The sequence below is a fragment of the Pedobacter sp. GR22-10 genome, from assembly GCF_026239715.1.
In the GTDB taxonomy this organism is placed as follows: Bacteria; Bacteroidota; Bacteroidia; order Sphingobacteriales; family Sphingobacteriaceae; genus Pedobacter.
In genome coordinates this window covers 115,343-173,013 of the sequence record NZ_JAPIVR010000003.1, presented here as the reverse complement: position 1 = coordinate 173,013, position 57,671 = coordinate 115,343, and the positions used below count along the sequence as shown (strand labels likewise).

Annotated in this window: 53 protein-coding genes and 1 riboswitch (2 of these 54 running past the window's edge); of the genes, 26 read left to right on the top strand and 27 right to left on the bottom strand. The window is 39.8% G+C overall.

The genetic code is table 11. From position 1 onward, the window contains the following. From OQX64_RS13400 to OQX64_RS13390, 3 genes are all read right to left on the bottom strand, one after another. Positions 1 to 605, bottom strand: partial view of a DUF6263 family protein gene (locus tag OQX64_RS13400; RefSeq protein ID WP_265819164.1) — the 5' portion only. It extends 310 nt beyond the left edge of the window; only the first 605 of its 915 coding nucleotides appear in the window; its start codon is at positions 603 to 605; its stop codon lies off the left edge, out of view. A gap of 8 nt (positions 606 to 613) precedes the next feature. Then, entirely contained in the window at positions 614 to 1,384 is a 771-nt protein-coding gene (locus tag OQX64_RS13395; protein ID WP_088299649.1) for a zinc-dependent peptidase, read from the bottom strand. Between the two features lie 62 nt (positions 1,385 to 1,446). Then, on the bottom strand, positions 1,447 to 2,460 hold the full coding sequence (locus OQX64_RS13390; protein WP_253248944.1) for a Gfo/Idh/MocA family oxidoreductase: 1,014 nt from the start codon (positions 2,458 to 2,460) through the stop codon (positions 1,447 to 1,449). Positions 2,461 to 2,576: 116 nt separating this feature from the next. Here OQX64_RS13390 and OQX64_RS13385 point away from each other — a divergent pair, with 116 nt between their 5' ends. Next, positions 2,577 to 2,921, top strand: coding sequence for a hypothetical protein (locus OQX64_RS13385; protein WP_088299647.1), 345 nt, complete (start codon positions 2,577 to 2,579; stop codon positions 2,919 to 2,921). 416 nt (positions 2,922 to 3,337) lie between these two features. Here the strand turns inward: OQX64_RS13385 and OQX64_RS13380 are convergent, their stop codons facing one another. Both OQX64_RS13380 and OQX64_RS13375 read right to left on the bottom strand, forming a co-directional pair. Further along, a complete protein-coding gene (locus OQX64_RS13380; protein WP_265819163.1) occupies positions 3,338 to 4,522 on the bottom strand; it encodes a class I SAM-dependent rRNA methyltransferase in 1,185 nt (394 codons plus the stop codon). Between the two features lie 144 nt (positions 4,523 to 4,666). Next, complete coding sequence (locus tag OQX64_RS13375; protein WP_265819161.1) at positions 4,667 to 5,701, bottom strand: LacI family DNA-binding transcriptional regulator; 1,035 nt, start codon at positions 5,699 to 5,701, stop codon at positions 4,667 to 4,669. Between the two features lie 259 nt (positions 5,702 to 5,960). Between OQX64_RS13375 and OQX64_RS13370 the strand changes: the two genes are divergently transcribed. From OQX64_RS13370 to OQX64_RS13350, 5 genes are all read left to right on the top strand, one after another. After that, on the top strand, positions 5,961 to 9,191 hold the full coding sequence (locus tag OQX64_RS13370) for a SusC/RagA family TonB-linked outer membrane protein (protein ID WP_265819160.1): 3,231 nt from the start codon (positions 5,961 to 5,963) through the stop codon (positions 9,189 to 9,191). A gap of 18 nt (positions 9,192 to 9,209) precedes the next feature. Then, positions 9,210 to 11,045 (top strand): RagB/SusD family nutrient uptake outer membrane protein, encoded by a 1,836-nt coding sequence (locus OQX64_RS13365; RefSeq protein ID WP_265819159.1) that lies wholly within the window; start codon positions 9,210 to 9,212, stop codon positions 11,043 to 11,045. 18 nt (positions 11,046 to 11,063) lie between these two features. Further along, entirely contained in the window at positions 11,064 to 12,710 is a 1,647-nt protein-coding gene (locus tag OQX64_RS13360) for a DUF4957 domain-containing protein (protein ID WP_265819158.1), read from the top strand. An 81-nt stretch (positions 12,711 to 12,791) separates the two neighbouring features. Next, positions 12,792 to 13,814, top strand: coding sequence for a pectinesterase family protein (locus tag OQX64_RS13355; RefSeq protein WP_265819157.1), 1,023 nt, complete (start codon positions 12,792 to 12,794; stop codon positions 13,812 to 13,814). A gap of 3 nt (positions 13,815 to 13,817) precedes the next feature. Next, complete coding sequence (locus OQX64_RS13350) at positions 13,818 to 14,558, top strand: rhamnogalacturonan acetylesterase (protein WP_088299641.1); 741 nt, start codon at positions 13,818 to 13,820, stop codon at positions 14,556 to 14,558. A 203-nt stretch (positions 14,559 to 14,761) separates the two neighbouring features. On the opposite strand, the gene OQX64_RS13345 is transcribed toward OQX64_RS13350, so the two are convergent. Together OQX64_RS13345 and OQX64_RS13340 are read right to left on the bottom strand one after the other, a co-directional pair. Next, positions 14,762 to 17,080 carry a TonB-dependent receptor gene (locus OQX64_RS13345; RefSeq protein WP_265819156.1) on the bottom strand — a complete coding sequence of 773 codons (2,319 nt, stop codon included), beginning with the start codon at positions 17,078 to 17,080 and terminating at the stop codon, positions 14,762 to 14,764. 161 nt (positions 17,081 to 17,241) lie between these two features. Then, positions 17,242 to 17,574 carry a hypothetical protein gene (locus OQX64_RS13340; RefSeq protein WP_088299640.1) on the bottom strand — a complete coding sequence of 111 codons (333 nt, stop codon included), beginning with the start codon at positions 17,572 to 17,574 and terminating at the stop codon, positions 17,242 to 17,244. A 103-nt stretch (positions 17,575 to 17,677) separates the two neighbouring features. Between OQX64_RS13340 and OQX64_RS13335 the strand changes: the two genes are divergently transcribed. The 4 genes from OQX64_RS13335 (at position 17,678) to OQX64_RS13320 (ending at position 20,468) form a co-directional block, all read left to right on the top strand. Then, positions 17,678 to 18,250 carry a TlpA family protein disulfide reductase gene (locus OQX64_RS13335; RefSeq protein WP_265819155.1) on the top strand — a complete coding sequence of 191 codons (573 nt, stop codon included), beginning with the start codon at positions 17,678 to 17,680 and terminating at the stop codon, positions 18,248 to 18,250. A 103-nt stretch (positions 18,251 to 18,353) separates the two neighbouring features. Further along, the gene (locus OQX64_RS13330) at positions 18,354 to 18,857 is read left to right on the top strand and encodes a GNAT family N-acetyltransferase (protein ID WP_265819154.1); all 504 of its coding nucleotides are present in this window, start codon (positions 18,354 to 18,356) and stop codon (positions 18,855 to 18,857) included. Next, a complete protein-coding gene (locus OQX64_RS13325; protein ID WP_088299637.1) occupies positions 18,857 to 19,339 on the top strand; it encodes a MarR family winged helix-turn-helix transcriptional regulator in 483 nt (160 codons plus the stop codon). The genes OQX64_RS13330 and OQX64_RS13325 overlap by 1 nt, the downstream gene beginning before the upstream one ends. A 70-nt stretch (positions 19,340 to 19,409) precedes the next feature. Then, the gene (locus OQX64_RS13320) at positions 19,410 to 20,468 is read left to right on the top strand and encodes a nucleoid-associated protein (protein ID WP_265819153.1); all 1,059 of its coding nucleotides are present in this window, start codon (positions 19,410 to 19,412) and stop codon (positions 20,466 to 20,468) included. Positions 20,469 to 20,764: 296 nt separating this feature from the next. On the opposite strand, the gene OQX64_RS13315 is transcribed toward OQX64_RS13320, so the two are convergent. From OQX64_RS13315 to OQX64_RS13290, 6 genes are read right to left on the bottom strand one after another with little or no spacing between them, the layout of a single operon-like run. Further along, positions 20,765 to 22,111 carry a DUF58 domain-containing protein gene (locus OQX64_RS13315; RefSeq protein WP_265819152.1) on the bottom strand — a complete coding sequence of 449 codons (1,347 nt, stop codon included), beginning with the start codon at positions 22,109 to 22,111 and terminating at the stop codon, positions 20,765 to 20,767. Between the two features lie 41 nt (positions 22,112 to 22,152). Continuing rightward, positions 22,153 to 23,130, bottom strand: coding sequence for an AAA family ATPase (locus OQX64_RS13310; protein ID WP_088299634.1), 978 nt, complete (start codon positions 23,128 to 23,130; stop codon positions 22,153 to 22,155). Continuing rightward, complete coding sequence (locus tag OQX64_RS13305; RefSeq protein WP_265819151.1) at positions 23,111 to 24,301, bottom strand: DUF4350 domain-containing protein; 1,191 nt, start codon at positions 24,299 to 24,301, stop codon at positions 23,111 to 23,113. The genes OQX64_RS13310 and OQX64_RS13305 overlap by 20 nt, the downstream gene beginning before the upstream one ends. Beyond that, positions 24,298 to 25,032 (bottom strand): DUF4129 domain-containing protein, encoded by a 735-nt coding sequence (locus OQX64_RS13300; RefSeq protein ID WP_088299632.1) that lies wholly within the window; start codon positions 25,030 to 25,032, stop codon positions 24,298 to 24,300. Before OQX64_RS13300 ends, OQX64_RS13305 begins: the two co-directional genes overlap by 4 nt. Before the next feature lies 1 nt (position 25,033). Then, the gene (locus OQX64_RS13295) at positions 25,034 to 25,909 is read right to left on the bottom strand and encodes a hypothetical protein (RefSeq protein WP_088299631.1); all 876 of its coding nucleotides are present in this window, start codon (positions 25,907 to 25,909) and stop codon (positions 25,034 to 25,036) included. Next, positions 25,902 to 26,864, bottom strand: a complete 963-nt coding sequence (locus tag OQX64_RS13290) for a stage II sporulation protein M (protein WP_265819150.1) — start codon at positions 26,862 to 26,864, stop codon at positions 25,902 to 25,904. The genes OQX64_RS13295 and OQX64_RS13290 overlap by 8 nt, the downstream gene beginning before the upstream one ends. Before the next feature lie 142 nt (positions 26,865 to 27,006). Here OQX64_RS13290 and OQX64_RS13285 point away from each other — a divergent pair, with 142 nt between their 5' ends. Then, complete coding sequence (locus tag OQX64_RS13285) at positions 27,007 to 27,750, top strand: RDD family protein (RefSeq protein ID WP_265819149.1); 744 nt, start codon at positions 27,007 to 27,009, stop codon at positions 27,748 to 27,750. A gap of 5 nt (positions 27,751 to 27,755) precedes the next feature. On the opposite strand, the gene OQX64_RS22455 is transcribed toward OQX64_RS13285, so the two are convergent. From OQX64_RS22455 to OQX64_RS13260, 5 genes are all read right to left on the bottom strand, one after another. Beyond that, complete coding sequence (locus OQX64_RS22455) at positions 27,756 to 28,076, bottom strand: DUF2752 domain-containing protein (RefSeq protein ID WP_265819148.1); 321 nt, start codon at positions 28,074 to 28,076, stop codon at positions 27,756 to 27,758. Between the two features lie 15 nt (positions 28,077 to 28,091). Continuing rightward, complete coding sequence (locus tag OQX64_RS13275) at positions 28,092 to 28,607, bottom strand: DUF5684 domain-containing protein (protein WP_265819147.1); 516 nt, start codon at positions 28,605 to 28,607, stop codon at positions 28,092 to 28,094. An 85-nt stretch (positions 28,608 to 28,692) separates the two neighbouring features. Continuing rightward, a complete protein-coding gene (locus OQX64_RS13270) occupies positions 28,693 to 29,352 on the bottom strand; it encodes an SGNH/GDSL hydrolase family protein (RefSeq protein WP_265819146.1) in 660 nt (219 codons plus the stop codon). 131 nt (positions 29,353 to 29,483) lie between these two features. Next, on the bottom strand, positions 29,484 to 30,212 hold the full coding sequence (gene lipB / locus OQX64_RS13265; protein ID WP_088299625.1) for a lipoyl(octanoyl) transferase LipB: 729 nt from the start codon (positions 30,210 to 30,212) through the stop codon (positions 29,484 to 29,486). 12 nt (positions 30,213 to 30,224) lie between these two features. Continuing rightward, complete coding sequence (locus OQX64_RS13260) at positions 30,225 to 30,872, bottom strand: 4'-phosphopantetheinyl transferase family protein (RefSeq protein WP_265819145.1); 648 nt, start codon at positions 30,870 to 30,872, stop codon at positions 30,225 to 30,227. A gap of 72 nt (positions 30,873 to 30,944) precedes the next feature. Between OQX64_RS13260 and dcd the strand changes: the two genes are divergently transcribed. From dcd to purD, 5 genes are all read left to right on the top strand, one after another. Further along, a complete protein-coding gene (dcd, locus tag OQX64_RS13255) occupies positions 30,945 to 31,481 on the top strand; it encodes a dCTP deaminase (protein WP_088299623.1) in 537 nt (178 codons plus the stop codon). Between the two features lie 80 nt (positions 31,482 to 31,561). Then, positions 31,562 to 34,255, top strand: a complete 2,694-nt coding sequence (locus OQX64_RS13250; RefSeq protein ID WP_265819144.1) for a TonB-dependent receptor plug domain-containing protein — start codon at positions 31,562 to 31,564, stop codon at positions 34,253 to 34,255. An 81-nt stretch (positions 34,256 to 34,336) separates the two neighbouring features. Beyond that, a complete protein-coding gene (locus OQX64_RS13245) occupies positions 34,337 to 35,098 on the top strand; it encodes an enoyl-CoA hydratase/isomerase family protein (RefSeq protein WP_265819143.1) in 762 nt (253 codons plus the stop codon). 136 nt (positions 35,099 to 35,234) lie between these two features. After that, complete coding sequence (locus tag OQX64_RS13240) at positions 35,235 to 36,095, top strand: SDR family oxidoreductase (RefSeq protein WP_265819142.1); 861 nt, start codon at positions 35,235 to 35,237, stop codon at positions 36,093 to 36,095. Positions 36,096 to 36,264: 169 nt separating this feature from the next. Then, positions 36,265 to 37,536 (top strand): phosphoribosylamine--glycine ligase, encoded by a 1,272-nt coding sequence (purD, locus tag OQX64_RS13235; protein ID WP_088299620.1) that lies wholly within the window; start codon positions 36,265 to 36,267, stop codon positions 37,534 to 37,536. Between the two features lie 83 nt (positions 37,537 to 37,619). Here the strand turns inward: purD and OQX64_RS13230 are convergent, their stop codons facing one another. Together OQX64_RS13230 and OQX64_RS13225 are read right to left on the bottom strand one after the other, a co-directional pair. Continuing rightward, positions 37,620 to 38,765 carry a TlpA disulfide reductase family protein gene (locus OQX64_RS13230; RefSeq protein WP_265819141.1) on the bottom strand — a complete coding sequence of 382 codons (1,146 nt, stop codon included), beginning with the start codon at positions 38,763 to 38,765 and terminating at the stop codon, positions 37,620 to 37,622. Positions 38,766 to 38,836: 71 nt separating this feature from the next. Next, positions 38,837 to 40,018 carry a formimidoylglutamase gene (locus tag OQX64_RS13225; protein ID WP_265819140.1) on the bottom strand — a complete coding sequence of 394 codons (1,182 nt, stop codon included), beginning with the start codon at positions 40,016 to 40,018 and terminating at the stop codon, positions 38,837 to 38,839. A gap of 71 nt (positions 40,019 to 40,089) precedes the next feature. Between OQX64_RS13225 and OQX64_RS13220 the strand changes: the two genes are divergently transcribed. Together OQX64_RS13220 and OQX64_RS13215 are read left to right on the top strand one after the other, a co-directional pair. After that, positions 40,090 to 41,052, top strand: a complete 963-nt coding sequence (locus tag OQX64_RS13220; protein ID WP_265819139.1) for an NAD-dependent epimerase/dehydratase family protein — start codon at positions 40,090 to 40,092, stop codon at positions 41,050 to 41,052. Continuing rightward, complete coding sequence (locus OQX64_RS13215) at positions 41,052 to 42,353, top strand: HAD-IB family phosphatase (protein ID WP_265819138.1); 1,302 nt, start codon at positions 41,052 to 41,054, stop codon at positions 42,351 to 42,353. Before OQX64_RS13220 ends, OQX64_RS13215 begins: the two co-directional genes overlap by 1 nt. Before the next feature lie 173 nt (positions 42,354 to 42,526). Here the strand turns inward: OQX64_RS13215 and OQX64_RS13210 are convergent, their stop codons facing one another. Continuing rightward, a complete protein-coding gene (locus OQX64_RS13210; protein ID WP_265819137.1) occupies positions 42,527 to 43,816 on the bottom strand; it encodes a voltage-gated chloride channel family protein in 1,290 nt (429 codons plus the stop codon). A 16-nt stretch (positions 43,817 to 43,832) separates the two neighbouring features. Continuing rightward, a riboswitch (Fluoride riboswitch) is annotated at positions 43,833 to 43,895 on the bottom strand. 64 nt (positions 43,896 to 43,959) lie between these two features. Between OQX64_RS13210 and OQX64_RS13205 the strand changes: the two genes are divergently transcribed. Then, on the top strand, positions 43,960 to 44,925 hold the full coding sequence (locus OQX64_RS13205; RefSeq protein ID WP_088299614.1) for a tryptophan 2,3-dioxygenase family protein: 966 nt from the start codon (positions 43,960 to 43,962) through the stop codon (positions 44,923 to 44,925). Between the two features lie 231 nt (positions 44,926 to 45,156). After that, a complete protein-coding gene (locus tag OQX64_RS13200; protein WP_265819136.1) occupies positions 45,157 to 46,221 on the top strand; it encodes a branched-chain amino acid aminotransferase in 1,065 nt (354 codons plus the stop codon). Positions 46,222 to 46,296: 75 nt separating this feature from the next. Here OQX64_RS13200 and OQX64_RS13195 read toward each other — a convergent pair whose 3' ends face one another. Further along, positions 46,297 to 46,761 (bottom strand): DUF4920 domain-containing protein, encoded by a 465-nt coding sequence (locus OQX64_RS13195; protein ID WP_265819135.1) that lies wholly within the window; start codon positions 46,759 to 46,761, stop codon positions 46,297 to 46,299. Positions 46,762 to 47,102: 341 nt separating this feature from the next. Then, on the bottom strand, positions 47,103 to 48,479 hold the full coding sequence (gene radA / locus OQX64_RS13190) for a DNA repair protein RadA (protein WP_265819134.1): 1,377 nt from the start codon (positions 48,477 to 48,479) through the stop codon (positions 47,103 to 47,105). 219 nt (positions 48,480 to 48,698) lie between these two features. On the opposite strand from radA, the gene hflX reads away from it, so the two are divergent. The 4 genes from hflX to OQX64_RS13170 all read left to right on the top strand — a co-directional run bounded on the left by hflX (position 48,699) and on the right by OQX64_RS13170 (position 51,846). Then, on the top strand, positions 48,699 to 49,886 hold the full coding sequence (gene hflX, locus OQX64_RS13185; RefSeq protein WP_265819133.1) for a GTPase HflX: 1,188 nt from the start codon (positions 48,699 to 48,701) through the stop codon (positions 49,884 to 49,886). An 11-nt stretch (positions 49,887 to 49,897) separates the two neighbouring features. Continuing rightward, the gene (rbfA, locus tag OQX64_RS13180) at positions 49,898 to 50,275 is read left to right on the top strand and encodes a 30S ribosome-binding factor RbfA (protein WP_088299610.1); all 378 of its coding nucleotides are present in this window, start codon (positions 49,898 to 49,900) and stop codon (positions 50,273 to 50,275) included. A 164-nt stretch (positions 50,276 to 50,439) separates the two neighbouring features. Beyond that, a complete protein-coding gene (locus tag OQX64_RS13175; protein WP_265819132.1) occupies positions 50,440 to 51,147 on the top strand; it encodes a peptidoglycan DD-metalloendopeptidase family protein in 708 nt (235 codons plus the stop codon). 45 nt (positions 51,148 to 51,192) lie between these two features. Next, a complete protein-coding gene (locus OQX64_RS13170; protein WP_265819131.1) occupies positions 51,193 to 51,846 on the top strand; it encodes an energy transducer TonB in 654 nt (217 codons plus the stop codon). A gap of 537 nt (positions 51,847 to 52,383) precedes the next feature. Here OQX64_RS13170 and OQX64_RS13165 read toward each other — a convergent pair. Continuing rightward, positions 52,384 to 53,238 carry a diacylglycerol/lipid kinase family protein gene (locus OQX64_RS13165; RefSeq protein ID WP_265819129.1) on the bottom strand — a complete coding sequence of 285 codons (855 nt, stop codon included), beginning with the start codon at positions 53,236 to 53,238 and terminating at the stop codon, positions 52,384 to 52,386. A gap of 60 nt (positions 53,239 to 53,298) precedes the next feature. On the opposite strand from OQX64_RS13165, the gene OQX64_RS13160 reads away from it, so the two are divergent. Next, a complete protein-coding gene (locus OQX64_RS13160; RefSeq protein WP_265819128.1) occupies positions 53,299 to 54,273 on the top strand; it encodes an App1 family protein in 975 nt (324 codons plus the stop codon). A gap of 17 nt (positions 54,274 to 54,290) precedes the next feature. On the opposite strand, the gene OQX64_RS13155 is transcribed toward OQX64_RS13160, so the two are convergent. Then, positions 54,291 to 54,659 carry a YccF domain-containing protein gene (locus OQX64_RS13155; RefSeq protein ID WP_265819127.1) on the bottom strand — a complete coding sequence of 123 codons (369 nt, stop codon included), beginning with the start codon at positions 54,657 to 54,659 and terminating at the stop codon, positions 54,291 to 54,293. A 116-nt stretch (positions 54,660 to 54,775) separates the two neighbouring features. Between OQX64_RS13155 and OQX64_RS13150 the strand changes: the two genes are divergently transcribed. Beyond that, positions 54,776 to 55,120 (top strand): hypothetical protein, encoded by a 345-nt coding sequence (locus OQX64_RS13150; RefSeq protein ID WP_088299605.1) that lies wholly within the window; start codon positions 54,776 to 54,778, stop codon positions 55,118 to 55,120. 145 nt (positions 55,121 to 55,265) lie between these two features. On the opposite strand, the gene OQX64_RS13145 is transcribed toward OQX64_RS13150, so the two are convergent. Both OQX64_RS13145 and OQX64_RS13140 read right to left on the bottom strand, forming a co-directional pair. Next, the gene (locus tag OQX64_RS13145; protein WP_265819126.1) at positions 55,266 to 56,465 is read right to left on the bottom strand and encodes a DUF1501 domain-containing protein; all 1,200 of its coding nucleotides are present in this window, start codon (positions 56,463 to 56,465) and stop codon (positions 55,266 to 55,268) included. Positions 56,466 to 56,483: 18 nt separating this feature from the next. Further along, on the bottom strand, positions 56,484 to 57,671 hold the 3' portion of the coding sequence (locus OQX64_RS13140; protein WP_265819125.1) for a DUF1800 domain-containing protein. The gene runs 246 nt beyond the window's last position; only the last 1,188 of its 1,434 coding nucleotides appear in the window; the start codon falls outside the window, past its right edge — the gene reads right to left on this strand; it ends in the stop codon at positions 56,484 to 56,486.

The following is a 57,671-nucleotide window of genomic DNA, read 5'->3' as shown; positions in this document are numbered from 1 at the left end:
TTCAGCTGCATCCTGGTGTCAACCGTCCAGCTGTCGCCAATTTTAACCGGCTGATCCGGATAGATTTTAAGAGAAGATTCCAGCGTTTGCTTCATTCCCTCTGCATTGAACTGCTGACTTAAACTGGCTTTTATTTTGGTCTTCATCAGCGTATCTGCCTTCATCTTTTCGACCATAGTATTCACCATTTGTTCTGTTCCGGTTACCGATTTAAGGGTGCCGTTCGGCAACATCACCATCTGGAATGTTGCATCCTTTAAGCCACGAAATGAATTTTCTTTAGTCGTGTCAGCATCTTCAGAATCCATTTCCATCTGGTTGCCCATTCCTTTAGATTTCATGAAAATACGCTTATAAGTCACCTCAATATTTTTCTCCTGCCCTTCACCATTTCGGATATCGAACAGGTAATCTGTGCCGATATTCTGGCTCAGGCTGATGCTGTGTCCGGCCATTTTCTGGTTAATCACCTGATCGGAAATCAAGGTGAAATCATATTTTTTTCCGATGGGAAAGTTTTGCCTGAGCACATATTTTTTCTGGGCACCTGCAGTTATACTTATAAGAATAAGTCCTAGAACCGGGAATATTTTGAATACATTCATTTTATAAGTTAAACAGGTTGCTGCGCAAAAATTCTGCTCAGTGCATGGTATAGATCAGGGTGTTTCTCTTTCAACAGCTCTGGTTTTTCGAAAAAATATTCTGAAACTACTGCAAAAAATTCTGCTTCGTTGGTGATGGCATATGGGTTGATATCTGATTGATTATCTTCAATTCTTTCCATTTCTTCGTGCATCATTTTGATCCAGGGCAAAGTATATTCATGTGCCATCAGATTTTCCGGAACACCATCGGTAGCACCATCAGATTTATCCAAAAGATGCACAAACTCATGAATGGCTGTATTTTCTTTTCCGGCACTTTTTGAAAAACCATGCCGAAGCGCAGAACGCGATAAAATCATTTGTCCGTTCATGTAGCCTGTTCCTACCATCCCGGCAATATTCCGTTCGCCACCTTCAAACTGAAAATCTTTGTTAAAGGTATCCGGATATAACAACACGCTGCTTAAGTTTTTATACTGCCAGTCGGTAAAACCGAAGATGGGAATTACGGCGCTGGAAGCAATCAGCAATTCATCTAATGTAGTCATGTCTAACCCAATGCCTTCTATTCTAACCGTGCTGAAAAATTCTGCCACCTTTTGCTCAAACTTAAGTTTATCAGTGGAGTCAAGGTTATGGTAATACCCCACATAATCATCCAGAATCTTTCGGTCTGTATCAGTTAAAGGCTCAATAGCAGGCTTCTTTTTACGCAAAATAAAATAAAGTGCGATTAAAAATATGGGAATTAAATAGGCAAAAGGTAATGAATTCATGCGGGTATTTTTTGGCTATTCAGCCATTGGTTAGATTTTTAAATAATTTTGCCTGTTCCTGTTCAGCTTTCCAATATTTCCAGTTGGATCAGTACCTGCTCCCGGCTAACTGGATAAGTTTTGCCAGCTACTATTGACTGATAAACGGCATCAAATAAGGGTAGATAACTTCCAATTTCAGATGGAATAATTTCTTCGGTTTTATCACCATTTTCATCAATAGTAGTGAGTAAACCTTGCTTTCCCTCAGGTTCAATTCCATAACCGGCATCGGTTAGTTTTTGTCCGGATAGCAATTGTTCTTCCTGTACATCGGCTCTCTCCTTGATGAAACTGCCATTTACCCCATGTAGCACGAATGCAGCCTGTGGATTCACCACCAACATACTTGAAGTAACAAATACATTAACGCTATCATTATAATTAAGCTGTATGGTAAAAAAATCATCAACCACAGTATCTTTTCTGTTTTTACCCAGCGTTTTGTGAAAGCTTTCTGGTTTACCAAAAATGCTGATGACCTGATCAAGCAGGTGTGGACCTAAATCATAAAGCAATCCACTGGCCTCAATCGCTTGTTCTTTAAAGGCTTTTGGTCCGATTACATTTCTATAACGGTCATAACGCAAATGCATTTCATTCAGTTTACCTAGTTTACCACTGGCCAGCACTTTTTTAACGGATGTAAAATCACTGTCCCAACGGCGGTTCTGGTAAAAAAAGATCTGCTTTCCTACTTCATCTGCCAGTTTGAATAGTTCTCTTGCCTGAGCAGAAGTGGCTGTAAACGGTTTTTCAACTAAAATATGCTTCCCTTTTTGAAGGGCTGCTTTCGAGTGTTCGTAATGAAGATTATTTGGCGTATTAATAACAGCCAGTTCTATTTCTTCGTCATTCAAAAGTTCATCGATACTGCTGTAACTTAAGATATTGGGATAATCTTTCACCGCATTTTTCTTGCTTCTCTCCACTACGGCTTTCAATTTAAAACCATGGTGTGCATTTAAGAATGGCGCATGAAAAACCTTTCCTGACATGCCATAGGCCATTAAACCAGCTGTTATTATTTTATTCAAATTTGCACTCATAAATTGTGATTGTACGTAAAAGTACGATTCTAGTTTAAAGTTTTGCGCTAAACTGACAAGCTTTTCAACCTTCGGATGAACCTTTTTACACTATCTTTGCAAATATGAAACCGTCGGAGATTAATGCCAAATGGAAAATATTGCAGGAGAAAATTGCGAAGGAGTTTGATTCTGATTTCCCGGACCTGAAGGTGATGCTTTTTCTGATTGGCGTGCAGGAGTTAGGCAAAGGGCCAAAAAAATATAGCAAAAGGCAAAAAGAAGAACTCATGCATATTGCCACCTGCCGTCTACTCAGCGAAATGGGATTTTATGAGCTGGAAGGTTTAGATCAGGATGGCTGGCCACACTGGAAATTAATCAAGGCCATACCGCCCTATACCATGCTTGAACAGGAAATGCTGATGAAATCTTTGGTGGTGAGTTATTTTGAAGATATTTATTCTTAAGAATTGTTTCCAACAGACAGAGATTCCGCGGATCTGTATGGTGGAGAAATCAAGTGTCGAAAGTTCAAAGGTCTTACCGCTGAAGAACTTCACAAGTTTGACGAAATATCAATTCATCTTCTTTCATGAAATCTAGATCGTTGCCGGTATTTATTTCCCGCAGATTACTGAGATTCCGCGGATCTGGATGGTGGAGAAATCAAGTATCACAAGTTCAAAGGCCTTACCGCTGAAGAACCTCACAAGTTTGAGGAAATATCAATTCATCTTCTTTCATGAAATTTAGATTATTGCCAGTAATTGTTTCCGGCAAATTACGGAGATTCCGAGGATCTGGATGGAAAATTGAATACGAAGTTTCCATAGCCTAAGTAAGTGTTGAAGAATTTTGCAGGCTGACTTAACAGATTATTTTATTAAAGTACCCTCAATAACAATCCCTTTAAATATTCTCCCTCCGGGAAAGAAATCCGTACCGGATGATCTTCAGGTTGGCAGAATTGTTTAATGATTTGCACCTCTTTACCCGCATCCAGGGCAGCCCAGGCAATAATTTGTTTAAAGGTTTCAATGTCAACAGCTCCCGAGCAAGAGAAAGTAGCGAGTAAACCGCCCTTTTCCAAAAGCAACATGCCTAAACGATTTAAATCTTTATAGGCCCTTGCCGCACGATCTAAAGCAGAGCGGGATGGTGCATATTTTGGCGGGTCAAGTACAATGACGTCAAATGTTTCTCCAGCATCCTTAAATGCACGCAACTGTTTATTTACATCCGACTGAATTGCATTCACTTTTGCCGGATCAAACTGATTCAAGGCTACATTCTGTTTCAATGTTTCTACTGCCAAGCCAGAACTATCTACACTGGTAATGCTTGCGGCACCACGGGCCAGGCTATTTAAACTAAAGCCTCCGCTATAGCTGAAACAATCTAACACCTTTTTACCTTTGGTATAACTGGCTAAAATATTCCGGTTATCACGTTGATCGCAATAAAAGCCAGATTTCTGCCCTTCGGCAATGTTGATGTTATAGGTAATTCCGTTTTCTTTTACTTCCAGTAATTCTGGTGGATTTTCGCCCCAAAGCAATCCATTTTCAATCGGTAAACCTTCATGTGTTCGGGCGGTCGCATCACTTTTATCGAAGATTCCTTTCGGCTGTAGAACAGATCTTAAGATGTCGACAATAATTGTTTTTACCTTTTCGATGCCAGAACTTAAAATTTGCAGAGTCAGGAAGTTTGCATATTGATCCACAATTAAGCCGGGTAGAAAATCGGCCTCGCTGAACACCAGGCGGCAGGTATTGGTTTCTTCATTCAGGATAAACTGACGGGAGGCAATGGCCTGGGTTAATCTGTTCTGATACCAGTTTTGATCGATGGTTTGGGTTTCATCCCATTCCAGTAAACGAACAGCCACGCGTGAGTTGCTGTTGTAATAACCATAGGCGAGAAATTCGTGATCAAAAGCGAAAACTTTAACCACATCACCATCTTCTGGTTTACCCTTAACTTTTTCTAAAGCTCCGGAAAATACCCATGGATGTCTTTGCAATGCCGCTTTCTCTTTTCCCTTTTTTAATACGATTTCTACCATTCGGCAAAGGTAAGTATTAGTTTGGAAATTGGCGACAGGCGGATGGCGTTGGGCGACAGGCGGGGAGCGTAAAACAAAGAGCCGATAGCCAGTAAGCAAAGTATTTTAAAAAAGTAAATGCGGTGCTCATGTAAGCACAGCTATTTACAAAAATCTGTTTCCTAAAGTCTTTTGCATTTTAACCAGTTCAGTATCTAAAACCCTCACTTCAAATTCAGTCACCGGTCGCTTGGCCTCAATCATGGAGATCAGCAATTCTGTTGCCACTTGTCCCATTTCAAAAGCAGGTTGTTTTACCGAAGTAAGGGAAGGGGAGAAGAGTTCAACCAGATTGGAGTTGGTAAATCCGGCAATGGCGATTTTATGTGCCACGCCCGGATTGGTTTTTTTCAACGCCATGATACAACCAGTTGTTAACCTGTCGCTGGAAATAAAAATACCATCCGGATTAAACGGTAAAAGTTCTTTTACCGCCTCTTCCAGTTCAATGCTATGCATGCCGCCGTGCTGGCAATATTTTACCAGTTCTGCTTTAAATTCGATATTATATTTGGCCAGGGCCGCCTGGTAACCTTTTAACCTTTCTCTGGTGATGGAAAGATTTTCGGAATTGGTTAAATGTGCTATCGTTCTCTTCCCTGACAGAATCAGGTGTTCAGTAGCATCAAATGCCCCCTTAAAATTATTGGCAATAACTTTATGTGTTTCAAAGTTTTCAGGTACCCTGTCGAAAAATACGATAGGTAAACCTTTTGCATATAAACTCCGTAAATACTCAATATCCTGGGTTTCAGAAGAAAGGGCAATCAGCAGGCCATCAATAGAACGCGATGCCAGATGCTCTACGTTGAGTTTTTCCTGTTTACAGGACTCATGGCTTTGCGAAATAATGACATGATAATCCTTATCATATGCGATGGACTCAATTCCATTAATCACCTGTGAGAAGAAATTATTGGCAATTTCACTCACAATAATTCCGATGGAATAACTTCTGCGTTCTTTTAAACTACGGGCAATGGGATTAGCCCGGTAGTTAACCTTTTCTGCATAAGCTAAAACCAGCTTTTTTGTTTCTTCGCTAATCTCGTAACGGTCTCTCAAGGCCCTGGATACGGTAGAAGTGGATAATCCTAAGGCCTTGGCAATATCTTTTATGGTAGAAGTTTCAAATCTCATTTTTCGTGATGCGTACAAGTTACAAAAAATATCTCTTTTCATGATTTTGAAACCGAATTTAATAAACGTTATATGGACGTTTTTGGGAACGATTGCACACTTTTTTAGTTAAATCTGATTTCAATCCATTTTAAGTTTGTAAAATTGTTTCAGTCAACGTAACCAAATATTAACAAACCCAATCATCCCGACTTAGAATTTTCTTCTACAGGCATATGTCCATTTAAACTTAAAACCAAGTATTTATTTAATTAGCATTATGAGCAGAGTTTTTCGCTTTCTATTATTTCTCACTTTTTTCGGGTTTACGGCAGTTTATGCACAAAATAAACAGCTCACCGGAACCGTAAAAGATAAAGCTGACGGGCAGGCTTTAGTTGGGGTAAGTGTAACCGTAAAGGATTCCAAATCTGGCGTCAGTACGGATGCCAATGGAGGATATAAAATCGCTGTTCCAGGTAAAGGAGCGGTTATTACTTTTGCCTATGTGGGTTATAAAACCCGCGTGGTTATGCTTGGCGATCAGAGTAAATTAGACATTACCTTAGAAGAAGATGCCAATAATTTACAGGAAGTGACGGTAAATATTGGCTATGGTTCAGTAAGAAAAGAAGCATTAACTGGTGCTGTTTCTTCTGTTTCAGGAAAAGATATTGAACAATTTCCGGTAAGTACTGCAGCACAGGCATTGGCCGGAAAGCTGGCCGGGGTTTCAGTAACCACAACAGAAGGAAGTCCGGGGGCAGAAGTAGTGATTAAAGTTCGTGGCGGAAGTTCACTCACAGGCGATAATTCACCACTTTATATTGTTGATGGGATTCAGGTTGAAAATGCCTTATCCATTTTATCTCCAAATGAGATTCAATCCATTGATGTATTGAAAGATGTGGCATCCACTTCCATCTATGGTAGCAGGGGAGCAAACGGTGTCGTGATCATCACTACTAAAAGCGGTAAACCGGGTAAACCAATCATCTCATTTGATGCCTATGCCGGTGCCAGGCAGATTGTAAATAAGCTGGATGTCATGAACCCTTATGAATTTGTTAAATACCAATACGAACTTTACAATAACAACACTACACAGGATGTTAAGGACAGCTTCTCCAAGCGCTACGGTACTTTTGAGGATTTAGATATCTATCGAAATATTCCGAACATTGACTGGCAGGACAAAGTTTTTGGCAGACAAGCTTTCAGCCATACCGAAGTGTTAAATCTTTCCGGAGGTTCAGCAAAAACAACCTATAATGTTTCCGTGAATAATACGGATGAAGACGGCATCATGCTGAATTCAGGCTTTAAAAGAACTTTTGCCTCCGTTCGGCTGGATCACAAATTTACGGATAAGTTAAGGGCTGGCGTGAATGCACGTTATAGCCATCAGCGTGTGGATGGTGTAGGTACAACATCAACAGGATCACAAGGCACCAATCGCTTAAGAAACTCGGTGCGTTATCAGCCATATTCGGGCGGGAGCGACAGTGGCGATTTATTTGATGCAGATTACCTCACTACAGGTTTATCCAATCCCATTACGCTGGCCAATCAGGAATTGAGATACGATTACAGAAATGACCTGATCAGCAGTGCTTATGCACAATATTCCATTTTAAAAAACCTGACTTTTAAAAGTACTGTAGGTTACAACAGGGTGAGCAGGCACATTAATACCTTTAACGGTCCCGTAAGTAACGTGGCCAGAAACAGCGCAGGCTTACCAGCCATTCAACTGGATACCGTATCACAAAAGTCTTTCATCAATACCAATACCCTTTCTTATAAACCAGATTTGGGTAAAAACCACAGTTTAGATATTCTGGTTGGACAGGAAATTAACATGATCGACATCGATTCCAGGTCTACCACCACTAAATTTTTTCCTATAAATATTTCTGCCGAAGATGCCTTTAAAAGTGCGGCTCCGCCAAATACGGTACAAGAAAGGCCAATATCTTTAATTACCGGAACAAGGCAGTTCTCTTTATTCAGCAGGCTTTCTTATGCCTTCAAAAACAAATATTTAGCTACTGTAAACTTCAGAACGGATGCTTCTTCCTTATTTGCGGAAGGCAAGCAATGGGGCTATTTCCCATCGGCCCAATTGGCCTGGAGGGTAACCGAAGAAAAATTTGTGAAAGACCTGGATCTTGACTGGCTGGAAAACTTTAAAGTAAGGATGAGTTATGGTGCTGCCGGAAACAACCGTATTGGGCAGGATTTATTCAGAACCTTGTTTTACATCAGTTCTACTACTGGTGGTTATGCCGACAGAGATAATGTCGTTACTCCGGGTTTGATTTCCGGTACGGCCACGGGTAATATTTTGTCCAATCCGAATATTACCTGGGAGACCAATCTTTCTAAAAACTTAGGGATTGATATCGACCTGTTCAAAAACAGGCTCTCCCTTAACCTGGATTATTACGACAACAGGACTAAAAACCTGCTCTTAAACGCCAATGTTCCGCAAACTACGGGTTATGCTACCCAACAACAAAATGTAGGTAAAACGCAAAATAAAGGTTTTGAGGTACAATTAAATTATCAGGCGGTAAAAACGCAGAATTTTAATTACACTACCAGTTTTAACATTTCCTTCAACAGCAATAAAATTATTGAACTTCAAAATGGTGTAAACTCCTACATCACCCAATCTGGCTGGGTAAATAGCCTTGGCGATTTTAAAGTAGAAGTTGGTCAGCCTGTGGGGCAGTTTTATGGTTTTGTTTCTGACGGCCGTTATACCATAGATGATTTTACGTCCGTACAAAATGCAACAACGGGTGCCTATACATATACTTTAAAGCCAACGGTTGCCAATAGCAGGGTGCTGTTAGGAAGTCGTGATCCGCAGCCAGGTGACATGAAGGTTAAAAAGCTTTCCTCATCAACCAGCATGATGATTGGTGATGATGACAGGATGGTTTTAGGAACCTCACAGCCGAAATTTACAGGAGGTTTTAATAACCAGTTTGCCTATAAAAACTTCGATATGACGGTTTTTGTCAACTTCAGTTATGGAAGCAAGGTTTATAATGCCAATAAAATTGAGTTTACTTCACAATACAATGTAAAAGACAATAATTTACTTTCTGTGATGAATGATCGCTGGCAGAACTTTGATGCAAATGGAGTGAAAGTTACCGATCCAAATCTATTAACGGCCATGAATGCCAATACCACCATGTGGACGCCAACAACCGGTAATTATGCACTTACCTCCTATGCCATAGAAAATGGTTCGTTTCTGAGAATCAGCAACGTTACTTTAGGCTACACCTTATCGCAGAAATTAATGAAAAGAACGGGTTTCATTTCTAAACTCAGGGTTTACGGAACAGTTAACAATTTATATACCATTACGGGTTATACCGGTTACGATCCGGAAGCCAATACCCGTCGGTCAAACCCGCTCACACCCGGGATAGATTACGCCGCATATCCGCGTAGCAGGTATATTCTTGCCGGTATTAACATGGTATTTTAATCCTAACATTAAAGAAAAATGAACAATAAATTTATAAAATCTGCTTTAATGGTCTTCATAATTGCAGCAGTTTGCTTCAATACCGCCTGTAAAAAATATTTGGATGTGCAATCTCCATCTACCTCCTCACCGGATGTGGTTTTTGAAAGCACTGCCAACACCAATGCAGCTATTATTGGTGTGTACAACAGGCTTTGTGGTGATAACGGATATGGCAACCGGATCTCTACCTTATTTGGCGTCAGTGCTGATGATTTCAGAACCTCAGGGAGCTACAGTTCTTCTGATCGCCGTGGAATAAGTATGTATGGAGCAAGTGCTGATAATACAGATCTTACCAATCCATTTCTGCAACTCTATCAGGGGGTAGAGCGTGCCAATATCTGTATTAAATACATTCCGGCTTCCAAACTTTATAACAATGGATCAGAGGCGGATAAAACCATTATGAAACGCTATCTGGGCGAAGCTTTGGCATTAAGGGCACAATTTTTACATGAACTGATCCGCAACTGGGGAGATGTGCCGGTATCTTTCGTGCCATCAGCAGATGCGGAATCACTTTATGGTCCCAATGTAGACCGTAATCAAACCTACGATAAAATTATTGCCGATTTAAAAACGGCAGAAGACCTGGTGCCATGGAGAAGTGGCATTACTGAATATGGAAGTTTTCGCTTTACAAAAGGTGCCATCAAAGCATTGCGGGCCCGTTTAGCATTGGCGCGTGGCGGTTACTCCCTGAAACGGAATCAGATGACGCGCAGCAGCGATTACTTAACTTATTATAAAATCGCATTTGACGAGTGTCTGGATATCATGAATAACAGGTCGGAACACAGCTTAAATCCAAGTTATGAAAACGTGTTTAAAACCCTGCACGGAACCCGACTGGATGATGCACATGAACTGATGTTTGAGGTGGCCGCTTTTGGAAGTAATGCTTCAACCGATAGTAAATTGGGTTATTATAATGGAGTCCGTTTCAATGCCGCTTCTACTTATGGTACGGGCGGTGGCGGGATGAATGCCATTCCAACTTATTTTTATGATTTCGATGTCACTAAAGATTGCCGCAGAGACGTAACCATCGGCGTCTTCGAAATTACAGCTACCTCAAAAAAGATCATCAACACGCTTTTTACCATGACGGATGGAAAATTCCGCAAGTCGTGGACAGCCTATAATGGTTCTTCCGCAGCACAAAATTTCAGTGTTAACTGGCCTTTGATCCGTTTTGCGGATGTATTGTTAATGTATGCAGAGGCCGATAATGAAATTAATGGTGCGCCATCTGCTGCAGCAATAAGCGCCCTGCAGGAAGTGCAAAAACGGGCTTACCTGGGTTTTGAAACACAAATCCCTGTTGCGCCAACTTCTAAAACCGAATTTTTTAATGCATTGGTTAAAGAACGGTTATTGGAATTCGGAGGCGAAGCGATTAGGAAATACGACCTGATCAGGTGGAACTTGCTTGGAAGTAAATTTGAAGAAACGCGGGCCAAAATAAGGGCACTAATTGCCGGAACAGGCGCATATGCCGGAGTTCCGGATTATATTTATGCGAAGGAAGGAAATTATCTTTTAGGTACCAGTGTAAATGAAGTAGCCACTTTAGATTTGTACGGCGGTACACCCAACAATGTTTTTGCCTCGCCTGGATTGGGTATTGCTTCGGCACCAACAGGATACACCACCAAAAATTGGAGAAAATCAGTAACAGAAGACAATTCAATTACCAGCACTTCAACAGGTATAGCCTTTTATTTCGAAGCCAATAAAAAAGAGCTTTTCCCTTATCCGAAAACTGCTTTGATCGAAAATACCAGCATGGTACAAAACTTTGGTTATTAACGCTTAGAAACATCAATAATGAAAAAAATAATAGCTCAGATCAGCAGCAGATTGGCCATACTTATTTTAATGGCTATGGCACTGAATGCCTGTAAAAAATCGAAAGATCAGCCGGATGAACCTGCCAGACTATTTAAACCTAGTGAAGTTAAAATTACTGCCGGAGAAACTCAAGCCAAATTAACCTGGACAATTCCATTAATGGCCACAAGTAAAACTTTAAAATACAGCATTGATTTCTCTACCGATTCTACCTTTGCAACCATTAAATACTCTGCAACATCAGATACAGCGGGGGTAACGGTTACTGAAGACAATATTCCGGTTCGTACAAAATATTACGCCAGAATTAAGGCCAATGCCACTGCTGATCAACCTGAATCTAAATATGTAAGAAGCAGTGTGTTTCAGTTGAGCGGCACACAATTGTTTCTGGCCGTAAGAGATAACGACATTAAAGAAAATAATATTATGCTTCGCTTTAAGCCAACGGCAGGTTTGAGTTCAATTGTACTTACTCCTGCTACAGGTGCTGCCATAACAACATCGCTTAGCACTACCGATGCAGCTGCCGGTATTAAAACCATTAGTGGAATAACAGCAGGGGTTTTATACAGTGCAGAACTTTTTGACGGCACCAAAAGTAAAGGACTTGTAACGTTTACCACGCTTTTGCCGACTAATTACACGGTAAAACTGAATCCTGGTGATGACCTGGCCACAGCTATTACCAATGCTGCTAATGGTGCCATCATCGGATTAAATCCCGGCACTTACACGCTGGCTACTGCTTCATTTATTACGCAGAAAACCATTACCCTAAAATCGACTTCCGGTAATCCATCCGATACAAAAGTCAATTATAAGGAAATAGATCTTGAGGGTACAGGTGCAGGTGTTACGCTTTCAGGAATCGAATTTGATGGTACGGCCGGAGCTGCACTTTATTTTATCAACTTCATTGGTTCTCAGGCAGCAAATGGCTCAGCAGCAACCTTCACCAATGTAGTGGTAGAAAACTGTATTGTACATGGTGCTACAACAGCATTTCTCCGTGGAGACCGAGGAGCTGCCGCCAGGGATTTTAAAATAACTAATATCTCAGTAAATAATACCATCGTTTATGAAATGGGACTGAATGGTTCTTCAGCATACTACACTTTCCACGTGAATAAAATGCAGTTTAATACCATCAGTGTATCTAAATCTACATTTTACAATGCCGGTCCGGGTTTGGTTACAGCGAGTACCACTTATGCCGGTGATGTAGTGCCATCTGTAGCCATCAGTAATTCAACCTTTAATGGCTTTGGAGGGAATGCGAAATATGCCTTGCTGGATGCCGCTGCAAACCCCATTAAATTTACCATACAAAACAGCATTTTGGCAAATACGCCAAAATCAGGTACCGTGAATGCCGCTGCCATCAGGTCAACCGGCGCAGGAAGCACATTGAGTATTACAAACAGTAACTACTTTAACCTGTCAAGTGCTTTAACCGGAGGTACAGCTTTAACCTTTGGCACGGCAACATTAACCAGTAACCAGACACAAAACCTAGGGTGGTCTGCCACAACAACTGATTTTTCTCTTCCGGCAACTTCTACACTCAGAACTGCAGGTAATTCAGGTGGTGCGATTGGCGATCCAAGATGGACATATTAAAGCCTCTCAATTTTAGTAAAGGGCAGGATTTATTCTGCCCTTTTTTATTGATCTTTAAATCTTAGATTTAACCTTCTGCATATGCATCGAATCCTTTTATTCAGATATATAGCCCTGTTTATACCGGCTTTGCTTTTTATGCAGGCCAATGCGCAGGATCCCAGGTATCCGGCCGAAATAATTGTTTCACAAGATGGAAGTGGTAACTACAAAACCATTCAGGAAGCTGTAAATTCCACTCGAGATTTGGGTGAAAAGGAAGTCAAAATTTTAGTGAAGAACGGAGTCTATCAGGAAAAACTGGTTATCCCATCCTGGAAAAGCCATATCAGCATTGTAGGAGAAAACAGGGAAAAAACCATTATTACTTTCAATGATTATTCAGGAAAGATAAATTTGAACAAAGATGCTTTTGGGAATGAAAAAATGAGCACGTATACCTCTTATACTGTTCTGGTTCAGGGCAATAATTGCAGGCTGGAAAACCTGACCATCATCAATTCTTCCGGCCGGGTAGGACAAGCCGTTGCGCTTCATGTAGAAGGTGATCGCTTTGTTGCGCGAAACTGTAAATTTTTAGGCCATCAGGATACCCTGTATGCCGCCACAGAAAAAAGCAGGCAGTATTATGTAAACTGTATCATTGAAGGGACTACAGATTTTATTTTCGGGGAGGCTACAGCCGTATTTCAGCATTGTGAAATAAAAAGTTTAAGTGATTCATACGTTACAGCTGCCGCCACTTCTAAAAATCAAAAATTTGGCTTAGTCTTTCTTAATTGTAAACTGATCGCTGATCAAACTGTCAATAAGGTTTATCTCGGCAGACCCTGGAGGCCCTTTGCCAAAACGGTCTTCATCCAATGTGATTTAGGCAAACATATCCTTTCGGAAGGATGGAATGCCTGGAATGGCGATAAAATGTTTCCCGATAAAGAGAAAACTACTTTTTATGCAGAATACAAAAGCGTTGGTGCGGGCGCATCTCCGGATACAAGATTAAACTGGAGCAGGCAGTTAACGAATCAGGAAGCTAAAGATTATACGGTTAAAAACATATTCAGTAGTAGCACTGATCATTGGAACCCCACCATAAAAAACTAGCACATGAAAACAAAATTTTTTGCCCTTTTTGCTGCAACTAGCCTGATCATCCTGAGTGGATTTTCCTTCATTCAAAAACAAACAACACTTTACATTATTGGTGATTCTACAGCTGCGAACAAGCAGCCGGAAGCTTATCCCGAAACAGGTTGGGGTATGGAACTACAATCGTTTTTTAATGGTGATGTTAAAGTGGAGAACAGGGCCCTGAACGGACGGAGTACAAAATCTTTCCGGGCAGAAAACCACTGGCAGCCCATCCTTGAAAATTTAAAAGCAGGTGATTACGTTTTAATTGAGTTCGGGCATAATGATGAAAAGATTGACAAGCCCACTGTGGGCGTTTCTTTAACTGATTTTAAAATGAACCTGGTGAATTATGTGAATGAAACCAGAAGTAAAAAGGGCATTCCCGTTTTGCTTACACCAATCTCCAGGAGAAGTTTTAAAAACGGCATTTTGAAGGATACCCATGGTGCTTATCCTGCCATAACCAGGCAAGTAGCAGATTCCCTAAAAGTACCCTTGATTGATATGCTTGCTAAAACAGAACAGTTACTGAATAACCTGGGTGATGCAGAATCAGTAAAACTGTTTCTGCATGTGGATGCTGGAAATGTAAATTACCCTAATGGAAAGAAAGATGATACCCATTTAAACCTGGATGGGGCAAAACAAATTGCCGCTTTGGTGGCAAAAGGCATCAAAGAAAATCAACTCAGCATTGCGAAGAGTTTAAAATAATATTCTAAGCGAGGAGATTCAGCTAATCGTCTTTGCCAGGCAGCTTTATCAGCCAACGAAGCAATCTATCATAGGGAGATGGCTTCACGCCGGTACTAAATCCTACCGTACATTACAATGTGTAAAGTATTACATAAAAACGAAAGCCGCAAACTCACCGAATTTAATCTGTGAATCTGCGGCTTTTATAGTCGTTAAATTATTTATTTCACTAGCGTAAAGGGTACATACAAGCCAAAGGTGATATTTCTGCCTGTGTTATAAACGCCCAGATTAGGGTTTTCAGAACTCAAACGTCCTGGCTTATATCTGCTTAAAGCATCATAATATTTCTGATCAAGCAGGTTATTTGCTGATACAGAAAGCTTAACAGGTTGTTTGCCTAATTTAAAGGTTGCGCCGATGCCTGCATTTAGTAGAGTATATCCGCTCGTTGGCGTTTCAAAAGTTTCATCCACGCGATTTTGTTTAAACGCAGAGTTAATGCCAACAGATAAGTAAGCATCATTAGTCCCTTTAAACTTAGGCTCAAAACGAAGTTCGTTTCTCAATGTTCCGGCAGGAATAAAAGCCAAAGGCCTGTCTAAGGTACTATTATGTGCATGAACATAGCCAAAAGTATTTTCGAAATGAATAAAGGGAACCGGATGGATGGTTAAGCTTGCTTCTGCACCGTATAAGTTGGCATTCACCTGGCCATAACGGTAAACAGGATATTGGCTGCCTTCTGAAATGGTCGTTTCGCCATTGGTTGAAGCGTAAATAAAATTGCGGATATAGTTGTTGTACACACTAGCACTTGCACTAATGATTTTACCTTCATATTCTAAAGCAGCATCTACCTGATAACTGCGTTCTGGACTCAGGTTCGGATTACCAACTTCATAACGGAAGGTTCCTTCATGTACGCCATTAGAAGCCAGTTCTGCCGGATTAGGTGCACGGAAAGCTGAACCTGCATTGGCCTTAAAGTTTAATTCATCATTAAATTGGTGGGTAAAACCTAAAGCACCACTTACATTGGAAAACTTATTCTGGAAAGGAGCAAAGCGTTCTTCGCTATCTACAAACAATTGTTTGCCATTGTTTTTACGATAATCATAACGGGCACCAATGCTGAAAGTATTATCTTCCCAGTTCTTTTTGGCATAGGCAAATACACCTAAACCATAAGTATCGTAATTTGGAATTAGAAATTCATCATTGGCTTTATTCTGGCTGTGTCCGGCATCTGCACTTAAACCAAAAACAGGTTGCCATCCATTGGTTTCGTGGATGTAGTACTTCAAATCAGCATTATATGTTTTCAGGTCAAAGAATAAAGATGGACTTGGCCCGTCTTCCAGTTCACGACGTTGGTTTTGCTGGTAACCAAAATCTGCCTTTAAATTACCATTGCCCAGAATAAAGTTATTATTTAACGCAATTTTAAAATGTCTGATGTCCTGACGTGGATAATCTAAGCTACGGCTTTTGAATTCAGAATTTAAAAACGGATCTCCGTTTTCCTTTACAAAATTTCCATTGGCATCCAGAAACGGATCATAAAATCCAATGTTATTGTGGAAATTGGAAACGTTCAGGTGAGTATATCCCCAGCTTTTATTCAGTCCGACCATACCACTAAAATCCGTTTCATTGTATCCTGAATTTGGGAAGTATCCGGTAGGTGTTTTAAAAGAATAAGCATTTTTGTAGGTGCCACGGGCTCTCCAAACAAAGCCATTCTCATTTCCGGTCAACATTAAAGAGTTAGCTGTTAGGCCATTATTGGTAGAATAGTTGCTGATCAACTCCCCTTTTACCTGTCCATCCGGAGCTGTACTCGGCTCCAGTAAATTAATTACGCCACCTAATGCATCCGATCCGTACATTAATGAAGCTGCTCCGCGTAAAACCTCCACACGGTCTGATTTAAACTGATCAATTTCAATTCCGTGTTCATCTCCCCATTGCTGGCCCTGTTGTTTAATCCCGTCATCTAAAGTAACAATGCGGTTATAGCCCAGCCCTCTGATGACTGGTTTTGATATAGAAGGTCCGGTGGTAATTTGTGATACCCCTGGAATTTTGGTCAACGCATCAATCAGGTTAGTAGATGGTGCCAGTAACTGCTCCTTATCTAATACAGCCGATGATGCACTGTTTCGTTTACTGGTACTGCTGATGATGCTACCGGTAATAACAATTTCCCTGGTTTCTATTGCTGTAGGCTGCAAGGCGAAAGTTAAATTGGATGGTTCAGCAAAGTTTACGATTTGTGTAGCTGTTTTGTAGCCAATAAAATGAACCTCTACCAGATAACTTCCCTTTGCAGGCAGGTTATTTATGGTAAATTCACCTGCTGTATTGGTTACGGCAGTCACTTTTAAATCGGGGATATAAATAGATGCACCCGGCAATGCCTGATTGTTGCTGGCATCTGTTACTTTTCCGGTAATGTCTTTTAAAGTGGCAGCGAAAACCGTACTGCTGAATATGGTATATAGAATCACTAAGCCGATAAGCTGTAATTTTTTCATTGTTTTGTTTTTATAATAAATATCATGAATGGCCACCGAAATATTTCATCAGGGCAGATTCAAAACGATTTTAATTCGTAATAATGGGAATAGTGAGTTAAAAGCTTAGAAAGCCTTGCTCAGGTATTAAATAATATAGAAGGGATGTACCTTTCAGGAAATCAGGCTAAAGGCGGACCGCGTAAGCTGGTGCTGAGTAACTGGGTATATGAACTCTTGAGTACGGGCTCTTTCCGGCTAAAAATGGTAGCAGAAAGAAAAATGCGGTAAACCTGATGGGTTTGCACATAATCCTTTTCAAAACTGGCATTACAAACTAAGCAGGTATCGCTATGTGCCTGAACGTGGGTCAGGTGATGGCAGTTGACTTCCTTCTTAGAAACAGGAATTTCCTGGTGATGGTGTAAAACGCTCCATGGCGTTAAGGCAATAGCAAAGGTAAACAGCATAAATGCTGAAAAATATTTTCTAATATTTTGCTGATGCTTTTTCAATGGCTCAAAAGTAATAAATTATTGATCAAAACAATATCTTTGAAAAGTAACATTGATTATATGTCCATAATGATCAGATTTTCGCTGGCTTAAAGGCTTAAACATGAAATTAGTTAAGAGAAATAGTATAAATATTTTGTTTTTCATGCTTTTGCTGACGATTATCTTCGTTCCTGACGCGAAAGCATTTCTCCTGCGTGGTTTGATGACTATCGGATTTTACACACCCGACCCGGTACAAACGGTTTCATCGGCTTCTGATTTGGATGGGATTAAATTTAAAGATATTAAAGGCAAACTTGTTGACTTGGGAGATTTAAAAGGCAAGGTCATTTTCCTGAATTTTTGGGCCACCTGGTGTCCGCCGTGCCGGGCAGAAATGCCCTCGTTGCATAAATTATTTACCCAATTTAAAAATGATAAAAATGTCGTTTTCATTTTTGTAGATGCGGATGGAGACCTTAAAAAATCTGCTGAGTTCATCGCAGACCGCCAGTATGAACTACCCGTATATGCCTTCGCCAGTGAAATCCCGAAACAGGTTTTCGAAAGTGCCTTGCCCACAACCGTAATCTTTGACCGGCAAGGCAGATTATCATTCCGGCATGAGGGAATGGCAAATTACAACGATCAAAAGTTCGTAGACTTCATTAATAAACTAAAGAACACCAAATAGCCTTCTTTCCATGAACTGTGCATTATCAAGAAATTTGACCTACATAATATTTATTTGTGATATATGTAGCTGACTACGTATATTTGTGTTATAATTTTGATAAATGCAAAACAACTTTAAAATTGAACGGTTAGATAATCATTTCTGTGAAGCGATTATAGGGTTAATTCTGCCCATTCAGCAAATAGAATTTAAGGTCGATATCGATTTAGCTGCCCAACCTGATTTATTGGATATTGAGGAATATTACGATGGTTCTGGAGGAGCCTTTTGGGGAGCGATATTAAAAGGCGAACTTATTGGTACCATTGCTTTAATTGCGGCACCGAACCATCATTCGGGTACCATCAGGAAGATGTTTGTTAAAAAAGAATTTCGTGGGAAAGAATTAGGAGTAGCGCAGACTTTACTTCAAAACCTTTTAACCTTTTGTGAAGATAATAATTTGCATGAAATCTATTTAGGAACCGGAGATATCCTGCAAGCAGCCTGTCGTTTCTATGAACGTAATGGGTTTAAACCCATCGCAATGGAAGATTTACCCGTTTACTTTCCGCGGATGGCCGTTGACAATGTTTTTTACAGCCTTCATTTAAAATCTGTTTAATGGAACAAAATGTAATTGATGCTTCTGGTTTATTGGCGATATCTACACGCTTGCAAAGGCTAAGTGATCAGATCCGCAAAGATGGTTTGCTGATTTATAAAGCATTCGGAATAGATTTTCAGCCAAAATGGTTTCCTGTATTATATACCTTATATAAAAAATCGACCATGAGCGTAGTTTCCCTCTCTGATGAAATTGGTTATGCGCACCCTTCAACCATTAGTTTGTTAAAAGAATTGGAGAAGGAAAAGTTAATCCGGTCTAAAAAAGACAAAGTAGATACGCGTAAGCGCCTGATTGAGCTTACTGAAAAAGGAACTACCCTTCTTTCTGCCATGGAGCCCGTTTGGGAGGTGATTATTAAAGCCACAGCAGATATTACCAATACGCAAAATAATTTAATGAAAGCCATAAACGAGGTTGAAGCAGGCTTAAAGGAAAAGACTTTTCTACAAAGGGCGGAAGTTTATATTAAAAAATAATAGAATTCCGAATGGTATAATGATGGGATGACGGAGAAGGTTAACCAATGATTTTACTATTTTTGCCGCTATGATCTCATTTTTCGAAGCTTCGCTGAAACAACTCTCCATTCACCATACGGGTAATAAACTGGTTGAAGAATATTATAAATTATCTGATGCTCCGCTCAGGATAGATGATGAAGTTTTGAGCAATTTGTTAATGCAATACTTTCTTAAACCCTTTGAAAAAGTAAATGAGGTTTACCACTTCTTTCATCCTAATGATAATTTAAACCTGAATGAGGTTTATCATTTTGCACACGAAATTTTTGAGAACACCGAACTTTTTCATGAAGATTCTCAGCAGCTGGCCAAATATTTATATGATGTGGCTAACCACCCGAAAATAAAATCGGGAGAAATGTATGTGGCCTACTTTGAAAAAGTACAGATTGAGGGTGAACAGTTAGACGTACTCGGGATTTTTAAATCAGAAACAAAGGATACTTACCTGAAGGTTTTTCCAAAAGATGATGGCTTTAACATGAGCTATGAACAAGATGCCATCAGCATCAATAAACTGGATAAAGGTTGCCTGATTTTTAATACTGAAAAAGAAGAAGGTTATAAAGTAGTGGTTTTGGATCAATCGAAGAGCAGCAACGAATCTGCCGTATACTGGAAGGATGAGTTTTTAAAGCTAAAAATCAGGAACGACAGTTATAACCAAACCAATAATGTTTTGGGGGTTTATAAAAACTTTGTCACGCAGAAGCTGGATGATGATTATGAAATCAGCAAGGCCGATAAAATTGATCTCCTCAACCGCTCCATGAAATATTTTAAGGAAAAGGAAACTTTTGATATCGAAGAATTCGGAAACGAAGTAATTGGGAATGCTGAAGGAATTGAATCCTTCAAAAATTATAAAAAGAATTACGAAGAGGAATTTGAATCACCCATTGCTGATCATTTCGAGATTGCAGAATCAGCCGTGAAGAAGCAAGCCAGGGCCTATAAAAGTGTGCTTAAGCTGGATAAAAACTTCCACATTTACATCCACGGCAATAAAGACATGATTGAAAAAGGTTACGATGATGATAAATCGATGAATTTTTATAAAGTGTATTTTAGAGAAGAAGAGTGATAGGGAGTCTTTAGTCATTAGTCCGGAGTCCAGGCGGGATAAGTTTGGCGTTCGGAGTTAAGCGTTTGGAGTTTTGGGCGTAAATAGACTAATAAATTCAAGCAAAGGATTAACCTGACTTTAACCTCATCACCTCATCTTTAAACTATTGAAAGTCGGTAATTTATTCCGGCTGATGAAGTTTTGATGGGTTGTGTGCCTAGAAACTTCGTCAGTTTTCGAGCGGCAATCTAAACATCTAAAATACTTATAATCCTTTCAGGTCAGTGAATAGGCTTAGGACTCCTGACTAAAGACTAAATCCGCTGTTGTGCTTTCAAAGCCAGGTACTGATTAATCACGTTCACGGTCAACTTTTGCGGTGGTGTAAGTACGGAAAGAATGCCATGTTTATTCAGCTCTTTAACCATTAACTTTTTCTCATAGATAAATTTTTCAGCAATGGTTTGGTGGTAAATGCCCTCTATATCTTTTGCCGGTTCGGTACTCAATGCTTTTAATTCCGTGTTTTCAAAGAAAACCACCAAAAGCAAGTGGTATTTAGCTATTCTCTTTAAATAGGGAAGTTGTCTTTGCAATGCCGATAAACTTTCAAAGTTGGTGAAAAATACCAGTAGTCCACGTTGTTTCACGACAGTCCTTACCGAACTGTACAAAATTTCGAGATTGCTTTCCAGGTATCGGGTTTTCTCTTTATACAAAACATTCATGATGGTGCCTAACTGAGAAGATTTACGGTCGGCAGGAACGATTGCTCCGATCGTCTCTGATATGGTAATTAAACCTGCTTTATCTTCTTTCAGCATGGCCACTTTAGACAGTGCCACACTGGCGTTAATGGCATAATCCAGTAAGCTTAAACCTTCAAAAGGCATGCGCATCACCCTTGATTTATCAATCATGCAATAAATATTCTGGGCACGTTCATCGGTGTAGGTATTCACCATTAATGCGCTTTTTCGCGCAGTAGCTTTCCAGTTAATGGTTCGGATATCATCTCCGCCAACATAGTTTTTGATTTGATCAAACTCACTGCTTTGGCCAACTTTTCTTATTTTTTTAATGCCAAATTCTGTGAGGTAGCGCGAAACAGCCATCAATTCATATTTACCCAGATGGATAAAGGAAGGATAAACGGGTAATACTTTAGCACCATCAAAGTTATACCGTCGATTGATTAAACCAATGGGTGATGATGTGAAAATCCTGATAAAGCCAAAATCATATTCCCCGCGTTTGGTAGGCCGAAGGTTATAATGAATGGATTTAATGGCTCCAGGCTGCAAACTTAGTCTGAAATCTTTATTCCGCAGCTGAAACTGAAATGGAATTTCGTCTATTACACGAAGCTTTATTTTAAAGCCATACTTATTTTTAACCTCAATCTGAACGGGATTTTCATCGCCATTGCTTAAACGTTTTGAGGTGATTCTTTTCGCTTCAATCCCTTCCGAATTTCTGTACTGAATCAATATATCGATAAACCATAATACCAATAGCACACCTAATGCTATCTCTGGAATTTCGCCCAGCCAGGAGAAAAAGAACCTCAGCAGGAAAAGTATAATGCAAAATCCCAGTGCCGCAAACAGGCGGTCTGTCAGATAAAGGTTTGTATAATATTGCTGAAAGAATTTTTTCAAAACAGGATTGACGGTTTAATCGGTTAACATTTTTTATTGAACTACCTGGGTACCTCTATCTTTTTAATAATCTGGTGAACGATGTCGCTGGTGGTTAAACCTTCCATTTCTTTTTCAGGTGAGAGCAAAATCCGGTGTGCCAGCACAGGTACAGCTACTGCTATAATATCGTCAGGTGTTACAAAATCGCGGTTTTGAATGGCTGCCAGTGCTTTAGCACTATGCACAATCGCTAAAGATGCCCTTGGCGATGCACCCAAATATAGCGATGGATTGTTCCGGGTTTCATTTACAATTTTAGCAATGAACTCCAGTAATTTCGGTTCTACAAACAGACTCCGGATGATGGATCTGGCGTCCTGAATTTGTTGGACTGATAAAACCGCTTTAACATCTGCCGCCAGGCTTTTATTTACCAACGTGTGTTGCGCCATTAAAATAGCGGTTTCTTCTTCCAGAGAAGGATATTTAACTTCAATTTTAAATAAAAACCGATCCAGCTGCGCTTCAGGTAAACGGTAAGTTCCTTCCTGTTCGATAGGGTTTTGGGTAGCCAGCACCATAAAGGGTTCATCCATCAGGTAAGTTTCGCCATCAATGGTAACCTGCCGCTCTTCCATTACCTCAAACAAAGCCGATTGTGTTTTTGCCGGGGCACGGTTAATTTCATCTACCAGAATGATATTTCCGAAAATCGGACCTTTTCTAAATTCGAAGTCACCGGTTTTGGTATTAAATATAGGTGTTCCCAATACATCTGAAGGCATTAAATCCGGTGTAAACTGCACCCGCGAAAATTGTGCATCAATGGATTTGGCCAGTAGCTTTGCGCTCAATGTTTTGGCCACTCCCGGCACGCCTTCAATCAGGATATGTCCATCAGCCAGTAGGCCAACAATCAGAAAGTCGATTACTTGCTTCTGTCCGACGATGATATTGCCCAACACATTTCTGATTTGATCTACTGCTGCGTTTAGTACGCTTAAATCCGTGCGTGGGTTAAATTGTTCCTGCTCCATTGCGTTGCGTATTTTGATAAAACTGTTCTATACTTTGGTTTAAATTAATAAGTTCATGGTCGCTTAAATTCGCCATGGCAGGCATATTCATCATATACCTGGTTAGGGTTTTAGCCAATGGTTCATTGATGCCTGTTTTCTCCATCATCAGCTTAGCGAAATTCGCATCAATTTCATTCGTTTTGATATAATACCTGGATCGTAAATATTCCAGAAAGTAATTCATTTTCTTCATGGCAATATCCTGATTGTTTCTTTCATGGTAGTAAACACTGCCTACTACGTTTACAAATTCAACTGATGTATTTGTCATCGGATCTACAACCGGAATAATGCGTTGTTTGCGTTTGATTTCAAAAAGTACAAAAATAATCAGGCTGAAGATGGTCAGGTAATAAGCCCACTTCAATTCGGGATGTGCAAAAAATACCCTTAAAACATCAGTAGTTTCAGTCTTCTTTGCAGAGAAATATTCATCCAGAATGACTGTTTTCCTTTTTTGAAGATAACTCAGTGTCTTCGCACTATACTCTGCTCCATATTTATCCAGCAATACAAAATTTGTATAAAACCCGGGTTCTGCAATCAGAAACAGTGATCCCTTACCAAAGTTAAAGCGGATAAAATTCGGTTGCTGACTGGCATTAACGCCTAAAACTATCGTTTGCTTTGCATCAATATTGCCAAAATACTGCGTACCTATACCGCGTTCAAAGCCATAACTGGCATCGGTTTTCAAATTAGGGTTGGTGAAATTTAGCGCACTGCCATTTCTGGAGATGGTGCCGGCAGTATTGAAATTTAAGAATTTTTCGAGTTTTCCAAAATCATAACTGGCAATAAACAAATCATTCCCGGCCTGCATATATTTTTTGATCTGTTCGAACTCATATTTTTCGAAATTCACATTTTGTGCTATAATGATATAGGCAGATTGATTATACCGGCTGTTTTTAAGGGTATTGTATATGGTCTGCTGCGTTGCCTTTACACTCGCATTGGGGATGATGTCCTTTATTCTATGGTGAAGAATATAAGTGCCGTAAGGAATTTTATCAGTGGAAAGATAGGTTGGCTCCCAATTGGTAGGTACGGGCTTATTGTACTGCGCCATTAAATAGGCAAAAATCAGTATTAATCCGAGCGCGAAGTAAATTTTAAAGCTCCTCATTTTATCTGGTTGTTAAAATGGTTAAATGATTGCTTTATCGGCTCAAATTTTTGTTCGTCTATGGGGAAATCTCCATACCAGATGTAATCAAACTGAAGGGTTAACTGGCTAAAATCATTCTTTAGTTCCGGTTTGCTGATTTCCGTTAAATAATTGTAATTGGTTTTATCTGGTTGCCATTGAATCAGCTGGGCATCACTCAATTTTTTTAAAGCCCTTAAATACAGCAACCTCACGGCAAGCCGGAATTTACCCTCGCTTATTAAGCGATGTAGTTCTTTATCGTAATCTATTTCATGAATATTTTCGTTTAAAACGTCGTATGGTAAAATGGTTTCCAGCGGTTTTTTGCTGAAGATATTTTTTGCACCGATCATTTTAATAACCAGAAAAGCCAGTAAGGCAATACCCAGGCTAATAAAGAAATATTTTGACACTGAATTAGATGCTGCGCCAACAAATATTTTGCTGATCATTTTCCAGAACCACATCCAGAATCTTTCCCAAAGCGAGAGTTGCTGGCCTTCAATCTGATCATACTGAAATTCCTTTTGCTCTTTGTAATCGCTGATGGCACGTTTGTCGAACTTCGATGGCGTAATCTGGCTGCTATCGATTTTCATCTCCTGTTTCTCCTGCTTTGGTTTAGCAGCATGAGCCTGGGCTTTGCTGATGACCGGCATAAAAAAGAGTAAGCCAATAAGAAGATAATGGAGCAGAAATTTCGACATTTTAGTATTCTTCTGGGCGGGTATCAATTGGTTTTTCTGAAGTTCCGAAATTTGAGATTCTTTCCATTAAACCTACATTTTCTTTTTCCTCAATTAAATTAAAATACATGAGGGTAATGGTAATCACGGGCACAATCGTAAATACCTGGCAAAGTGACTGCAGTACAGTACTGATCAGGGTTAAGGTTAATGACATGTGTACTCCTTTACTGGAAAACATTCCGATCATACCAAATAGTGTGGTGGGCAATACAATCATACTCATACAGGCGTAAATAATAATCCACACCACAATTAAAGTTCCGAAAGTAATCCAGAAATGATCTTTGATGAGTTTAAAGCTCCTGCCGAAAGCATAAGATAAAGAGGCATTCTCAATCACCATAATCGGAAACATCAGGGCCACAAACGGGAAAAGGTAAAAACCAGGAACGAGGCAAAAGATAAAGCCTACCAGCACCATCAGCAAGAGTAAAATGGAACTGCCAAAAACCCTCCAGAAATAATATTTGAAGAATCCCCAAACTTCTTCCGTGGTGGGTGTTTGATTCCCCTTTTGTACATAAATAGCAAGGTAAGAAAGAATAGCCACCGTCATGCTGGCGTAACTGGCTAATGAAAAAATAATAGAAAGGAAATATTCAATTCCGTACAGTCCGAGTCCGGGCGAACTAGCTCCCGTACCCATGGTGTTGATTACGTTAACCGTTTTATATTGCTGCATTAACATGGTAGACATGCTGGCCAGCACAAACAGCCCGCAAAAGATAAAATAAGTTTTAATCAGTGGCTTAAAATTTTGCCGCATAAAGGTGAAGGTATCATTAATAACCTGACCAAAATCCCTTCGTTTTTTAAATTCAATATTTTCAGTCATATGAGTTGATTAGCGTTTGTTTATGATTAATTTTTGATGGATAGATAAAAACATACCAGATGATAAATGTAGCTGATGATAACAAAATCATCAGGCTGATGGCCATTGGCATTTCGGTATGGCGGGTCACAAAACTTTCAAAAAAGGCGGCTACAATAAAGATTGGGATCAGGCCCAGTACCATTTTTAATCCATTTTTTGCACCTTTTAAGGTAGATTCCATTCTGGTATAGGTTTTAGGGAAGAGAAAACTATTTCCCAAAACCAGGCCGGCAGCTCCTGCCAGAACGATGGCAGAAATTTCCAGGGTTCCATGAATCCAGATCACCAGTACCGACTGTAAACCCAGTCCTTTGCTAAAAAAGAAATATTGGAATGAACCCAGCATAATGCCATTTCTAAATAAGGAAACAACAGATCCGAATGAAAAAATAATGCCCAATATAAAGGTGTAAAGCGCAACATAAATATTATTTGCGCCTATCTGTAAAAACATCAGGAATTCATTTTGCTGTTTGTAAACCCCAAAGGGATCACCTTTTGCAATATTTTCATTGGTCATGTTTACATAACCATCGCCCATAATCAGGCGTACAAAAGTATCATCATATTTGGCAGATAAGGCACCAATGGTACATGAAATTAAAAAAAACACCAGGGCATACAGAATCTGTTTTCTATGAAGGAAAAAGATAAGCGGAAGTTCTGTTTTCCAGAAATGGAAGAATCGGTTTGATTTTTCTTTCTTGTTTTTATAAACCGACTGATGCAGTTTGGAGGCCAGCCCGTTTAAATAAGCTGTCGTTTTAGAGTTGGGATAAAATGTTTTAGCATAAGCCAGATCATTCGTTATTTCTATAAACTGATTGGCCATTTCATCAGGATTGGCATGTTGTATCGCTTCAAAGCGTTTCCATTTTTCTGTATGCTGTTTAACAAATAATGCTTCTCTCATTTAAATGGCTATCCAAATCCCGGGTTAAAATAGTTAAATTTTAACAGATACAAAAAGCGATCCATAAGATTAGTTTGCCGCAATAGAAAAAAACTGATTGTAGTTAAGCGCATTTATCCTTAAAAAAAATTATGTTTGAAATATGGATACCATCAAAATCAGTACCGCCCAGAATATAGATATTGAATATGAAATTGCCGGTTTGGGCGAACGGATTGCTGCACGGTGTATTGATCTGGCTGGTTTTGCAGTACTTTATTTTCTGGCAACCATTATCGGGTTAATTGCAGCTTTCAGCCTGTCGTCAACTGGTTTATATGTCGTACTGATTTTATATGTCGTGATGATTGTTTTTTACGATTTGGTTTGCGAACTGTTTATGAACGGACAAACCTTCGGCAAAAAGGCATTGAAAATAAAAGTCATCAGCCTGGATGGTAGCCAACCTACCTTTGGGCAGTATCTTCTAAGGTGGTTATTCAGGATGGTCGATTTTGGCATTCCTTTCGGTTGGGGAGTAGTGGCGCTGATTGCTGTGGTAGTCACTGAAAATCACCAGCGCGTTGGGGATATTCTGGCAAAAACCACACTTATTAAAACGAAACCCCGCACCGAAATTCAGAATGTGGCATTCAATTTTAGCCTGCCTGATGAATATCAGCCTGTTTTTAAAGAAGTGCTCCACCTGAACGATCGTGATATAGAATTAGTTCATGAGGTGTTAACCAGTTATTACCAAACCGGAAACCCTGAGCTGATTTATACTATGGCTGCCAAAACCAAAGCACATATTCTGGTTAATATCCCTGCCGGGATGAATGAATTGCAATTCCTGGAAACGGTGTTAAAGGATTATAGCCACCTGACTTCAAACATGAGTGTTTAACCAGCTTATTGGATAAACATTTTATAGATATAAGAAATCATAACGAAATTCCCTACAATCAGCATAAGTGTTTTAAGCACCAATGATTGATGTTTGACCGGAAATTTATACAATATTCCGGCTGTCAGGAAAAGAAATATTAGTGGAATCGTAGGAGGATAAAGCATCCAGCTGGTTTCAAAGTCACCTTTGCACATTGCAATCAATGATCGTTGAAAACCACATCCGGGGCAATCAATTCCCGTCAGTGCTTTAAAAGGGCAGGTTAATAAATGATTTTGCAGCCAATCAAAAAAGCTGATTGAGCTGCAAAATATAAATGTCATTGTAATCAATTGAGTTTAAACATTACCCTGACCATCATTCGGATTTTGTTTATTCCCGAAAGGATCATTAGGGTTGTTGAACGGATTATTTGGAGTATTAAACGGGTTGTTCGGGTTATTGAAAGGATTGTTTCCGAAACCACCGTTTTGCGCTTCAGCTGCAGATGGGCCTAAGTATTTAGCATCTCCAAAACCTAAAATCGGCCAGAAAATGTATGGAAATAGAAGCATTCCAACAGTAAAGCCTTCTGATTTACCAAAGCTTTTGCTTACCAAATTGTATAGCCATACGATAAAAACAAAATTTACACAAGGAAGGATTAACCAAAGCACCCAGATCATTGGTTTTCCAACAATTTCAATCATTACAATAAAATTGTAAATCGGAATGATTGCCGCCCAGCCAGGTTTCCCGGCTTTCTCAAATACTTTCCACATACCAACCACCCATAGTACAATAATCGCCAGGTATAAGATGACCATACCCGTACCAATTCCCGCGGCTATTCCGCTTGCTTCATACTCATTCATAATTTTCTGTTTTTTTAAGGTTTTAGATTTAAATAGTTAAACTAAAGTAAAATTTTTATTTACAATTACCTAACTATTTGTCTGATTAGTCCAGTGCTTTTAAAACCTTTGGGGATAATTCAGCAGCCCAGCTGGCATACATTTTACCACTGGGATGTAAGCCATCTTTAGCTATGAGCCCTAAATCTGTAGCTGCATTTCTTGAAGCAGGTGTAATATCGGTATAACTCACGCCAGCCGCCAGCGCGATAGATTGATTAACGGCATTAAATGCATCAATTTCTTTTGCAATGGTGTTAATGTCTTTACCTGAACCTTTTCCAAAAGGAGTACTGCCCCAATCGGGGATAGAAACCACAAAAACACGATCTTTTCTCCCGCTGGCAAAAGCAATTGCGTTTTGTAACAATGCGGAGAACTCTTCTTTATAACGCTCAATCGGGTAACCTCTATATTGATTATTCACCCCGATTAATAGCGTAACGAAGTCATATTTTTTTTGAATATCAGCCTGCTTAATGGCGCTTTGCAGTTCATCGGTAGTCCAGCCCGTTGTGGCAATAATTCTTGGAGATGATACATCTAAATTTTTTGCGCTTAATAAGTCTTGTAGCTGAAAAGGAAAGGATTCCTGTGGTGCCACAGCTTCGCCAATGGTATAGGAATCACCCAGGGCCAGGTAAGATAGTTTTTCTTTAGGTACAGGCGTGGTGACGGCTGGTGTGGTTTGATCAGTAGATAACATGCTTTTTTTTGTAGTGCTAGCCCAAGTTAGCAAAGAAAATAAAATAACCGGAAACAAAACTTTCATGCTCTTATGTACGCAAAACCAATTACAGGGGTTTTGAAATGATCAGGATTGTTTTTTGGATGTAGTTATATGAGTTTCATTTTAAAAAGATCAGCAATGTGCTGCTTCAATTTACCCTTTACCGCTTCCATATCCAATTTATAGCCCAGTTCTTTTTCTAAAGATGTCACTGCTTTATCATCAATACCACAGGGTACAATGTTCTTAAAATAATCCAGGTCTACATTTACATTAAAGGCAAAGCCGTGCATGGTTACCCAGCGACTGCAACGAACGCCCATGGCGCAAATTTTTCGTGCTTTTTCATTGTCTGCATCCAACCATACACCAGTATAGCCCGGGTAGCGGCCAGATTCAATACCATAATCTTTTAGGGTTAAAATAACAGCTTCTTCAAGCGTGCGGAGGTACAAATGGATATCAGTAAAAAAATTATCCAGGTCCAGAATCGGATAACCCACAATTTGCCCGGGCCCGTGATAGGTAATGTCTCCTCCACGGTTAATTTTATAATAAGTAGCTTGTTTTTCTATAAGACCGTCTTCATCCAGTAATAAATTGTCTGGATGTCCGCTTTTACCTAAAGTATAAACATGAGGGTGTTCGTTAAAAATAAGGTAGTTAGGTGTAGGCAATTGCGTACCATTAACCCTGTTTTCGGTTTTCAGGGCTACTGTTTTATTCAGCAGGTTTTCCTGCCTGTCCCAGGCATCCTGGTAATCAGTTAAACCCCAATCGATAAATTGGGTAGGTACCCGTTTAACTTCCAGGGCTTTTTCTTCCAACTCACTCATTTTTATCAAATTTTACGCTTTGTTTGCCACATAACCCAGCATATAACCGTCATTAGTTTTAAAGTAATTAACCGTTAATTCCCTGGTGCCTCCCGGTAACTCCACCAGGGCATTTAAATTTCCTTCAGCCTTTAGCTTAAAAGGTTTAATATGAATATCTCTTTTAAATTCGAGTCCTTTTTTGCCATGCCATTTATAGATGGCTTCTTTAGCACACCAGGCTACATAGAGGCCTTCTGTATTGTTGCCAATTTGCTTCTGGGCAAGTTCAATGTCGCTCAGAAATTTATGTTTAATGCTTTTAATCTTATGTTTAATCAGTTCAATATCTACACCAACGGCAAATTCCTTACTAATGATCACTGCAGCATAATCATAAGAGTGACTTAATGAGATCTGATAATCAGAATTTACCAGGTAGGGTTTGCCGTCATCATCGAACTGGCAATCAATATAATCGGCTGTATTGAGCATTTTCCGCAGCAAAAGCCGCGTACTTAGCCAATGCAAGAGCCTTTTGCCGTTATTGAAGGAAGAAATAATATCGCGTTCGTGTTGCTTGAGTTGGAGGCCGGCCAACATTTCTTCCTCGGTTTCTTCAATTTTCCAGATGGCCAGAACCGAATGGTCATCAAGATTTTTATTATAAACTATTGGCATCTATAAAATTGGAGATTGGCATGCAACATTATCTTAATTTATTAATAATTTAGGCCAAAAATACGCATAAAAATGATATTATCTGACAAAAGGATATTGGAAGAAATTGATAAGGGTACCATTATCATTGAGCCTTTTAAACGCGAATGCCTGGGAACTAATTCATATGACGTTCATTTAGGCAAATACCTGGCTACATATAAAAGCCGCATTTTAGATGCAAAAGCACATAATGAGATCGAACATTTTGAAATCCCGAAGGATGGTTATATCCTCCATCCCGGTACGCTGTATTTGGGGGTAACCCTGGAGTATACCGAAACACATAGCCATGTGCCTTTTCTCGAAGGAAAAAGCAGCACCGGCCGGCTGGGTATCGATATCCATGCTACCGCTGGTAAAGGGGATGTTGGTTTCTGCAATACCTGGACTTTGGAGATATCAGTTGCACAACCGGTGAAGATTTATGCCGGCATGCCCATCGGGCAATTAATCTACTTTGTAGTGGAAGGAAACATTGAAACCATGTACAATACAAAGGGCAATGCAAAGTATAATCATAAAACAACCCGTCCCGTAGAAAGTATGATGTGGAAGAATAAGTTCTAAGCTAAAATTCATAATACCTTCATTATTATATGCCTTGAGTTTTGTACCTTGAGGCATATTTTTATTATAGCTTTCTTAAAATGAAATTAAGCATCAGGCTCGTTCTCAGTTTTCTGTTGATAATCCTTGGCTTTTCAGCCTTTAAAATGGACGATGATCCGTTTACACAGCTACTGAAGAAGCTGGAAGATTATACCAACAAATATCCGCAAGAGAAAGTGCATCTTCATTTAGATAAGCCTTATTACGCCATTGGCGACGATATCTGGTTCAAGGCCTATGTTTTAGATGCCAAATCTTCGGCACCATCAGCCTTAAGTGAAATACTTTATGTAGAGTTGATTAACGAGAAAGATTCTGTTAAAAAGCAGCTGAAACTGCCTGTAGTGGGTGGCATTACCTGGGGGGATTTTAAACTTGCTGACACGCTTTCTGAAGGCAATTACCGCATCAGGGCTTATACCAATTACATGCGGAATTTCGGCACAGCCTTTTTCTTCGACAAAAGTATAAAAATTGGAAATAGCTGGGCAAATAAGGTTTTCACTGACACACAATACGATTTCAAAAGAGAAAATAATACGGATAAAGTTACAGCAACCATTCATTTTGAGGATAAAGTAGGTTTAGCTTATAAAAACAGTGAGGTAAGTTATGATGTACAGCTGGATTATAAATCAGTTGAAAAGGGAAAAACAAAAACGAATGTAAATGGTGATGCCGTAATTACTTTTGTAAATACAACGGCAAATTCAAATAAATCAGGGAAAATTATAGCCACCATTACGCTGGATAATAAGCAGAAAGTGGTAAAATCAATCCCCATTACATCTACTTCAAATGATGTTGATGTTCAGTTTCTGCCCGAAGGTGGAAATTTAATAGAAGATTTGCCGCAGAAGATCGCCATTAAAGCGGTAAATGCCGCTGGCCACGGTGAAAATGTAAAAGGAACAATCGTTGAGGATAAAGGGGCGGAAGTCACCGCTTTTGAAACCACATACCTTGGGATGGGCAACTTTATTTTTAATGCCCAGGCCGGTAAAGTATATACCGCTAAAATCAAGTTTGCCGATGGTTCTTCAAAGGATATTAAAATGCCGTTAGCGCAAAAAAGCGGTTATGCCATTGCGATTAATAATTTAGATACAGCAAAAGTTTCCCTTAAAATTATGTCAAGTGCTGATTTGGTTAACGGAGCAGAGTTAAAAGTAGTAGGACAGCAAGCCGGAAATATATGCTATGTATCTAAAGCAAAAATGGATAAACAGGTGCTGATGGCTAACATACTGAAGAAGAATTTACCAAGTGGCATTGTACAATTCACCCTTTTCTCCGCTACTAATGAGCCTGTAGCAGAAAGACTGATTTTTGTGAAAAATAAAGCAGATCAACTGGATATCGCTTTAAATACGACAACAGTCTCAAACAATAAAAAAGCAAAAACAACGGTAACGTTCGATGCTACAAATCAGCAAAAGCCCGAGGTGAGCAGTTTCTCTGTGGCAGTTACCAATGCCAGTAAAGTCGCTCCTGATGAGGACAATGAGACCAATATTTTAACCTCATTCCTGTTAACTTCAGACCTTGCCGGCTATGTGGAAAAACCAAACCATTATTTTTTAAAAGATGATGTTGCTACGCAAAAAGAACTCGATAATTTACTGCTCACACAGGGATGGAGAAGATTTTTATGGAAAAATGTGATCAGTGGAGTTGGTCCTTCCATAACATACGGTGCAGAAAAATCTTTAGCCATATCCGGTACCATTATGAAGGGAAACAAACCGGTTGCCGGTGGAAAGGTGATGTTAATGGCTACTAAAGGTTCAACTTTTATCATAGATACGGTAACCAATGCAGAAGGTAAGTTTGTTTTTGATCACCTGAGTTTTGGAGACAGCACCAAATTTGTGGTACAGGCCCGCACTAAAACAGAGCGGAAATTTGTAGATATTAACATCGATATGGTGCCAGGTCAGGTGGTTACAAAAAGCAAAAACAGCCCTGATATAGAAATCAATGTCAATAACAGCCTGATGAAATACATTAAAGAAAGCGATAACTACTTTAATGAAATGACACGTTTAGGCTTATTGGGCAGAACCATTAAACTGGATGAGGTGACGATTACAGAAAAGAAAAATCCGGCTAAAAATTCAGCGAATTTAAATGGTGCAGGTCGTGCAGATTTTATCATGACCAGTGAAAATTTATCAACCTGTATTACCTTATCGCAATGTTTGCAGGGCCGTTTGCCTGGGGTGATTTTCAGGGGAAGTGTGCCATACCTGATGAGAAGCCAGAATACGCCCATGTCAATTGTTTTAGATGGGATGCGGGTAGAATCCGAATTTCTGGATAATATCGTTCCGAATGATGTGGAATCTATAGAATTGTTAAAAAGTATCGGCAACACGGCAATTTATGGTTCGCAAGGCGGGGGCGGTGTGCTGGTTATTACCACTAAAAGAGGCGGGGGAACATCCAATTACAACCGTTATGCACCTGGAATCGTAAGTTTAAATCCAAAGGGATTCTCGGTTTCGCGGGTGTTCTATTCTCCACAATATAATGAGGATGCAACAAATAACAAAGGCAAAGATTTAAGAACAACCATTTATTGGAATCCTCAGGTCATCGCACAGCAGGATGGAAAAGCCAGGTTTGAGTTTTACAATGCTGATGAACCCGGATCATACCGAATGGTCATTGAAGGTTTAGATGCCTCCGGTCATCTGGCAAGAAAAGTGTATACTTATGAGGTTAAATAAATAAAAATAGATAAATTTGGTTATTATGCAAGCATAGTTTATTTTTTCAGTGCTTGATGTTCAAATCCTGATACTATTAATATGAATACAATTAAAGTAAGTGTAAAAGACCGCCTGGCTACCATTACCCTCGATAAGGGGAAATCAAACGCACTGGGTCGGGAATTAATTTCCGAACTGGATGATATGCTTAAAAATATTGCTGCTGATGACAATATCGGTGGTGTCATCTTAACCGGAAAAGCACCATTTTTTTCTGCAGGTTTAGATTTAGTGGAACTTTATGGTTACAATGAAGCCGAAGCAAAATCATTTTTTCAACTCTTTTTTAAATTTACAGCAAATCTGGTGGCCTTTAAAAAGCCGATGGTTGCCGCAATTAGTGGGCATAGCCCCGCAGGAGGTTGTGTAATCGCTTTGGCCTGCGATGCAAGAGTAATGGCTGAAGGTCAATACATCATCGGACTGAATGAGGTGCCTGTAGGCATTATCGTTCCGAATAGCATTTTTCAATTGTATTCCTTTTGGATTGGAAAAGGAGAAGCTACCCGCAGTTTATTAACAGGGAAGTTATTTAGTCCGGAAGAAGCTTTAAAGGTTGGCTTGATTGATGAGCTGGTTAAGAATGAAAGCCTGCTTACTGCGGCTGAGCGGAAAATTAAAAAGTTTATGGAACAGGAAAGCAATACCTGGTCGCAAAGCAAGCTCAATATCCGTGAAGAATTAATTGCAGCGATGACTGCCGATCAATCTGTTACGTTAGAAAAGATCTTGGCACAATGGTGGTCGCCTGGTACAAGGCATATTTTAGAGACCATTCTGGCCAATTTACAGCGTAAATAGCCTGGATTTGAGGTATTTGGTGTCAATGATTGATTCCCCACCTTGGCAATTTACCAGTGCAAACAATTTAGCGATTAAACAACTCACAAAACTCAACTCACCAACTTACCCTCATATGTTAAACTACAACTCACCCATGCTCAGAGAAGATGCTTTAAAAGGAAAAACCATTGTCATTACCGGTGGCGGAACGGGTTTGGGGAAAGCAATGGGCATTTATTTTCTTAAGTTAGGTGCTAACCTGGTCATCACCAGCCGGAAGCAGGAAGTTTTGCAGAAAACAGCTGATGAGATGGAAGAAAAAACCGGCGGAAAGGTGTTAGCTGTTGCCTGCGATGTTCGTGATGCAGAACAGGTGGATCATGTACTGGCGAAAACACTGGAACGGTTTGGGTCTGTTGATGTATTACTAAATAATGCTGCGGGAAATTTTATTTCGCCTACAGAGCGTCTGTCAGCCAATGCTTTCTCCTCAATTATTGATATCGTTTTAAAAGGTACCGTAAACTGTACTTTGACTTTCGGGAAACACTGGATCAAAGAAAAGCAAGCGGCTACGGTTTTAAATATTGTAACCACCTATGCCTTCACCGGTTCGGCCTATGTAGTGCCTTCTGCCTGTGCAAAAGGTGGTGTCTTGGCATTAACCAGATCGCTTGCGGTAGAATGGGGAAAGTATGGTATAAGAACAAATGCTATTGCGCCAGGACCATTCCCAACAAAGGGCGCATGGGAAAGATTGTTGCCAGGCGATTTAGCTAAAAAGTTTGATTTTAAAAACCGGGTGCCACTTAAAAGGGTAGGGGAACATCAGGAACTGGCTAATCTTGCTGCCTTCCTTGTCAGTGATTTTTCTGGATATATTAATGGAGAAGTGATTACCATTGATGGTGGTGAATGGCTTCAGGGGGCCGGACAAATGAACGGCCTGGAAGCCATTCCAAATGAAATGTGGGACATGCTGGAACAAATGACCAGAAGCGCTAAAGGAAGTTAAGCTTTAAGACTAAAGCGAAAAGCTGAAAGTTTATTTTTATGTGTGGTGAGGTAGAGATCTGATTTCAGAAAAATCGACTAAATACTTACCTCCCGATACTTAAATCTTAATACTTTATACTCATATACTGATACGCACATCTTGCTGCTAAAATATTATCTTTGCCCATATGAATATCTTACTTTTAGGTTCAGGCGGCAGAGAAAGTGCATTTGCCTGGAAAATGAGCCAGTCTGCGCACTGCGATAAATTAATTATTGCACCCGGAAACGGTGGTACCGGAATTTATGGTACTAATATCAACATCAACGTAAATGATTTTGATGCCATAAAAAAGATTGTTCTGACTGAAAACATCGGATTGGTGGTAGTTGGTCCGGAAGAACCTTTGGTAAATGGTATTCATGACTTCTTCCTGGCTGATCAGGCCATTGCACATATCCCGGTTATCGGGCCTAAAAAGGAAGGTGCAATTTTAGAAGGAAGCAAAGATTTTTCTAAACAATTTATGGATCGCCATGGTATTCCAACGGCCGCTTCAAAATCTTTTACCCCCCAAACTTTAGCAGAAGGTTTAGCCTACCTGGAAACGCATGCATTGCCTGTGGTTTTAAAGGCCGATGGTTTGGCTGCGGGTAAAGGGGTTCTGATTTGCACAGAAACAGTTGAAGCTCAGGAAGAGCTAAAATTAATGCTTGGTGGTAAATTTGGTGCTGCCGGTGCAACTGTTGTGATCGAAGAATTTCTAAGCGGCATTGAACTTTCCGTATTTATTTTAAGCGATGGCGAACATTATATCACCCTGCCTTCAGCGAAAGATTATAAAAGAATTGGCCTGGCTGATACCGGCTTAAATACAGGTGGTATGGGCTCAGTTTCTCCCGTTCCATTTGCCACGCCTGATTTTCTGCAAAAAGTTGAAGAACGCATTATCAAGCCTACTGTTGAAGGCTTAAGAAAGGATCATATCGATTATACAGGCTTTATTTTCTTCGGATTAATTAAAGTAGGTGATGATCCATTTGTAATTGAATACAATGCCCGCATGGGAGATCCGGAAACGGAAAGTGTTATTCCCCGCATTGAGAATGATTTAGTAGAACTATTCCTGGCCACGGCCAACAAACAGTTAAACCAGGTTGATCTGATTATTTCCGGGCAAACGGCTGCAACTGTAATGATTGTTGCCGGTGGTTATCCTGGTGAATATTTAAAAGGTAAAGCCATCAGCGGCATTGAAAACCTACGTCATTCCACTGCTTTTCATGCTGGTACGCTTTTAGATAACGATGTCGTAAAAACGAATGGCGGCAGGGTAATTGCCATTACCAGCTTGCAGGAAGATTTATTTACTGCTTTACAATCAGCCACTGCTGATGCCGGTAGAATTTACTTTGACGGGAAATATTTCAGGGAAGATATCGGATTCGATTTAGTTTAATCCTTTAAAATAAAAATACCCCAACTACCCAGGTCATTTAATTTAAATCTGTGTAGTTGGGGTTAGTTTTGAAGCCGTAAAACTTATTTAGACTTGCTTCCCAGTAATTCCTGAAGCTTATCCTGTAAGGCCTGCTCTCTTAATCCTTTTGCTATAATTTTTCCAGTGGGATCAATCAGGAAGTTTGCCGGAATGGATTGAATGCCATACATTTTAGCCACCTCGTTATCCCAGAATTTTAAATCTGATACCTGAGTCCAGGCTAGTTTATCGTCAGCAATGGCCTTTAACCAAGCTTCTTTTTTGCCTGGACGATCTAAGGAAACGCCCAAAACAGTAAATCCTTTATCCTTGAATTTATTGTACGCAGCTACTACATTTGGATTTTCCTGACGACAAGGACCACACCATGATGCCCAAAAATCAACCAGTACGTATTTACCTTTAAAATCTGATAATTTCACCGGTTTGCCGGCAGTATCTGCTTGTGTAAAATCCATCGCCATTGCACCAACAGCAGTTTTTCTTCCAGCTTCAAATAACTGTGTAAGTTTTTTACCGGCAGGGCTTGATTTTAATTCTGGTGATAAAGTAGAAAATGCCTTCTCTGCGGCGGCTGCCTGATCAGGGTCGCCAGATAATTGACCGATGGCACTTAAACTGATATATGATTTTGGATTTGCATTTGCAAACTGTAATAAAAGTGGTGTTAAGCCTGCAGCTGCTTTATCATAGCGGGCGCTTAAAGCTTCCATTTTTTCTTTGTTTTGTTTTTCTTCAGCAGTATAGCCATTGTATTCTGCATTAATCGCCATCAGCTGATCATTCACGGGCTTTGTCAATGCCTTTAATTTCTTTGCATCATCATTAACAGGCGAACCACTGATGGTTGCGTTTTTTAGAGAATCTGCAGCAGCTAGCTTGATGTTTCCTGGTTCTACATAGATAGATAAACCATCTAGTTTTTCACCTTGTGCCGGACGGTTAACATAAGGGTTCTTATTCAGATATAAACTTCCTTGTGCCGGGCTGGCAACTGTTCCCTTAAATGCAAAAGCACCATTGGTTACCGTAGTAGAATCGGTAATGTTTTTGCCGTCATTCTGATAAATCAAATAGATTTTATCGCCGGTTTTCAGGCCTTTAATTTCGCCATTCAACGCAAATGGTTTTTGCGCAAGTGCTGCCAGTGGCAATAATGCCATCGCAGAAAATAGTATTTTTTTCATAAGTTAATTTGGTTCAACTGAATTCAAATATAGTGATATTGTATTCCTTAAACGAAAAGGGGTAAATAAAATTATGATAGCTTTTGATAGGTTCTCCACCATAAATCGGGTATTTCTCCGTTTACGGCAGTTTGGTAATCATCATAGCGGCATGGCACTAAATGATAGCGTTCATTTTTAGATTGGCCCGATGGATAGGGTACCTGCATCCACCAGCGGTCGGATTTTTTGCTTTTCACAAACATCATTTCACCCGAGCCATCTTTCAGGCTCGTTCTGTAAATCATGAATTGTGATTTTGGGGTAAGCGGAAAATCTTTTTTGCGGGCATAAAATCCATCTACAAAATACCAAACCATCTGCGCCAGTAAAAAGGCCGTCTGTCCGTTATTGTCGTAGGCCGGATTAAATTCATAAAAGCCAATAGAGGTGAGCTTATCGTTCATGCCTGCATAACGCGAAATCCGGCAGGCTTCCTCACCATCAAAACCATTTGGCGTGGCGTTCGCATTGGCTGCCGCATCGGCAGCGCGTATGGCACCCAAATCAAAACTGATCATGTTCGCATTGCGGATAATCGGTTCAGTTAAAGTAATGTCCTGGGCAAATTCACCTAAACGGTGTACATCGAAATATAATTTGTCCATCACGCTTAAGCTTTCCTGATTAACAAAGTAAGTTTGATAACCTATATTGCTGTAGTTAAATAAAAAGTTAGGCTGATGTAGAAAAATCTTATTGAGATAGCAATCAGAGCGGGTTTCAATGCCCTCACTTTCATCATCACCAATGTCGAATTGATTATCAATCACCACCAGGTCTACCTTTTGCTCCAGGTCTTCGTAACCTAAATATTGCGCATAGGTTAAATCCTGCCCGCCACCAATAATAACAGGAATAATATCCTTTTTGATCAACTCGGAAACCACCATTTTAATGGCAATATAGGTGTCGGCGATGGTTGCACCATGTTTAATGTTGCCCAAATCAACTATTTTGCTGGCAAATGCACCTTCGTTTAATTTGTAGAATTTCTCCCTGAAATAATCAGGTGCCAGGGCACAACCTTCATTGTTTACGGCGCCTCTTCCATCAAGCACACCAATAATGGCTAAATCATAGGTCTGTGCTTCAACATCAGGAAAGGTAGTGGTGTAAACATGTGCTTTTAATCCCAGCTGGCTGGTAAAAAAACCTTGTTTGGGGGTGAAACTATCGGGGTTTACCGGGGAAAAGAAATCCGTTAACGACATATATTTAAAACTCTCGCCCCAAATATCTATTTTTGAATGCGTATTTCCACATATAGCTCAAAAAAAATAAAATGATACTGGTAACCGGAGGAACAGGATTTTTAGGCGCCGAATTAATCAAACAGTTAACCCATCAGGGGTTGGCTGTTCGTGCTTTGAGAAGAGAAAAGTCTAAAATTCCTGATTCACTAAAAGAAAATGTAAGGGTTGAATGGTTTACAGCAGATATCAATGAGCCATCTACCCTTGAAGAGGCATTTTCAGGTATTACCCAGGTTTACCACTGCGCTGCATTTGTATCACTTAATTCGAAACATAAAAAGCAACTCTTTCATGTTAATATAGATGGTACTTCAAATGTGGTCAATCTTTGTATGGAGAACAAGTGCCGGCTGTTGCACGTCAGCTCCGTTGCAGCTTTAGGTATTGCCAAAAAGGGAAAGCAGATTGCTGAACAGGATTTCTGGGCATATGATTCCAAAACACATGCTTATGGGCTTTCCAAATATGAAAGTGAAATGGAGGTGTGGCGGGGCATTAACGAAGGACTTGATGCTGTAATCGTCAATCCTTCTGTAATTATGGGGAAAAATGCAGGTTTTGAAGGCAGCGGCGCTATCTTTAAACTGGTAAAGGAGGGTTTTCCTTTTTATACCAATGGTGCATCAGGTTTTGTAGATGTAGAAGATGTAGCGCAATCGATGATCTTGTTAATGGCTGCTGAAGTTTCCGGCGAACGTTTCATTATCTCTTCTGGCAATATGCATTACCAGGAATTATTTACGCAGATTGCACAGGGTTTTGGCGTAAAGCCTCCTGCTAAGGAAGCTAAGCCATGGATGCTTGGCCTGGCCTGGAGGGCGCTCCGTCTGATATCCGTATTTACCAGGCAGGAACCATCTATTACCAAAGATACCGCGAGCAGCAGCATAACATTAAGTTATTATGATAATCATAAAGTGGTGCAGCAAACCGGCATACATTTCAAACCGGTAAACCAGATCATCACTGAAATTACCCAATATTTAAAATAATGCCTAAACAGAAAGCATACTACATTATCGATTTTGACAGCACTTTTACCCAGGTAGAAGCATTAGATGAACTCGCCAGGATCTCTTTAAAGAACCACCCGGATAAAGAGGCTATTTTCCAAAAAATAGAAGATTATACTAATTTTGCTATGGAAGGAAAACTGTCGTTTTCAGAAAGCCTGGCACAACGCGTAAAGCTTTTGGAAGCTAATGAAGAGCACCTTAAATTGCTGATCAAACACCTGAAGAAAAAAGTATCTACGTCTTTTTCCCGCAATGCCGAATTTTTTAAAAAGCATGCTGATGATGTACTAATCGTTTCTGGTGGTTTTAAAGAATTCATCACGCCGGTGGTAAGTCAGTACCATATCAAAAAGGAAAATATTTATGCCAATACCTTCGTAACTACAGGTGACGGAAAAATTATTGACTACGATCATGCCAACCCTTTAAGTGAAGAAGGAGGGAAGGTAAAGTTGTTGCAGCATCTGAAATTAGAAGGTATGCTGTTTGGCATTGGCGATGGCTACTCCGATTTTCAATTGCGGGAAAGCGGGCTGATTAATAAATTTTTTGCCTTTACTGAGAATATCGCCCGTGAAAGTATCGTGGCAAAAGCGGATCATGTAACACCAAGTTTCGACGAGTTTTTATATGTTAACGATTTGCCCCGTGCAATTTCTTATCCGAAAAACAGAATCCTTTGCCTGGTTATCGGGGATGTTGATCCGGCAACCATTACCATCTTAAAGAATGACGGACTTGCTATCCGGCAGAAAACATCTTTTGAAGAAAAGTATGTGAAAGACGTGGGGATGATGATCCTGGCAAATGGCGAAAGGCTGACTAAAGATCAGTTGAGGGACGCTGTTAAACTCAAAACTATTGGATATTTAGGCAGTGCGAAAAACAAGATAGATTTTGATGTTTGTACCAGGCAGGGTATTGTGGTATTTGATGATCCTAAAAATAATCCGCGCAATATCGATTTTATCCCTAAACGGGTGGCAGATTTCATGAACACCGGGGCAACTTATCTCAGTAGCAATTTTCCTAATTTACAGTTGCCGAAAATTGATAAATCACATCGTTTAATCCATATCCATAAAAATGTTCCCGGGATTATGGCGCAGATCAATACGGTTTTCGCAAAACACGATATTAATATTGTCGGACAGTTTTTAATGACCAATCCGGAAATCGGATATGCCATTACTGATATCAATGCCCAATATGATAAACAATTATTTAAATCGCTTAAGAAAATTGAACATACTATAAAATTCAGGGTGTTGTATTAGGGTAGTTCCATATTTTGCTAATTATGGCTTTAGAAAGAATTTGTCAAAGCTGAAACTAAAAATCGTCATTGCGAGGAGGAACGAAGAAGCAATCTTTTCTTCTGAATAGATTGCTTCACATCATCATTAAGCCGTTGCCCTTCGCCATGTTGATGAGGCTTTACAGGTATTATTTATCCTAAAAACTGATGCTTCTTAATGCGAAATCTTTGAAAACGGCCAATGGCTTGTGATTTATAAATTCCCGCATGCCCGGAAAAAAAATATGCAGTAATGCAGGCAAAGACAATATAAACTGCAGAGTGCAAGCCGAATAATTCTGCACCCATGAAAATACAGGCCAGTGGTGTATTGGCCGCGCCGGAAAATACAGCAACGAAGCCCATTCCCGCTAATAATCCAACAGGTAATGGCATAAAAAGGCTTAAAAAACTTCCCAATGTAGCTCCGATAAAAAACAGCGGCGTAACCTCACCTCCCTTAAAACCACAGCCTAACGTTAAAGCCGTTAAAAAAAGTTTAATGGCAAAAGTATAATATGGCTCCTGTTGGGTAAATGATTCTGAAATTACAGGAATACCGAGCCCTGTATATCTGGTATTTCCGATCAGGAAAATAATCACTACCAATAAAGCACCTCCAATAAATGGCCTAAGAGGCGGATATTTTATTTTACCAAATAATTGGGATACCATATGGTTAAGCGTAGAAAAACTTCGGGCTACTAATCCAAAAATTATTCCTGATCCAAGTGATATCATCACATTTGTGAAATTCATTTCAGGCACTGATGTCATTAAATAATGCGTATGGCCCACACCCCAGGCTTTACAGGCATAGTTGGCAATGATTGCCGTAATAAAAGACGGTAAAATAGCCCGATACATTAAACCACCCAATACAAATACTTCCAGTCCGAAAATTGCTCCCGCCAATGGCGTTCCAAAAACAGATGCAAAGCCTGCACTGATGCCACATATTAGAATGATTTTTCGGTCGCCCGTTTTTAGATTGAACAGCCTTGTCAGCTGATCGGCAAAGGCTCCGCCTATTTGTACTGCCGTTCCCTCTCTTCCGGCTGAACCTCCGAACAAGTGGGTCACAATGGTTCCGGCAAAAATCAGCGGAGCCATAATTAATGGAATAACTTTTTTCGGGCTTTGGAGTTCCTCTATCAGAAGGTTGTTCCCTTTAACCACTTCTTTTCCCCAGTGATGATACGTGAAGCCAATAAGTAAACCGGCTAAAGGTAAGAAAGCAATTATCCATAAGTGCTGTTCACGGAAATTTGTCGCCCAATTCAATGTTTCTAAAAACAATGCTGATGCAGATCCTGCCGTTATACCGATAACTGCAGAAAAAAATATCCATCTGGCAATATCCAGGAACATTAAATTAAAATCTTGCTTTACGAAACGATTGACGGACAGCAGAAATCCATCTATTAAATTTTTAACAGGCATTTGAATTCAATTTTATTAAATCGTAGGAGTCATCAGCCTGTCTGGGCGGTTTTGGCGGTACCCCATCGCCTTAAGTTCAAAAGTAGAAAATTTGCTCATTTCTACAAAAATCTTTATCACCTTTGTAGCAATAAACCAAAATAATGGAATTTACACCAGAAATTAAAGATAAACTGCATCAGCTTCAGGAAAAATATACTGCAATGGGCCAGGACATGGCTTCCTACCTGGACGGGTTGCTTTATGCTGATTTCCTCACCTACTGGGATTATATCCATCTGGATACTTTGTTGAGTTTACAAAACCCAAAGACGCCAATTCCTGATGAAGAAATCTTTATCATGTATCATCAGATTACGGAGCTTTATTTTAAACTTTCCCTGCATGAATGCAGACAAATAGCCGAGCATGAACATTTAACCGTAGATTTTTTTACTGCGCGGGTAAAAAGAATAAATGCTTATTTTAATGCCTTAACCACTTCTTTTGAAGTGATGGTAGATGGCATGGAGAAGGAGCAGTTCCTGAAGTTCCGGATGTCGCTTTTGCCTGCGAGTGGTTTCCAGTCGGGGCAATACAGAATGATTGAAATTTGTGCCACAGATTTTATTCGCCTGGTAGATAAAAGTAAACGGGAGGAGTTGAGTAGCGCCACCATTGAAGCGCAGTTTGAACATATTTACTGGAAATTCGGCGCAACAGAACTGGCATCCGGAAAACAGACCCTCACATTGAAACAATTTATCAAAAAATATGCAGCACAGTTTTTACAGCTGGCTAAAGATCGGTCATTGACTAATTTCTCTGCCTTATTTCAACAGCTGCAAGCCAGCGGTGCCGATGTTTCTGCACTGGCAGCAGAATTGCGCAAACTTGATTTGTATGTCAATGTAGAATGGCCGCTGTCGCATTATAAATCTGCTGTTCGTTACCTGGAAAAAGACCCGGTTGATGTGGCGGCAACTGGAGGAACCAACTGGCAGAAATATTTGCCTCCGCGTTTTCAAAAAAGAATCTTTTATCCTTTCTTATGGACAGACGAACAAATGGAAGAGTGGGGTAAAGGTTGGGTGCTTAGTGTACTTAAAACACTCAAGAACAAAGATTAATATTTTGAAAAGCTATTAGAAAAGCCCGTTTTTTCTTAATTTGCGCAAAATAAATAATGATTGCGTTATAGAATGCCTGAATGATTGAATTTGCCTGTTGCAAACCGTCATTCATTCAAAAATCAATCATTTAAATTCAACAATAATTGAATTATTGGTTGATGGAATGATGGAACCTGCACGATCCAATCATTCACTCATTCAAAATTCATGCATTCAAAATTCAATAATATGACCGAGACCTTAGATATAAAAATCACCAAAACGGATCAAACACGTTTGAGCGTTACCGATTTTTCCCAATTACCGTTCGGTAAGGTTTTTACCGATCACATGTTTACAGCCGATTATGAAGATGGCGAATGGAAAAATTTACAAATTCTTCCATATGGACCAATTCCGATGAGCCCTGCAATTTCTGCGCTTCATTACGGCCAGGCCATTTTTGAAGGTTTAAAAGCTTATCGCCAGCCGGATGGAAAAATCAGTGTTTTCCGTGCTGACAAAAATTTTGAACGTTTTAATAAATCTGCCGCTAGAATGTCTATGGCAACCATCCCTGAAGAGATTTTTATGCAGGGCCTGGCTGCGTTAATTGCCGTTGACGAAAAATGGGTGCCGGATCAGGAAGATTATGCGCTATATATTCGTCCGGTAATGTTCGCCACAGATCCTTATTTGGGCGTAAGGGCATCTGATTCTTATAAATTTGCTTTATTAACCACCCCAACTGGACCATACTACAGTTCTGCGCTGAAAGTTAAAATTGAAAATGAATTTACCCGTGCAGATGAAGGCGGAGTTGGTTTTGCAAAAACTGCCGGAAACTATGCCCGTTCGTTATATCCATTCGAACAGGCGCGTAAAGAAGGTTTTGATCAATTAATCTGGACGGATTCTATTGCACATGAATATATTGAAGAAGCCGGAACAGCGAACTTAATGTTTGTAATGGATGGGAAACTGGTTACACCATCGGTAAGAAGCACGGTTTTAGACGGCGTTACCCGCGATACCATCATTAAACTGGCTAAAGCAGCGGGGATTGAGGTAGAAGAACGCAGGGTTTCAGTTCAGGAAGTGATTGAAGGTATTCAGAACGGGAGTTTAACAGAAGCCTTTGCTGCAGGAACTGCGGCTACGGTAACACATGTAGGACAGATCGGTTATAAAGGAGAAATCTACCAGTTAACTGATCCATCAACCAGATCAGTTTCAAATGGCATTGCTAAACAGTTGAATGATATCCGTTATGGTTTGGCACCTGATAAATTTGGCTGGAACTGGGTTTTATAATTCCATTCATCACCAGGAAAATAATCCCGGCACAGCATCTGTACCGGGATTATTTTTTACGCCTTCCAGCTTCAATTATTTATCCAAAATGACTACACCTTTCGCTTCGAAAGCCAGTTCCTTTTTAGGATCAGTAATTTTCGCTACTTCTTCGGGCGATTTTTTAGCATCTTCAGCATAGTGCCGTAAAGTTTCTACAGAGATGGTTTGTTTTTTGGCTAAACCATCCAACACTACATTCTTGCCTATAATATCCATTGGCATAAAAAAAGCATAGTCTTTAAATGTCACACGCATGGGTTCACCATTAGGCATTTCCAAAGTCATCCAGCAGCCTTTTTTCTTACACACATCAACCACTTTGCCCTGAATCTTCATGTCTGCTGTAGTTTTATTTCCCATTGCAGCCTCCATTTTGGCAGCAGGTTTAACGTTACCCATTGTTACTTCCGCTCCAAATTTCTGGCCTGTATATGCCGTTTGTGAAAAGCCGGTAAGAGCGAAAAGGCAAAAACCCAGGCCTAAAATAATTTTTTTCATTGGGAATATTTTTAAAGTTTGACGCGGTTATTTATCTGATTTAAAGTTATCTAAAATTTAGTGGAATTGTATAAATAAAAAAATCCCCGTTAGGTATGGCTAACGGGGAAAATCATCCCTAGTGTTATCAATCACATCCCATGATGAACAACAAAACAACTCAGGCAAAGGTTAAACCAGAACCATAAAAATAATTTAAATATTTTTTAAATACCTGATTATTAATTATTTATTTACTCCTTAAAGGGGTTGATAAATTTTTTAAAATTAAAATCTGGGGAATTTGATGATCAAAATGTGGAAAATTCGTTGCATAAATTCCACTATCGTATAGCTATTACTTAACCGAAAATCATCCCGAAAACTTCTTCAATTTTACTTACGGCTTTAATTTCCAGGTGATATTTAGCAATGTCAATTCCTTTCAGGTTATATTTTGAAATGTAAATGGTTTCGAAACCCAGTTTATCAGCTTCGGCAATACGTTGTTCAATCCGGTTTACTGCCCTGATTTCTCCTGATAAGCCAACTTCAGCGGCAAAACAATTCTTGGATGAAATGGAAATATCCTGATGGGAGGAGATAATCGCAATCAGCACAGCCAGATCAATTGCGGGGTCTTCCACCCGGATGCCACCTGCAATATTTAAAAAAACATCCTGGGTACTTAACCTGAAGCCGCAACGTTTTTCCAGTACGGCTAAAAGCATGTTCATCCGTTTGGTATCAAAGCCGGTAGCAGATCGTTGTGGCGTACCATAAGCAGCCGCACTTACCAATGCCTGTGTTTCAATTAACATCGGGCGTGCACCTTCCAGCATCGCTGATATCGCAATGCCACTTAATTCTTCATCGCGCTGCGAGAGGAGTATTTCAGAAGGATTAGATACTTCCCTTAAGCCACTTCCCTGCATTTCATATATTCCCAGCTCAGCTGCGGCCCCGAAACGGTTTTTAATCGACCTCAGGATCCGGTAAACATGATGCCTGTCGCCTTCAAACTGTAAAACAGTGTCTACCATGTGTTCCAGGATTTTCGGTCCGGCAATGGCGCCGTCCTTGGTAATATGGCCGATCAGAAAAACCGGTACACCGGTTTCTTTCGCAAAACGAAGTAACTCTGCAGTACATTCCCTTACCTGTGACACACTTCCCGGAGTAGAATCAATATGAGCTGAATGTAAGGTTTGAATAGAATCTACCACCAGTATCTCTGGTTGCAGTATTTCGATTTGTTTAAAGATATTTTGGGTGGATGTTTCGGTCAGGATATAGCAGTCTGCAGACGGACTTTCTTTAATCCGCTCTGCCCGCATTTTTATTTGCTGTTCACTTTCCTCACCAGATATATAAAGAAGTTTTTTACCCTTTAAATTTAGGGCCAGTTGTAGCATGAGGGTAGATTTACCAATGCCCGGTTCGCCCCCAATCAGCACCAGTGATCCTTCTACCAAACCACCACCTAAAACACGGTCAAGTTCTTTATCGCCGGTTAAGATCCTTCTTTCTACGGATGACTGTATCTCATCAACCTTACTGGGTTTGCTTAATTTTCTCAAACTGGTTTCGGTTTTCCAGGCGGGTACAGATGTGGTGCTTTTCTCTATAATTTCTTCAACAAATGTATTCCATTGCCCACATGAAGGACATTTTCCTAACCACTTTGCTGATTCATAACCACAACTCTGACAGAAATATGCTGTTTTAGTTTTTGCCAATTGCTTTCAATTTTAGAATACGAATTTAACCTTTAGTGCGTGATTGTGCTTTTATTTTTATAAACATTTCCGGGCAGGAATAATTGATTGTTGTAGAGGAGAATATTTAAATTTATGGAGCAAATGTAAGCTTCCATCTTAAAGGCAAACTTTCCTGTCACCTCATGGGTTGTAAATGAAAGTTACATTTTGCAAAATTTGTATCTTTGTACATATTACATGGGAAAACAGAAATTTTATGATACTGCGATCAAGCAGGAGCGGGCCATATTGGTTGGTGTAATTACGCCGGGCGAAAAGGAAGAACAAACAAAAGAATATTTAGATGAATTAGCTTTTCTGGTTGAAACAGCTGGCGGTAAAGTGGAAAAGAATTTTACCCAAAAGATGTTGAAGCCGGAGCGTGCCACTTTTGTCGGTACCGGAAAGCTGGAAGAAATCAAGGCGTATGTAAAATCGGAGGAGATTGATACCGTGGTTTTTGATGATGAATTATCCCCATCTCAACTGCGTAATATTGATCGTGAACTTGGGGTAAAAGTTTTGGATCGCAGTAACCTGATCCTGGATATTTTTGCCGGGAGAGCACAAACTGCTCAGGCTAAAACCCAGGTAGAGTTAGCACAACTGCAATATGTTTTACCCCGGTTAACCGGTATGTGGACCCACCTTGAACGCCAGAAAGGTGGTATCGGGATGCGTGGACCAGGTGAAACACAGATAGAGAGTGACAGAAGGATTATCCTGAATAAAATCTCTTTACTAAAAGAGCGTTTAAGATTAATTGACAAACAGAACGAAACACAGCGTAAAAACCGTGGTCAGCTCATTCGTGTGGCTTTAGTGGGGTATACCAATGTGGGTAAATCAACCATCATGAATATGCTGTCAAAATCTGAGGTTTTTGCTGAAAACAAACTTTTTGCCACGCTGGATACGACCGTAAGAAAGGTGGTGATTGAAAATTTGCCCTTTCTGCTGTCTGATACGGTTGGGTTTATCCGCAAACTGCCCCATCATCTGGTCGAGTGTTTTAAATCTACGCTGGATGAAGTGCGTGAAGCAGATATCCTGATTCATGTGGTAGATGTTTCACATCCGAATTTTGAAGATCAGATTCATATTGTGAATGAAACCTTAAAGGATATCGGTGCAATTGATAAAGATATGATGCTGGTGTTCAATAAAATTGATGCTTATGTATCGCCGGAAACTGAAGGAGATGATGACGATGGCAAATTAAGTCTTCACGATTTCAAAAAAAGCTGGATGAGCCATGGCAAGGCCCCTGTACTTTTTATTTCAGCAACGGAAAAAGAGAACATAGAAGAGTTTAAAAATTTATTATACGATAAAGTTAAGGCTGCACATACCGCCAGATACCCGTATGATAATTTACTTTATTAATAATAAAAGATATGGAAAGTAAACGTCAGCAAAAATTTGCAGGAGTACTACAGGAAGAATTGGCACAGGTTTTTCAACGTGAGGGTGGAGCATTTTTGCCAAACACATTGGTAACTATCACCCGTGTGCGGGTATCGCCGGATTTAGCTGTAGCGAAAGTGTATCTGAGCTTTTTTAATACCAGCAACACCACATTATCCATTAATACCGTTAATTCACATGCCGGCGAGATCCGGTATAAACTGGGTGCACGGATTCGCCACCAGGTAAGGGTGGTGCCGGAACTTACTTTTTTTGTGGATGATACCAATGAGTACGTGGAACGCATGGATCACCTGTTTGAGAAAATAGCAAAGGAACCAAGACAACCAGACGAGGAAGCTGAATAATTCAAGCTGAATTAGGGTATTGTACCTCGAAAAAGATTATGCCCGCATGGTAAACCTACCTGCGGGTATTTTTTTACAGCCTGAAGATGGGGGCTTAAATAGTTTAAGTTTCCTGTTGAAAAAATGCTTGCCAGAACCCAACACTTATCACCATACCTATTAACATGAAAATGAAAACATTTGAGCAGGTTATTCACGCAAATGCAGCACATATTCAAAGTATAATTGATTTTAATGCAGATACCGATCAGCTCTTGTCCTTGGATTTTACAGCGAAGAATGTTGAACTTACCAATGAAACATTAGCAGATACAGGGATGTTCTCCAGATGGGTAGATCAGCAACTTGTAAAGCATCAGGCCCGTTATGGCATTGGAGGTTATAATGAGCATCGGACCATTTATGCCCGCAGTGCTCATTTTGATACCGAAGAAGAACCACGAAGATTGCATTTGGGTGTCGATATCTGGGCCCCTGCCGGAACAGCAATTTGCAATTTTTATGAGGCAAGGGTACATAGTTTCGCCAACAATAATCACTTTGGAGATTATGGTGCAACCATTGTACTTGCTTATGAAATGGCTGGTTATACATTTCATGCGTTGTATGGGCATTTAAGTCTGGAATCCTTGAACGGCCTGAAGGAAGGGGATTTTATTGCTGCAGGAAGCAAATTTGCCACATTAGGCGTAAAGGAAGAAAACGGGAACTGGCCACCACATTTACACTTTCAGATGATTCGGGATATGGGGAAGTGGAAAGGTGATTATCCCGGTGTATGCCGGTTTAGTGAAAGGGAAGAATACCTGGAAAATTGCCCTGATCCGAATATCATACTGGCGCTCCACCTGCATCATATGGGATCTGATTAATGCATGCTGAAACGCAGCAGTTATTTTTTACGTAAATTAGAAAATATGAAAGTGCTCACAACCATTTGCTTTGTTTTTTTTAGTGTATTTGTTTCCGCACAGGTTCAGTTCCAAGCTGGAAAGGGGAACTTTGCTGATTTTTTAAGAGAACATACCATTTACCCGGCTTTCTCCAAGGCAAATTGCATACAGGGTACAGTTAGCATCAGTTTTAAATTAGATCAGCAAGGTAAAATATACTCTTCCAAAGTTACTAAGGGTATTCTTACAGATCTGGATGAAGAAGCCCTGAGGCTGGTACGCCTGAGTAGTGGCAAATGGAAGGTGCCTTCCGGTTATGATACCACAACAGCAGTAATTATTCCGGTAAACTTCCGGCTGGAAGGCTATCAATGTGAAGGGAAATCTAAATCAGATATGGCTGCTGCAATCAGGGCCTATCAATCAGAAGAAGCATTAACCAATTCGGTGATTAATTTCTATAAAAATATAGATCAGGCGAAACCCGGGCAGGAAGTCCAGTTTATTGCCATTAAAAAACAGTTGGGGATTGATGATGATTACCTGAATTCGAGAATAGAAACAGGACTGAAAAAAATTAAGCAGGGTGATCGTCAGGGGGCATGCGAGGATTTCTTCTTTGTTAAGAATATGGGTAGCAATATGGCGGATGCTTACCTGGCTAAATATTGTAAATAAATGAAAAATACTGTCCGATTTTTCGCCTTTCTTGATCTTCTTAGCATTTTTACTGGCCAAACAATTTTGGGGAATGATTACACACCTCAATCAAATTCCCGATCAGCTGGTTTCCCAGGTTAAAGTGTGGCTTACTTTGTTTTTATTCGTGCTGCTTTTTGTTTCTGCAATAGGGTTATTCCTATCTCGCAAATTTGGGTTTATCGCTTACTATGTGCAGTTTCCCTTTCGGTTAATCGTGTGGGTTTTTTCAATAGGTTTCATTACCTTTTTGCCTGAACTGCTGAATTTAAGTGACGCCTGGTTTAACGCTCTTTTTAAAGTGTGCTTTATTGCAGAGTTCTTTAGGTTATATTATACTGTTCAAATTCATAAACGGTATTTTTAAAATCATTGTTTTCCTGCGGATGACAGGGATTAGCAGATCTGGATGCTGAAAAAATTCTTTAGTTTTAAACACAAATGAAAACATAAGTATAGATAAGGTTGCGCTAAACGCTGCATATCTCTGTTATTCATTATTTTCAATAGTTCAGGTTATAAAATTACGGTTACGGAGGCAGGTAAAATTTTAGCAGTAACTTCGTTTACTTTACCTATGTATTCTCCATCTACCTGAAAATGGGCTTTGTGTTTGGAAGATATTTTCACCTGTGAGGTTTGAAAAACTTCTATTTTTTTCGGATTAAAAGGAAGTTTGGTCAGCCAGATTTTTAAGATTTCCAGGTAGGAATAATCTTTCACCACCACAATTTCAAACAATTCATCATCAAGTTTCCCGTCAGGGTTTATTTTCAGGCCTGTACCATACATGGTTGCATTGGCAATAGCCACCATAGCTGCAGCAGATTTAATGGTTGCTCCTTTAATATTGAGTTCAATCTGCATACGTTTGTGGTTCCACAAGGCATGCCAGGTCGCTTTGGCATAACCCCACATGCCACGTTCGGGCATCGTATCAAATTTCTTTACCAGGTAGGCATTAAAACCAAGGTCTGATAAGTGAATGCAAAGCTCATCGTTCAGCTTAATAGCATGAATTTGATGCGGTTTCCCGCTGATGACCAGATCAAGTGCCAATTCAATATCTGTCGGAATACCCAATTCCTTTGCCATTCCATTTGCAGATCCGGCAGGGATAATGCCTATTGGAATGCCGGTGTTCAGCAGGCATTCTGCAACAAGTTTCAGGGTTCCGTCTCCACCAACGGCCACCACCCGGTCTGCTTTTTCCTGATTGATTTTTTCCTTTATATTTTTAAGCGAGCAATCTTTAGGAAGCTCAAATAGTTCGGTTGTGATGTCTTTTGAAGAAAAATGTGCAGAAATTACTTCCTTTAAATTGAGATCGTGACTACCGGAGCCCGGATTTATAACAAATAGTAATTTCATGTGCTTAACCTAATGGCTTACAACAACAAACAACTTTTATGAAACTCTGTTTTAATATCAATGAATAAATCTGTTAGTGTAAAAGTTTATCATGGTTACGGGCACAAACATAACCTTGTTGTTTATGGTCATGTATTTAAACGTAAAGCAAAAAGTAAACAGGTTTACAGCAACAACATTTTGGTCAATGTTATTCACCTGTTAAAGCTTTTTATTTTGAAGCCCTATCCTTTGGTTGAGGTCAGGCTTCAGTTTTTCGGACAAACCGTATATCAGAAAACTGAACACGATGGTTTCTTTAAATTTGAATGGGCGGCTGATGAAGATGTTCAGGCAGGCTGGCATCATGTAAAAGTAGCGGCTGTTGATAAGGACGGAAAGGTATTGAATACTGGTGAAGGCAAAGTTTACGTACCGCATATTACGCAATACGCCTTTATTTCTGATGTGGATGATACGGTGATGATTTCGCATTCTGCAACCATTTGGAGAAGGCTGCGTGAACTTTTTATTAAAAATCCACATACCCGGAAAACCTTCCCGGATGCGGCAAGCCATTACCGGCAACTGGCCTTATCGCATACGGATAAAAATCAGCCTAATCCCTTTTTTTATGTCAGCAGCAGTGAATGGAACCTGTATGATTACCTAATTGAAACCTTTCGTTTTAACAAACTTCCGGATGGGGCATTTTTACTGAATACTTTAAAGAAGTGGAGCGATTTGCTTAAAACCGGTAAAACCGGACACGAAGGGAAGTTACTGCGGGTGATGCGCATTCTGGATGCTTTTCCAAACCAGAAATTCATTTTTTTTGGTGATAATTCTCAGCATGATCCTATTATCTATACGCAGATTGTAGAAAGATACCCAGAGAATATTGAGGCCGTTTACATCCGCAACATCAGGCCTGAAAAAGAAGATGAAACACAATTACTGATGCAACGAATCGAAACGCATAACGTTCGCACCTGCCTGTTTAAAGATAGTAATGAGGCCATCAAACATTCAAATGCTATTGGTTTAATTCAGTAAACCTGGATTCTTAAATTTTATGCAATTGATTTTCCAAAAGGTGTAAAAGCCAGGTTCATTAATTTAAAGTGTTGTCTGCCAAAGGGAATGCCTATAATGGTGATGCAAAATAAAATTCCGAAGAACAGATGTGTTAAGGCAATCCAAAACCCGCCACACACTAACCAGAGTATATTCATAATCGTTGATAAGCAGCCGGTATTTGAAGATGTATCAGTGATTTTAACCCCAAAAGGGGCAAGGCCAACAATTGCAAATTTAAAGCATTGAATGCCAAAGGGAATGCCCACAATGGTCAGGCAAAGGATTAAACCGCCGATAATATATTCGAAGAAAATAAAAATCCCGCCAAAAATAATCCAGATAATATTGCCTACAAAGTTCATTTTATTTTTTAGTTTAAGATAGCTTTTAGTTGTAATTGTTACAATTGTTAAATGATTCTTCTCTTTTCAAAAAATGTTTTTTCTTAATTTACAGGCACACACAAAAGAAACAGGTTATGAAAAAAACATTAATTTTAGCCACACTCATGGCTGGCTTTGCATCGGTCGATGTTAAAGCACAAACTGTAAATGGCATTCGGTTGACAGATATCAAAGCTGACTATATTCAGGTCAGGGCAGATGAGAGGGTTTTAGCGCGAACCTTTTTTATCACCATTGAATATGGACAACTAACAAACGATTGGGAGAATACTGTATTAAAGGATGACGACGGAAAGAAAATACAATTTAATTCTGCGTTAGACTTTATTAACAAGGCGAAATCCTATGGCTATGAGCTTTTCCAGGTTTTTACCGAAGGTGAAAAAAAGGATGTGGTATATCTGTTAAAGCGAAAATAGATACCGATAAATTGCAGGAAGGTTGTCCTTTTTCGCTGCACTTGTAGGTCAATCACATCAGGATAGAAACGCCGGCAATTTTTTCTATTGCCGGCGTTGTAATGAATGGCAGTACTCTCCACAGCCGAAACCTGGGTATTTCAAATTATATGAAGTCCAGTGTGTTAAATTTTTTATTTAAGATTTCACCATTGTTTACATCCAGCCATTTATCTAGTATGGTGCCGTAAACCTGGCGGAAATCGAGTTGGTATTTCAAATCACCGCTATCCAAATCGCTTAAGTTTGGCGCATCATTAAAGATGCCTTGTTTTTTAAGCCGGCCACCAAATACGAACATATTATTCGCCGTACCATGATCTGTCCCGCTGCTTGCATTTTGTTCCACACGGCGGCCAAATTCTGAAAAAGTGATAACCAGTGTATCTTCCAGCTTATTATTGGTTTTAAGATCTTTTATAAAAGCAGCCATGCCTTCGCTGTATTGTTTTAATAAATTGCCTTGCTGGCCGATTTGATTTACATGGGTATCAAAACCGCTGAGCGATACATAATAAACCCTGGTTTTTAATCCCGAAGAAATGAATTTGGATACCGTTTTCAGCTGGTTGGCGAAGCCGCTGGAAGGATAGGTGAATTTAGATTGGTAGATCTTCGAAGTATTCTGGATGTAGCTGGCTGATGATTGCGTTTCAATCATGGTTTTATACAAATAACCTAAATTATCTTCATCCAAATGTTCCTGGTCATTTTGCAATACCGCTTTAAAAAAAGGGTTATTCGTGTTGTTGAATAGTGATGCAGGATCTTTCAGGGCAATGCCTTTTTTAGTTTGTCCTTTCATGGCCAGTGATAATGAATCATCTACTTCAATGGCTGTATAAGGGAATTTGCAGGTCTGGCAGTTGCTGTCGAGGTAGCGGCCAATCCAGCCGGTTGACAGGAACTGATTGCTGTCGCTACCCGTTTGCCAGATATCCATAGAGCGGAAGTGCGAACGATCCGGATTGGGATAGCCAACATCATTGATGATGGTCATCCAGCCCTGGTCATAAATCTCTTGTAAAGCTGCCATGTTAGGATTTAGTCCCTGCATATTGTTAAGTTTGATGACTTCCTGTGGTTTAATGGCAATACTTTTTCTTTTCTGATAATAAATGTCATTTCCAAAAGGCACTACGGTATTTAAGCCATCGTTCCCGCCGGATAGTTGTACCACCACCAGGTTTTTATAAAGGCTCAGTTCGTCAAGTGCTAAAGCCTCAAAAGGTTTCATAAATGCGGGTACAAATAGGGAACCTGCGGCAACAAAACCTGTATTTCTTAAAAAATTTCTTCTGTTCATGTCCTTATGATTTGAGATTTAAACAAGCTGATATTCCGGCATACTGGTAATTTCAACTGCAGTGCTTCGAAGGCCCTTATTGTTGCTCACCATTTTTATGATTTTATCATTCAGTTTTGGCTGTAAGAGAAACGAAGTAAGTTCAGTGGGCGATATCCCTTTAGGGAAGGTGCTTAAAAATTTTGACCAATCTGCATTGGCATTTACATAAGATTTTGGCTTCGAATTTTTATTTGCCGCAGTATTTTTGTTCAGGGCAATTACAGCCTCATCTTCCGGATCTGCTTTGCCACTAAAATCAATCTCACCATCATTTAAAACTAAAGAAGGAATCCGCATCCTCAACATGAGAGACGAACTATCTATCCAGTTTTGCCCTCCAGGCCAACCCGCTACATTGGGTGGGTTAAACAGGTACTGGCCCAGGCTGCTTTGTAGCTGAATCAGTATTTGTGGTTTATTATAAGTGACATAAAATTCCCGGCTTAAACCTACCAGAAACTCTATCGGCGATTTGATTTTAGTCCCTACATTTTCCGGAGCATAAAACCATTCAGAAGTAAACATCTTCTGCATCAATGCTGAAATATCGTAGTTCGATGCATAAAAATGATCACCCAATTCTTTTACATGTACTTCATTGGGTTGATCATTAACAAAAAATTTATAAACTTTTCTGGAAATGAATTCAGCAGTATCCGGTTTTGCCAAAATGAGGTCAATGATGTTCTCTCCATCAAAATTACCTGTTTTACCAAAAAATGTTTTGGTACCCTCATCATGCAGGTTTTGACGGAAAATAAATGCTCCGTCTTTGTCATACATCCATCCGGTAAAAGATCTTGCCGATTCCTTAATGTCATTTTCGGTGTATTTCCCTCTGCCCAGCGTAAAAAGTTCCATCAATTCACGGGCAAAGTTTTCGTTGGGTTTGCCCTTTCTGTTTTGCTGATTGTTCAGGTATTGTAACATCGCCGGTGATTTAGACACTTCAACCAATAGTGTTTTGAAATTGCCTAATCCGTGTGTTCTCTGGATGTTATTGAGCTGTTGTGCGTATAGAGGTTCATTGCTGCGGCAAGCAAAATGGCCATGCCAAAAAAGCGTCATCTTTTCTCGCAAAGGGGAGGTGGTATTAATCAATTTATCAATCCAGGCAATATTCAGGTCCTTACTCACTTCATTCTGCATGCGGGTAATTTCCTG

Coding starts and splice junctions, on each gene's coding strand:
- OQX64_RS13395 (WP_088299649.1), bottom strand. CDS start 1,384: ATGAATTCATTACCTTTTGCCTATTTAATTCCCATATTTTTAATCGCA.
- OQX64_RS13385 (WP_088299647.1), top strand. CDS start 2,577: ATGAAACCGTCGGAGATTAATGCCAAATGGAAAATATTGCAGGAGAAA.
- OQX64_RS13380 (WP_265819163.1), bottom strand. CDS start 4,522: ATGGTAGAAATCGTATTAAAAAAGGGAAAAGAGAAAGCGGCATTGCAA.
- OQX64_RS13375 (WP_265819161.1), bottom strand. CDS start 5,701: ATGAGATTTGAAACTTCTACCATAAAAGATATTGCCAAGGCCTTAGGA.
- OQX64_RS13370 (WP_265819160.1), top strand. CDS start 5,961: ATGAGCAGAGTTTTTCGCTTTCTATTATTTCTCACTTTTTTCGGGTTT.
- OQX64_RS13365 (WP_265819159.1), top strand. CDS start 9,210: ATGAACAATAAATTTATAAAATCTGCTTTAATGGTCTTCATAATTGCA.
- OQX64_RS13360 (WP_265819158.1), top strand. CDS start 11,064: ATGAAAAAAATAATAGCTCAGATCAGCAGCAGATTGGCCATACTTATT.
- OQX64_RS13355 (WP_265819157.1), top strand. CDS start 12,792: ATGCATCGAATCCTTTTATTCAGATATATAGCCCTGTTTATACCGGCT.
- OQX64_RS13350 (WP_088299641.1), top strand. CDS start 13,818: ATGAAAACAAAATTTTTTGCCCTTTTTGCTGCAACTAGCCTGATCATC.
- OQX64_RS13345 (WP_265819156.1), bottom strand. CDS start 17,080: ATGAAAAAATTACAGCTTATCGGCTTAGTGATTCTATATACCATATTC.
- OQX64_RS13335 (WP_265819155.1), top strand. CDS start 17,678: ATGAAATTAGTTAAGAGAAATAGTATAAATATTTTGTTTTTCATGCTT.
- OQX64_RS13330 (WP_265819154.1), top strand. CDS start 18,354: ATGCAAAACAACTTTAAAATTGAACGGTTAGATAATCATTTCTGTGAA.
- OQX64_RS13325 (WP_088299637.1), top strand. CDS start 18,857: ATGGAACAAAATGTAATTGATGCTTCTGGTTTATTGGCGATATCTACA.
- OQX64_RS13320 (WP_265819153.1), top strand. CDS start 19,410: ATGATCTCATTTTTCGAAGCTTCGCTGAAACAACTCTCCATTCACCAT.
- OQX64_RS13310 (WP_088299634.1), bottom strand. CDS start 23,130: ATGGAGCAGGAACAATTTAACCCACGCACGGATTTAAGCGTACTAAAC.
- OQX64_RS13305 (WP_265819151.1), bottom strand. CDS start 24,301: ATGAGGAGCTTTAAAATTTACTTCGCGCTCGGATTAATACTGATTTTT.
- OQX64_RS13300 (WP_088299632.1), bottom strand. CDS start 25,032: ATGTCGAAATTTCTGCTCCATTATCTTCTTATTGGCTTACTCTTTTTT.
- OQX64_RS13295 (WP_088299631.1), bottom strand. CDS start 25,909: ATGACTGAAAATATTGAATTTAAAAAACGAAGGGATTTTGGTCAGGTT.
- OQX64_RS13290 (WP_265819150.1), bottom strand. CDS start 26,864: ATGAGAGAAGCATTATTTGTTAAACAGCATACAGAAAAATGGAAACGC.
- OQX64_RS13285 (WP_265819149.1), top strand. CDS start 27,007: ATGGATACCATCAAAATCAGTACCGCCCAGAATATAGATATTGAATAT.
- OQX64_RS22455 (WP_265819148.1), bottom strand. CDS start 28,076: ATGACATTTATATTTTGCAGCTCAATCAGCTTTTTTGATTGGCTGCAA.
- OQX64_RS13275 (WP_265819147.1), bottom strand. CDS start 28,607: ATGAATGAGTATGAAGCAAGCGGAATAGCCGCGGGAATTGGTACGGGT.
- OQX64_RS13270 (WP_265819146.1), bottom strand. CDS start 29,352: ATGTTATCTACTGATCAAACCACACCAGCCGTCACCACGCCTGTACCT.
- lipB (WP_088299625.1), bottom strand. CDS start 30,212: ATGAGTGAGTTGGAAGAAAAAGCCCTGGAAGTTAAACGGGTACCTACC.
- OQX64_RS13260 (WP_265819145.1), bottom strand. CDS start 30,872: ATGCCAATAGTTTATAATAAAAATCTTGATGACCATTCGGTTCTGGCC.
- dcd (WP_088299623.1), top strand. CDS start 30,945: ATGATATTATCTGACAAAAGGATATTGGAAGAAATTGATAAGGGTACC.
- OQX64_RS13250 (WP_265819144.1), top strand. CDS start 31,562: ATGAAATTAAGCATCAGGCTCGTTCTCAGTTTTCTGTTGATAATCCTT.
- OQX64_RS13245 (WP_265819143.1), top strand. CDS start 34,337: ATGAATACAATTAAAGTAAGTGTAAAAGACCGCCTGGCTACCATTACC.
- OQX64_RS13240 (WP_265819142.1), top strand. CDS start 35,235: ATGCTCAGAGAAGATGCTTTAAAAGGAAAAACCATTGTCATTACCGGT.
- purD (WP_088299620.1), top strand. CDS start 36,265: ATGAATATCTTACTTTTAGGTTCAGGCGGCAGAGAAAGTGCATTTGCC.
- OQX64_RS13230 (WP_265819141.1), bottom strand. CDS start 38,765: ATGAAAAAAATACTATTTTCTGCGATGGCATTATTGCCACTGGCAGCA.
- OQX64_RS13225 (WP_265819140.1), bottom strand. CDS start 40,018: ATGTCGTTAACGGATTTCTTTTCCCCGGTAAACCCCGATAGTTTCACC.
- OQX64_RS13220 (WP_265819139.1), top strand. CDS start 40,090: ATGATACTGGTAACCGGAGGAACAGGATTTTTAGGCGCCGAATTAATC.
- OQX64_RS13215 (WP_265819138.1), top strand. CDS start 41,052: ATGCCTAAACAGAAAGCATACTACATTATCGATTTTGACAGCACTTTT.
- OQX64_RS13210 (WP_265819137.1), bottom strand. CDS start 43,816: ATGCCTGTTAAAAATTTAATAGATGGATTTCTGCTGTCCGTCAATCGT.
- OQX64_RS13205 (WP_088299614.1), top strand. CDS start 43,960: ATGGAATTTACACCAGAAATTAAAGATAAACTGCATCAGCTTCAGGAA.
- OQX64_RS13200 (WP_265819136.1), top strand. CDS start 45,157: ATGACCGAGACCTTAGATATAAAAATCACCAAAACGGATCAAACACGT.
- OQX64_RS13195 (WP_265819135.1), bottom strand. CDS start 46,761: ATGAAAAAAATTATTTTAGGCCTGGGTTTTTGCCTTTTCGCTCTTACC.
- hflX (WP_265819133.1), top strand. CDS start 48,699: ATGGGAAAACAGAAATTTTATGATACTGCGATCAAGCAGGAGCGGGCC.
- rbfA (WP_088299610.1), top strand. CDS start 49,898: ATGGAAAGTAAACGTCAGCAAAAATTTGCAGGAGTACTACAGGAAGAA.
- OQX64_RS13175 (WP_265819132.1), top strand. CDS start 50,440: ATGAAAATGAAAACATTTGAGCAGGTTATTCACGCAAATGCAGCACAT.
- OQX64_RS13170 (WP_265819131.1), top strand. CDS start 51,193: ATGAAAGTGCTCACAACCATTTGCTTTGTTTTTTTTAGTGTATTTGTT.
- OQX64_RS13165 (WP_265819129.1), bottom strand. CDS start 53,238: ATGAAATTACTATTTGTTATAAATCCGGGCTCCGGTAGTCACGATCTC.
- OQX64_RS13160 (WP_265819128.1), top strand. CDS start 53,299: ATGAATAAATCTGTTAGTGTAAAAGTTTATCATGGTTACGGGCACAAA.
- OQX64_RS13155 (WP_265819127.1), bottom strand. CDS start 54,659: ATGAACTTTGTAGGCAATATTATCTGGATTATTTTTGGCGGGATTTTT.
- OQX64_RS13150 (WP_088299605.1), top strand. CDS start 54,776: ATGAAAAAAACATTAATTTTAGCCACACTCATGGCTGGCTTTGCATCG.
- OQX64_RS13145 (WP_265819126.1), bottom strand. CDS start 56,465: ATGAACAGAAGAAATTTTTTAAGAAATACAGGTTTTGTTGCCGCAGGT.